Origin of the sequence: Siphonobacter curvatus (genome assembly GCF_002943425.1) — a bacterium.
In the GTDB taxonomy this organism is placed as follows: Bacteria; Bacteroidota; Bacteroidia; order Cytophagales; family Spirosomataceae; genus Siphonobacter; species Siphonobacter curvatus.
Map to the genome: position 1 here is coordinate 2479874 of NZ_PTRA01000001.1, position 57671 is coordinate 2537544.

Here is a 57671-nt window from a genome sequence, read left to right on the forward strand (position 1 = left end):
ATTCTGGCGTCGCTGGCACATTTCCCTGTCTACCTGGTTTCGCGATTACATTTACATTCCACTGGGCGGTAGTCGGGTGTCGCCCGCTCGCCAGTATTTCAATCGATTTGCGGTCTTCTTTGTCAGCGGTATCTGGCACGGAGCCAGCTGGAACTTCGTCATTTGGGGTACCCTTCACGGGTTGTACCAGACGCTCGCCCAGATTCGGGATAAGTTCATGGAAAAACGGAGTATTCAGGTTCCTACGGCCCTGTGGTACCGCCTGTTTCAGGTCATCCTGACGTTTGGGCTGGTAACCCTGACCTGGGTATTTTTCCGGGCGGTAACGCTGGGAGACGCGTACCGGGTATTCAAAGGGCTGGCTTCCATTTCCATCCACGACACTTTACAAACGCCGCTCAACGCTACGGAAATGTGGTTTAGTATCGCCCTGGTCGCGTTTATGATGTGGAAAGAGTACCGTTATTTTCTCATTCCGACCAAGAAAAACGGACCGTTCTGGACAGTGTTTACACTCCTGATTCTCAGCTGTTATTTCTTCGGAGTATTCAGTTCTAACCAGTTTATCTATTTTCAGTTTTAGGAGATTTCGGCCTGCCGGTATCATCCATACGCGAATACGCCATGGCCTCATTCGTACGAATTATTGCTCTGCTTGCTTTACTCGTCGTTTTTGCGGCGAGTACTTCTAAAACCCTCTATTTCACCCTTGGGAAAGAGGGTTATTTGCCCGATGATTACAAGTACGGGGACTTGTACCGATTCACCAATCTGGCGGCGTTTAAAGCCGTTCGTGAGTCGTGTCGGAAATTATTTAGTGATCCTACGCCCCAAGTACCCGTGGCTTTGTACGCCATTGGCGATAGCTTTATGGAACCCGGCTCAGTAGATGCTCAGGATTTTCAGACCCGTACTTATACGTATACGCACTGGAACGACCATACGAACATTCATCTGGATACGTCCATACGCAATGTTCTGCTGATTGAATCGGTCGAGCGGCATTTCCGGGAACACCTGGCGACGCCAGTGAGTAACTTTGTACTGAGCCCGCAGCCGGTCAAACCCGTCGAAAAAACGCATTCGTACCGGACCGATTTCGACGAGTTTATGACGGGACCCAAGGATGTGCGACTCACCTACCCCGAAGAACGGCTGGATAATGTGCTTTTTAACTGGCCAGTCTTTCTACACCTGCGTGAATTCAAGGCCTGGATGAACCTGACTTTCTTCAATCGGGTTCATTCGATGACGACGATTACGCCCGATCATCAGCATTTACTTTTAAATCTGGATACGGATTCAACGGTGGTTAACTCCAACTTTAATCCCGTCAGCGATAAAGAAATCAGTACGCTCATTACGAATCTGAACCAGACTTACGAGAAGTACCACTCACTGGGTTTTGATGAGGTGTACCTAAGCATCATCCCCAATAAAACAACTATAGCGGCCAATTACCTGGGCCGCTATAATCACCTGATCGAACGCATTCAGTCGGATCCGCGACTGAAACTAAAAATAGTGGATGCCTACCGACTCGTGCGGCCGCTGGGGCCTGCTGCGTACCAGCCGGGCGATAGTCACTGGACCTGCCAAAGCCGGGATTTATGGCTCCGGCAACTGAATCGTCAGCTCTTACAATAAAGTCAGGAAGCTTTTGAAGATCGCGGCCAGACGAATGGCATCGAATACACGAGCCTGGCTAGCTCCGTGCTGACGAACACTGGCTTCGTGGGAAGTCACGCACATTTCACAACCATTGATGGCCGAAATCGCCAGACTCAACAGTTCGAAATACTCCTTGCCCAGCACCGGATTCATCATGATGCTCATCTTGATACCCGCGGGCATCGTATTGTACGTTTCGGAGTCCATGAAATGACGGAAACGGTAGAATACGTTATTGGCGTTCATCAAAGAAACGCAGGCTGCTACTTCCTGAATTTCTTTATCTTCTGCCCCTTCTGCTTTCGCAGCGGATTCGATGGCTTCAATCACGGCAGCCTGACTTTTCTCATTGATCGCCACGCCGAGGGCCATCAATAACGCTTCTTTCTTGGTCAGGTTCTGCGATTTCAGGACGTTTTGTACGTTAATACGCAGGTCCTTCAGGTATCGGTGATCCGTCGCATTCAGACGGTCGAGCCAGAGGCTTTCGAAAGTCTCGGGCAATTTAATCTCAGCGAGTAAGTTCTTTTTAGTTTCAGATGCAATGCCAAACATACGCTTGTTGGGTTTTGGGAAAAGAGGCATGGCCTCTTAGAAAATAACCCTGACGATTGACTCACCAGGGTTATTAAATACTTTTGAAATATGTCCTGGACCTAGGCGTTGATCGTTTCTTCGCCTTTTACCCAGTTGCAGGGGCAAAGTTCGTCCGTTTGCAGAGCGTCGAGTACACGCAGTACTTCGTCCACGTTACGACCTACGTTCAGGTCGTTAGCCGCTACGAAACGAACGATACCTTGGGGATCAACAATATATGTTACGCGGTAAGCGATTTTTTCGTCAGCAGTCAGGATGCCCAGCTCTTCCGCCAGTGACTTTGACGTATCGGCCAGCATGGGGAATTTCAGATCACGCAGATCATCATGGTTTTTACGCCAAGCCAGGTGAACGAATTCGCTATCCGTAGAAGCACCGATTAACAGAGCATCGCGATCGGCGAAGTCAGAAGCTTTCTGGTTGAAAGCAGCGATTTCCGTTGGGCATACGAACGTGAAATCTTTAGGCCACCAGAACAGCACCAGCCATTTTCCAGCGTTTTTATGATCTTCACTCGTGATGTCATAAAATTCGTTGCCTTTTTCGAGAGATACAACGGCAGTTTTCTTGAATTCTGGGAATTGGGCCCCTAAGCCCAGCATACCATTTGCCATGAGAAGAAGATGGTTTAGTAATGAATTACAGTAACAATAAAAACAATTTTTCCTTTGAATAATCCTAATCAATAGACTAATTTGCAATACTAGAAAAGGACGATCCCGGAAATGTTTTATTTGGTTTCGGCTGCAAAACAAGCCAACTTTACTCCATCATACAAATCAATTATTCTGAAGAAAGAATAAGTTTTTCTAATGACGATCACACAACTCGAATACTTAGTGGCCATTGCTGACTACGGTCATTTTGGGAAAGCCGCCGATGCCTGCTCGGTTACGCAACCTTCGCTGAGTATGCAAATTCAGAAACTGGAGGAAGAACTGGAAGTACAACTGCTCGATCGCAAGAAGCAGCCCACTCAGCCCACCGAGATCGGTGCGTTGATTGTACAGCAGGCCCGGCACGTGTTACAATCCTGTGAAAAACTCAAAGGCATTGTTGACGAACGTAAGAATGAACTTGCTGGTGAGGTTCGTCTGGGCGTTATACCGACGGTTGCTCCGTACCTGGTTCCTTTGTTTCTGAAGCAGTTTTTGAATACCTACAGCGATATTCGGCTGAAGATTACCGAACAGAATACGGAAAGCATCATTGAACAGCTGAAAAACGGGCAACTCGACATCGGCCTGATGGCTACGCCTTTTCAGGATGATATGTTGAAGGAATATCCGCTGTTTTACGAAGAGCTGCTCGTGTACGTTTCACCCGAACATTCGCTGTACTACAAAAAATACGCGGTTCCCGAAGAGCTGGACCCCAACGAACTCTGGTTGCTGGAAGAAGGTCACTGTCTGCGTTCACAGATTGAGCACCTCTGCCAGCTAACCCGACAAGCGGCCGATCTTCACCAGATTGAATACAAAGCAGGCAGCTTAGAGACGCTCAAGAAAATGGTGAACACATCGGGTGGTATGACTATTCTGCCCGAACTGGCAACCCAGGATTTCACGGAAGATCAACTCGAACTGATTCGATACTTCCAGACACCCGCTCCCGTCCGGGAAGTCGGTCTGGTTACTAGCCGTAATTACCTCAAAGAGAAAATAGTAGCGGCTTTGTCTGAAGAAATTCAGAAAGTGGTACCCGCCAAAATGCTGCGACAGGAAGAACGGGCCGTGGTTAGTTTATAACAAAAAACCTCGTACACGTTTGTACGAGGTTTTTTTATTAGGAAGGTTAGGACGATGCGAACCGCTTGAGGCGGAATTCAAGATCCTACCGATTATTTTCTTTTTCCTGACGGATGATATCGCCTTCCTCATCACTAGCCGTATAAGATACATTCGGTTTGTTTGGGATAACTTCCAATCCACCCAGCGGTTCTTTTTTCGGACGTTCGCCCTCGTCTTCTACTTCTACCCGTTGATTTTCATGGTAAACATCGCCGTCACCTTTACCCGAGGATAAGTTGGGGTTTTGTTGGTGCTTGGTCTGATTGGGGTCGATTTTCTTTTCAGCATTTTCCATAGTCTCGTGGTATTGATTTATACACAGTATGCTAAAAAACCGGTGCCACCGCTGTTTTAACCCGCGTGTCTTTTACTCAAAAGGAAACCGATGCCGAACGAAATGCTTCGGGAAGAATGATGTGAAAAGTAGATCCCTGCCCTTCCTCCGATTCTGCGTACAGCAGGCCCCCGTGATTCTGAACGATCTTCCGGCACAACGCCAGACCAATGCCCGAACCAGGATAGACCTCCCGCGTGTGCAGTCGCTTAAAAACTTCAAAAATCTGCTCTTTGTAGTTCTCCGAGAATCCAATGCCGTTGTCTTGTACCCGAATGTCATAATACGCTCCTTCGGGCAAAGCGTACGCCTGTACGTCCTGGGGTAACAGACGCTCGCAGGTAATGATGATCCGGGGCGGTACGCCTTCCTTGGTAAACTTGAGAGCATTACTCAACAGGTTGTAAAACAGCTGATTCATTTGCAGTGACTCAGCATTCACCGTGGGCAACGTACCCACCTCCACCGTAGCCGACTTTTCCTGAATGGCGAGTTCGAAATCCGTAATCACATTCTGGACAATGGTATTCAAATCCGTAGACGTCAGGATGCGATCGACTTTCAGTAGTCGGGAAAACTCGAGCAAATCGCGAATCAGTAGCGTCATGCGTTCCGACGAGTGGATGACTTTGGCAAGCGGATTTTGGGCTCGTTCGGGTAAATCGTTCATCTCCCGGATAATGCCCGAGAACATTCGAATTTTCCGTAGCGGTTCCTGTAAATCGTGCGAGGCCACGTACGCGTACTGTTCCAGTTCCCGATTGGAACGCTGTAACAATTCATTGGCCTGCTGCAATTCCTGGGTACGTTGGGAAACGAGTCGTTCAAGCCCAAGAGCTGCCTGCTTCTGCGAAGTCACATCCCGTGACGTTCCACTCAGTAGGTAGGGTTTTCCCTGCGGGTCGCAGGTTACTTTTCCCTGAGACTGAACAATCCGCTCCTCGCCCGTTTGCAGGTGTACAACCCGGTATTCCGCCGAATAATGATCGGATTTCCGGAAAACTACGGCTTGAGAAATCAGATCCAGTACCTGGTGCCGGTCTTCCGGATGCACCGCTGCCATAAACGCTTCAACATCCGTTTCGGGTTCGGTAAATCCGTACCATTGCTGGATGCGGCTGGAGCAACTAATCTTTCCGGTATTGAGATTACGACTCCAGGTACCCAGTTCGGCCAGTTCAATGGCGTCGCGTAAGTTCTGCTCGGTTTCTTCCAGCTGTTGTCGGGCATTGACTTGGGCGGTAACATCCGTTGCGGTATTAATGATGCCATAAGTGGCTCCGCGGGCATCCCGTAAGGCTTTATACGTAAAATTGAAGTAAAAGGTGCGGAATTCACCATCGATGAGCAAATCGACTCGGTCTTCTTGGGCGGTATAGGTTTTCCCCGTTACATAAACCTGCTCCAACAGCTGGTAAAAATTCTGGGGGTCTAGCTCCGGGAAGGCCTCTCGAAACGTTTTCCCTACCAAGCTACTATCCCGGTGCCAGGTGTCGAGCATCGCCTGATTCACGGTTTCAATTCGCAGTTCTTTCCCCGTATAGATTACAATGGGCGTAGGCGAACCCAGCACAAAACTCCTAAAACGCTCTTCACTGAACTGAACTTCTTTCTTAGCCCTTACCTGATCGCTTACGTCGTTAGCGACAATCATCACGCCCGTAATTGTACCGTCGGACTGGCGTACTGGGGCGTATACAAAGTTATAGTAGCGGGCTTCGAGACGATTATTTCGGATGATCTGAGCCAGAATTTCGTTCCCATAAAAGGGGTTGCCCGTATCGTACACATCCTGCAAGAGTTCGATGAAACCTTGTCCGGCCAGTTCTGGCAGTGCCGAAAGCAGGGGTTTCCCAACAATCGACTCCGTCTTTCCCCACACCTCCAGCATAAATTCGTTGGCGGTTTCGATCACCATCTTTCGTCCTTTCAACAGCCCAATGGCGACGGGGGCCTGAATAACCAGATTACGGAAATGCCGTTCGCTTTCCAGGATGGTTTGCCTGGCTAGCTGTTCCGGCCGCATATCCCGTAGGGTAAAACCACGAGCAATCGGTTGGCCCGTATCCGGATCGTCGATACGAATACCGTTTGCGAAGACAGGAATGACCATTCCGGTTTGAAAATGCCGGATCCTGAACTCTCCTTTCCAGTGTCCTTTTTCGAGTAATTCCGGCAAAATCGTTTCCCGCACGAAAGCGTACTGATCCTGCCAATAAAAATCGGATACTTTGCGATGGACAATGGGAGCATCTGCTGGTATTCCGACCAGTTCGCGACCGGCCTGATTGATGTACAATAGGTGGTCATCCATAGCAGCGATCACCATTAGCTCTGAACTATTTTCTATGAGCGTCAGTAAGCGTTCCCGCTGTTGCCGTTGCAGATGTTCATGGGTAATATCTTCGACGGTAGTAAAGTAATAGCCCATCGCCGGGATCAGGGTAAGCGTTTGCTTGACCCATAAAATCTGCCCATTGTTTTGTCGAAGTCGGTTTTCCAACTGCGTGGAGAGGCTCGTCTGTAAGGATTGTAATCGGGCGTTGTAGATCGGCCAGTCGGCAGCATCGATGAGTTGGCGGTACGAAACCTGCTGTAATTCGGCAGCCGTGTAGCCACTGAGTTGCTGAAAACTGGCATTTGCCCGCACAATCCGACCGTTTGCATCCGTAACGATCATACCCAAAGGTACCTGATCAAAAGCGGCCGAGTAAAACTGCGTAGACCTGCTGAGAGCTTCGTTCTGTACGGTAGAAGTGCCTAGTAACCGAACCACCGTCCCTGCTTTACGAAACAAGTGAGCGTGATCTTTGACTACCACATACGTACCGTCTGCCTTCAGAAAACGGTACGTCGCCTCCCAGGTAGTCGGCTGTTTTTGTAAGGCTTCGTACAGGCTTTCGCTCACCCACATCTGATCGTCGGGGTGAATACGTGAATGCCAGTACGCTCCCGAGCTAGGGACCGGTTCTTCCGGAACGCCCACCCGAGCTGCGTAGCCTTCACTGCACCAAATGTCACCGTTTTCCAGATTCCATTCCCACATGAAATCATTTAACGTTGACATTCGGGCGTCTTCAGGGTTTGAGGCCTGGTTATGCTGCATGCTTATTTTCAAACAATCTATTCTGGAAAAGCTTTCCTCTTACGTAACCCGTACAGAGCCAATCTGTTTTCTTGCCGCCCGTGTTTCGTCGGCTAAACCTACGGTCTGCGGAATACCTGTATTCGAAAAACAGCCCTTACTCCTGTAAAAGCGGTCTTGCGAAAGTAATCGAAAAGACGGGCCTATACTTATCATTCCTCAAGTAAATCGATTTTTTTGTAACTCTAATCTAGATTTAATCAGAGCTTACTCCTAGTCGCGAAAAAAATTGTATTTCTTTGCGATAGAACGTCCGTTTTTCAAAAAATTATTGTTCTTTTTCGGGAACTACGCTTTCCCCTTATCGTTTATATGCCTACGCCGGAGCCTGTTTTCGGATGGTATTATTTTATAGCCAACTCATGTCCATAAAACCACTGTTTATTGTCGTTGAAGACGACGAAGATGATCGTGATTTATTGCAACTGGCCTGTCAAGAAGGGGAATACAACTGCGAGTTAGTTTTTGCCGAAGATGGTCAGCACGCTTTGGAAGTATTACAAAGTCTAAAAACTCGTCCCAGCGTTATGTTGCTGGATATTAACATGCCGAAGATGGGTGGCCTGGCTTTACTTGAAAAACTAAAAAATTCTTCTGTTTGGAAGGAAATGCCCATTGTGATGCTAACGACCTCGGACAATGAAGACACCATTCATCGAGCGTACGGACTGGGGGCGAACTCTTATATTGTGAAACCAACCAACTTTCGCGGCTTATCCAATTTATGGGATACCGTATACCACTTTTGGACTGATACCGTACAACTACCGGTTCAGGCAAGCTAGTCTCCATTGATCGTTACTAAAAAAGGTCGTAATTCAGCTGGATTACGACCTTTTTTAGTAACGATCAGGGAATGAGTTCCTTTTGAATAATACGTTGGTGTAATTCCCGAATAAAAGGACCGTATTCAATGAACGTTTCGGGTTTTATGATATAATCGGCGGCTCCCAGCGTCAGGCAGCGTTCGATCGTACTTTGAATGGGCGACGTTGAAGCAATGATGACGGGAATGGAAGCGTACGCGGGCAGGGCTTTTAGTTCGTTAATGAGGTCGTATCCGTTTTTGCCCGGCATATTAAGATCCGATAAAATGACGTCAGGTTTGCGGGGAGCGTTAAGTGTCAGCCATTCCAGCAGGTCATCGCCGTTCTTTACCAGAGCTTCCACTTCAAATAAGCCCGATGCTTCGTCGAATCCTTGTTGCATAAAGAATCGTTCGTCCTCGTCGTTTTCCGCAATTAAAATCGTATAAGTTCTCATACGAAACGTTCACTTAATTTTCGTACAATGTAAAATGAAAGGTCGTCCCCTGACCGGCTTCTGATTCAAGCCAGATGGTGCCCCGGTGCCGATCGACAATTTTTTTACAGATCGTCAGTCCAATGCCCGTACCGGGATATTCTTTCTGGGTATGCAGACGTCTGAACATATCAAACACTTTCGCGTAATCCCCGGGAGCAATCCCGATCCCATTGTCCGATACGGAAAATTTCACGTGTCCTTCCCCCTCCGTACACCGAATCGTAATGAGTGGCTTTTCCGCGTCGGTAAATTTCAATGCATTACTCAGCAAATTTTGGAGTAACTGAACCAGCTGTACCCGATCTCCTTTCACGACATCCACTTCGCATTCGATACGAATTTCCGGCTGGGTACGTTCGATCGAACTCTTCAGGTTTTGCAACGCCTGCTCGATGAGTTCCGACGTCGGCATGGTTACTTCCAGAATTTCGCCACGACTCAACTGCGAATAATGCAGCAGGTTCTGAATTAGCTCCCGCATGCGATTGGCCGCGTGAATCGTTCGGCTAATATAAGCTTTTAGGTCCGTGTATTGCTCGGCATCGAGTTTCAAATCCAGCAGTTGCAGGTAGCTTTTAATCGTCCGGATGGGCTCCTGCAGGTCGTGAGAAACGATGGAAGTAAACTGTTCCAGTTCCTGATTGGCGTAGGCCAGTTCGGTATTGGTTTTTTTAAGCGTATGAGCCAGTGAGCGGAATCGTTCGTAGCTTTCCCGTAAGGCCAGCTCGGCCTGTTTGCGTTCGGTCAGATCACGGGTTACTTTCGAGAAGCCCATGAACACCTTTTCACTGCTGTACAGGGCCGTAATAACCACGTTAGCCCAAAATCTACTGCCATCCTTTCGGAGTCGCCAGCCCTCTTCCTCGTACTTACCCACGGCCAGAGCCGTTCGTAATTCAAAATCCGGCTTACCGCTCAGGATGTCTTCTTCAGTATAAAAAATGGAAAAATACTTACCCAGAATTTCCTCGGTCGTGTATCCATTGATTCGCTGAGCCCCGGTATTCCAGCTGACAATACGCCCTTTTTCATCCATCATGAAAATACCGTAATCGCCTACCTGTTCCACTAAGGAACGATAGCGTTCCTCACTCTCTCGCAGGGCTTCCTGTTGGTACTTCGTTTCGGTAAGATCGCGGGTTACTTTTGAGAAGCCAATGTGTTCATTTCGTTCGTTGAACAAGGCAGTAATGACCACATTCGCCCAAAAGACCGAGCCGTCTTTCTTAACCCGCCAGCCTTGTTCTTCGTACTTACCCGTCGCTACTGCAATTTTTAGCTCGCGAGCGGGTTTGCCATCCTTAAGGTCCTCCGCCGTGTAAAAAGTGGAAAAGTGTTTTCCTATAATTTCATCGGGAGAATACCCTTTGGTACGCTGGGCTCCTTCATTCCAGGTGACGATGTGTCCACCAATGTCGAGTAGAAAAATGGCGTACTCTTTGACCCCTTCTACCATCAGGCGGTAGCGTTCTTCATTGTCTCGCAGGCGGATGGTTTCCTCCAACACCGTGGTATTATCCCGCAGTAAACAGGTATAGCCCGTGCAGATCTGCTCTTCGTCAAAAACGGGGGTGACCGTCATTTCTCCCCAGAAATGGCTACCATCTTTTCGAAAAATCCAGCTTTTGCTGTGCGTGACTCCCTGACGTAGAGCTACGGTTCGCTCATATTCTGCATGAATGAGATCGTTGCCGCCACTTCTCAGCAGGGCCATCGACTGATGATTCAAGTCGTTGATTGAATAACCCGTCAGCGTAGTTGCTCCGGGATTACAATACTGAATATACCCATCTGCATCCAGCAGGAATAGAGCATCACTAATGTGTTCCAGTATTTGACGGTAATTGACCACCATGGAGCTTACAATAATAAAATACCGGAATCGGGCTTAGCCCATTCGAGTATAAACAAAAACACCCGCTTAAATTAACTTTAAGCGGGTGTTTTTGTTTATTGGTACTTTACAAAAAGTGAAATGTAAGGGACTCGAACCCCTGACCCCTACCCTGTCAAGGTAGTGCTCTGAACCAACTGAGCTAACATTCCAAGCGTTTAGGATCACAAAAATAAGGCTCGATTAGACGGATGCAAGAATTGGACTCCTTTTTTTATTCGGGTCAAAATGGTTAGCATGATGAATCCAACCACAAAGACTCCAGCAATGACCAGCACACTGTACCGCATGGAACCAGTGAACTGAATGACAACGCCAAAGAGAAAGGTTCCGATTACGGTTGATGTTTTATCGCATACGTCGTAAAAACTGAAGAACGAAGCCGTATCGTGCGTACCCGTAGGCAGCAGTTTGGCGTAAGTCGAACGCGACAGCGACTGGATCCCACCCATGACCAGACCCACGACGAAGGCCAGTACGTAAAACTGAGCACCCGTCTGCACGAAGTACGCAGCCCCGCAAATACCAATCCAGATGAATACCGCGACCATCAGAGCCCGGAAATTTCCCCAACGGGCCGAGGCTTTGGCAAACAGCCAGGCTCCCAAAATCGCCACCAGTTGAATGACTAGTAGGACGGCAATGAGGGAACCGGAGTCCAGGTGAAGTTCTTTATCGCCGAAAAGTGTGGCCAGATACATAACTGTCTGTACCCCCATGTTATAGCAGAAGTACGCCAGCAGAAAGCGTTTCAACAGCGGCATACCTTTGATCTGTTGCAACACCAGTTTCAGCTGGATGAAGCCATTCCATAACCAGTTTTTCTGCCGTTCCTTTTCCAGCGATACTTCCGGTAGGTACGCAAACGTATACTGAGCGAAACCCGCCCACCATACACCCACGCTCAGGAAGGCAATGCGGGGCGGCAGACTCGCATCGGTGATACCGTACCATTCGGGTTTCAATACCATTGTCAGGTTAAAAACCAGCAGTAGTACACTACCGATATAGCCTAAAGAAAAACCGCGGGCACTCACGGCATCGTAACGATCTTCCGTCACGATTTCGGGCAGGAAGGAATTATAATAGACGATACTCCCCGCCCAGCCGACGAGCGAGAAGATGAAAAACAGCGTTGAGCTGACGTAATTTTCTTTCGTAAAAAAGAAGAGTAAGGCACAATTGAAGGCTCCGAAATAACAGAAGATTTTCATGAACAGCTTCTTGCGACCGGAGTAATCAGCTATGGCTGAAAACAGGGGACTCAGCACGGCAATGATCAAAAAAGCGATGGATACGGAATAGGAAAACACCACCGAATTCTGAAACTCCATCCCGAAGTAGGTAACAAAATCCGGGGAGCGGGTTACTGCCGTGGCCCCAAAGTAGATGGGAAAAATGGCGGTTACAATCACCAAAGCGTGTACGGAATTAGCCCAGTCATAAAAACACCAGGCATTAATCACTTTGGGGTCATTTTTAATCAGCATACAGAACGTTGTTTACGGCCCCTTAAAGATAGAGCAATTCGACAGCCGACCGCAAAGTTGACTTATAAAAACACCCGACTACCGTACATGACCATACGAAAGCCGGGTGTTAAAATCGATTCATTTTTCTGCTCAGGAGTTCGTATCCGCAGGTCGCTGCTGCTTATTCATCGTATCCGCCAGCATGGAATCCGGCATAACGTTGCTTACCGCTGTCTGCAGCCTGTTTTTCAGACCTGATACTACTTTGTCGTCGCCTGCCATCAGAGCCTCGTAACCATCTTTCGCCACTTGTACTGGATCGGCCAGATCGCCCTCCTGCACGATTTTCGACTCCTGCATCTGGGCTTTGTTAAAGAAATCAGTGTCCGTTGGACCAGGCAATAAGGCCGTAATCGTAACGTCACTTTCCTTGATTTCACTCCGCAGGGCTTCGGTAAACGATAGTACGAAGGCCTTGGTCGCGTGATAGACCGCCTGCCAGGGACCGGGCAATTTGCTGGCAATAGAGGCCACATTCAGGATTTTCCCATCGTTGCGAGCCACCATTTCCTGCAAGTAAAACTTCGTCAGCGATACGTAGGCACTAACGTTCAGCTGAATAATATCTAGCTCCCGTTCCAGATCCGTATCGACAAAGAGTCCGTACTGTCCCTGACCGGCATTATTGACCAGTACATCGATCTGAATGCCTTTGGCTTTCACTTCTTCATATACTTGTTGGGGAGCTTCCCGTTGTACCAGATCTTTCGCCAGGGTGACGACCTCTACTCCGTATTGCTGGCTTAATTTGATAGCCGTTGTATTCAGTTCGTCGGCATTGCGAGCGACGATGACCAGATTATACTGATCGTTAGCGAATAGCTTGGCTAGTTCATACCCAATGCCACTCGTGGCTCCGGTGATCAGAGCAAATTTTTCCTGCATTGCCATAGTTGATAAGGGCTGGTTATGTACTGAATTCGAAAACAACCATACCTAGCAAAACCCAACAGCCTGATGGGGTAAAAAGTCCCACCAGGCTGTTCATGAAGCAATTAACTAATTCCTTATTCCGTATAACCAGCTTCCGACAGTACGATCAGCAGGGCTTGCTGAATACCGAGATATCCTTTATCGTTCATCCACCACTCGTTTAGGGAGTGGGCTCCACCACCCACGCCACCGATACCAATCGTAGCCGCCGGAACGCCCTTCGCAAACGGAATATTGGCATTGGTGGAGCTGCTGTGCAGTGAAGGTTCGGCTTTGAGATACCGGCTGATGGCAATCATCCGCTGAATGAGAGGCTGCTTGGCCTCCGTCATACCCGAAGGCCGATCGCCTACTTTCTTGACGTCTACCGTCAGGTCGGCACCCATTCGTTTGATGGCATTCTCTTCCTGCAACCCTTTCTGTACGGCAGCCAGAAACAGGTCATTGATTCCGGCCAGCTTCGACTGATCTTCCGAACGCATATCGACCTCCATCCACGATTCAAACGGAATGGCATTTACGGAAGTCCCGCCACCAATCACACTGACGCTGTAGGTCGTTTTAGGCCCCATGCGGGTAAATTTGTCCGCCTCCAGCGTAAAGTAATGAATCGCCCGACCCAGGGCCTGATGCGGATTGACCAGCCCAAACGAACCGTAGGAATGCCCGCCCGGCCCTTTGTACGTTACTCGATACCGTACCGAACCGACGCCGCCGTTGGTGATTGGTCCGATGCCCGACCCGTCTACCGACAGGTAAGAATCAATTTTAGGGCCTTTTCCGGAGAACAGGTGTTTAACGCCCCGCAGATCGCCCAGGCCTTCTTCGCCTACCGTACCGACAAAGAGTATATCACCTTCGGTGCGGAGGTTGTTTTTCTGCATGGTTTTAAGAACGGCCAGCACAACGGCTAGTCCCCGACTATCATCCCCGATGCCGGGAGCAAACAGGGTATCGCCCCGCTGTTTCACCGTTACATCCGTTCCTTCCGGGAAAACGGTATCGAGGTGTCCTTCCAGGACTACCGTTCGTTTGCCCGTTTTGCCTTTTCGACGAGCCAGTACGTTGCCTACTTCATCCATCCATACCGAATCGGCTCCGGCGGCTCGCAGTAATTCAGCATATTTTTTGGCCCGTACCTGCTCTTTGAAGGGCGGGGAAGGAATCTGCGTTAACAGCAAATGATCTTTACGCGTTTCGGGCTCAAGGTCCAGAATGGTTTGAAAGGCCGTTTTTACCCGGGGACGACTGGTCAGTGTACTGATTTCAGTTTCGTATTTCTTCTCTGGCATGAGCGGTGTAGCCGTCTTCTGAGCCCAGCCGGAGCCCGAGTAAACCACCGTGGCCAAAGCCAGTAGTAGTGTTTTCTTCATAGGTTCGTTCGTTTACAAAATGGGAAAGGAAGCAATTTAAGGTACGCCCCTTTGTTTGACAAGCCTTCCGGAAATCCCCCTAAGAAAAATAGCTACTCAAACTAGGTCTTGAATGAATGCCCTACGGATACAACAAGTACTTTTTCCGCATGGTCTTAAACTGTGAAAGACCCGGCTCCCAGCTCTTTCGAATCTCGGCTTCGCTTTTGCCAGCAATGATTTGCTCCCGCAGTTGTTCGGTCCCCGATAGTTTATCAAACTCGCCAATTTCTTTATGCTGACTTTTATCGAAGAAACGGTCCTTATCCGGATACGCCAGATACATTTCAATGAGCCATTGCAGATTTAGGCGACCGCTTTTGCGTAGTTGCCGGGTATCGTATTTCCGTAAATCCAGTCCGTAACAGTCCTGATTCTCGTGCAAAGGTTCTTCTTTCATCCCTTTAATACTGACGGGCTTGAACGAGAAGGCATACTTGCCTTTCAGGGCCGGAGCACCTAGTACGGTGAAGGGGAAGTACGTACCTCTTCCCTGGCTGATGATGGTTCCCTCAAACCAGCAAATATGCGGATATAATAGAATGGATTGCTGCGTATTCAGATTGGGCGATGGCATCACGGGCAAATCATAGGGCAACTCGTGCCGGTAGTTGGCCACTTTTACAATGTGTAGTTGACAGGTCGCTTTGTTCGTCAACCAGCCTTCTCCATTGATCATCTGGGCAAATTCGGCGATGGTCATGCCGTGGCTGACGGGAATACGGTGCATCCCGATGCCCGAGTGCAGGTGGTCTTCCAAAATGGGACCATCGACGAGGTACCCGTTGGGATTGGGCCGATCCAGAATCACCAGCTCCTTTTTATTTTCCACGCAGGATTCCATCACCCGGTGCAGGGTGTTGATGTACGTGTAAAAGCGGGCTCCTACATCCTGAATATCGTAAACCAGCAGATCGACATCCGTTAAATCCTCGGGTAGCGGTTTCTTGCGTTTGCCGTACAGCGAGAGCACCGGAATTCCCGTTTTGGGATCGCGTTCGTCGCCGACTTTGGCTCCATTACTGGCATTGCCCCGAAAGCCGTGTTCAGGACCGAAAATCTTTACAATCTGTACCCCGCGGCTCACCAGACTATCCACACTGGGCCGGGAGCCAATAATCGAGGTTTGATTCACAACCAGAGCTACCCGTTTTCCTTTCAGATACGGTAGGTATTCATCGATCCGGTCGGCTCCCGTGAGGATAGGTTTGGAAGTTTGAGCCTGGGTATAGAAGCCAAAAAAGAGCCAGAAAAGCAAAATAGTGAGCCGCATAAGTAGGACGTAGATTCGGAGGTGACTGAAATTCGAACCCAAGGTACGGGGAAATTGTGGCCCTACCGATGCGGCTACGTGCATTTTTAGACGGGTATCAGCGGCAGAGCTACGACAAACTGGCCCGCCTCCTGTCGCACGGAAGGCTGAGCCTGTCCGAGCATCTGGTACTTCCGAACGATATTCGTCAGCCCCACCCCATTGGAAGGAAGCCGTTGTTTTTTCGGTTGCAGGTTGTTTCGGACGTAGAGATTGGCCAGCTCATCCGTGTGGATTTCTACGCGTAGGGGCTGGCTGCCCAGTACCACATTGTGCTTGACGGCGTTTTCCACCAGTAGCTGAAGCGTCAGGGGTGGCAACTGATACCGCCGGTACTGCGGGTCGATCTGGCTCACCAATTGAAAGCCCGCCCCGTGCCGGGTGCGTAACAAATGAGCATAGGAGCGGATAAATTCCAGCTCCGTATGCAAATCCGTCAGATCCTGCTCGTTGGCCCGTAACACGTAACGGTACACGGAACTCAGCTCCTGAGCGAAGGTTTCGGCCTGAACCGGATTTTCGCCGATCAGGGCAATCAGCGAATTGAGACTATTGAACAGAAAATGCGGATTGACCTGTTGTTTGAGCACATCCATCTGCTGCTGCATGTTCAACTCTTTCAGTACCACTTCCCGACGGGTACTTTCCCGGAGCTGATTATACGTAAAAATGGATTCGTGACAACCCGCCGACGTAACGTTCGTAACAAAACCTATCATCAATACCCAGGGAATCTTATCGGGATTGTATAGATATCCCAGTTGGTCGTATACCCAGAAGACGCCGAGAATAACCGACATCATCACCGCCACGTAGCCCAGCATGGAATACAGTAATCGCTGCCCGAACTCATCCGGGGCTCCGTAGCAAAACCGCATGAATTTCATCCAGAGCGTAAGGGTAACGAATACAACCAGTCCCCAGCCATTGGCAATCAGCGTGGTACTCACGAACAAGGAACGATGCTGAAAGTACGTCGCCCCAAAGATAATGTAATTGGCAATGATCAGAGCCGGGTAATTGAGTAGATAAATCAGAAAGTCGTAGCGGTCAAACCGTGCCCACTGTTTCATGAAATCCAATGTTCAGCGAATGAAAAGGGTACCGAAAAGCACTAAAAGCAATCGGCTTTCACCAGATTTTCAGATACCTACGCTGTAACTCAGCAGCAATGCCTTTCTTGATCGCCTGCTGGCCGAGGTAATTCAGTACGGGTTGCAGTACGCTCATCCAGCCCGTCAGGCACGTTCCGCTAATCATGAAGGCGTACGCTAGTTCATAGGGATTTTTGGGCATTCCCTGGGCATTGGCTTTGCCATCACAGGCCAGGCCGTAGGTAATCTGCAACGTTTGCTCGAAGCCCGGAAAACCCGGGGCAATGCGACAGCGAAACCGGCAGGGTTCGCTCGTCCGGTTGAAAAAGCGGTGGCGACTCATTGCCGGGGCCATCGCCGATTCGCCCGGTTTGAGGTACAGCATCTGCTTACCCAGTTGAATACCCAGTTCGCCTTCCAGACAGGTAAACTCTTCGGAAAACGCCCGGTGGAAGTGCAGCGGATTGCCTCCCCCCGCCGACAGCGTCACTTCGACCAGCGTATGTTGGCCCTGACTTTCCAGACTGGTTTCCAGAAAAACTACTTCATCTTTCAGCATGGGATTACGAATGGTACGGGAAGCCGCAGTACTAGTTTTGACTGACATATCGAGAATAGATTGAAGGTTGAATAATGCGACTTGTGTATCAAATCGACGGTTCAAAATTGCCGCGAATCGGAGGGGTTTACTACGTCAAAAGAACTGAAATGGGATTTGTCCGTACTGAATTGAGCAGAAGACGGTATGCGTATTTTCTAGACGAAGTACGAGCACCAACGATTTGTAACCGCCGCCGTTCAGAGCATCACGAGCAGGGATGGATCATGAATAGATCCGAGTTTCAGGGATGTGGCCTGCCGCTGGAGACAGGTTTGCTTTACCTGATCTTTAAAGGAGGAACAGAAGAATCCTATCTAACCGTGTTCACTACTGAAATTGTTTTAACCGACATTCGTGGAAGCAGGACTATTCCTTCAAAATCCGGCAAAACAGGAAGACCGATGAACAAATCAGCCAAAGAAGAATCATTTTTGCGGGACTTTTGGAAGGCTATTTTTCCGTTCTGATTTTCCTTTTCCGTAACCAAAACGCTAAATCCGGCGTTTTTTCAGTTTAGTAGATATGCTTCTAATGAAAAACTACCTTTTCATGGCCCTGGCCTTGACGATGGCATTAGCCGCCTGGTTTTGGCTGGACCGCCCCGAAGGATCGCCTCGCCTGCTTTCCGGAACATCGACGACTACGCTGGCTTCGCCCAAGGAAATCAATCGGCTTACGCTCACGGCCCCGGCCGGACGAGCGGCCCTTAACCAGATTCCCACCTATCAGCTACCCAAGGGAGCGATCAATACGATCTCAACTGATTTTGATTTCAACGTACAGGCTGAACAGGTAAAGAAAGGAGCGATCAACTACGTGCATCTGACGATGCTAGCCGATTTGCACGGCGGTTTTCATCATCCCCAGTGGAATCAGCGGGGTATACAGCCTGGTCGGCTTAAGCCTATTCTGGCGGCGTACAATCTTCCGAAAACAACGGGCGTCTACCGCATGATGTACTCAAATGTCTTTCCGGGTAACTGGATGGATTCGCCGCAAGTTGCCCAACGGTATCAGGAAGTGTATAACGCAGTGAGAGGGTACGCCATCGACTTGCCCATGGAAGTAGGCTGGGGCGATCATCCGATCCTGCTCGACTTGGATCTGGAAGAAGGCCCATATACGTACCTTGGTGTCAAAACCCTCTGCCGGGCCATTCGGGAAGTCAAAGACAAATACCCTAACGTTTCGTTCCAGGTGTACTGTTCTTCGCACAATTCGCTCTGTAATGAAGCCGGCGGCTCGGAGCAGAACCCGAGCGGGAAGCTGGCTAATATGCAGCGGTACCTGATGTTTAAAGAAGCGGGTGTTACGGTTTTTCCGGGTACGCTACCCTATTTTCATTTACCGTATTATTTCTGGAACGATCCCTCGCACGAACCCAGCGTCATCGGGCCAGGAAAACTGTACGCTTCCCAGGCGGATTATGCCAGCAAAAGCCTTCACCCGATTCAGAAAAAACTGGAATGGACGGATGCGTATTTCCAGACTCTGCCCGCGGGCCATCGTCCGCAGAACATCGAATGGATCATGTCCGTGTACGAAGGTGGCAACGATGGCACCGGAGCCTGGCCCGCCGTTGGTAGCTGGATTCTGGAAAGTATGTCGCTGTGGGGGTACGTCACGGGTTCGTATCGCTACGGGGGCGGGTTGTACAACTGGACGGACAGCCGCAAGCGTACCATCGGTCAGGACTACATCGAAGCGGGCAAGTGGCGATCGTTCCAGTTCAATCGCTTCTGGAATGACCCCAATACGCAATACAACCTGTTACTGGAATTCTCGATCGACAACGGTAAAACCTGGCAAACCGACAAGCGGCCCGGTACGCAAATCCTGGCCGAAAATCAGGATCCTCGCCCCTATATCCGGGGTGCTCTCTCCAAGGGCGAACTGCTCGTCGTAGCCACCGCCGGACAACCCACTCACTTGGGTACAGGCAGCCAGTCCGTGCTGGTTCGTTATCAGGGCACTCAGTTTCCGATGACGCTCAAAAGTCAGACGGTACACGCGGCCACCGTCTCGATCGACGACTAGTTCTCAGCGATTCAGGAAGTTACGCACCGTACGTTCCCAACGATCGGTTTCGTGGCGGCAAAACGACTGATGTCCTGATTCCTGGTAAATCACCAGTTGCTTCTGGCTTGAAGCCAGGTTACGGAAAATCCGATCCGTTTCATCCCGCGATACCCGGGGATCACTACGGCCCCATTGGAGCAATACGGGCATCGTTAATTTTCGGGCATATTCGGCGGGCTGGTACTCCCAGGCTTTCAGATTACGTTCCAGTCCGCCGTAAAAGAGCAACAAATTCGCCAGCGGCTGTTCGGGCAAATGTAGGGAACGCAGGCGACCTCTCACGGCATCTTCCAGGGAAGCAAAGGGGCACTCCACAATCACTTTCGTCGGCTGTAGATTAAACTCCGGGATGGCTTTCAGAATCGTAGCGGCTCCCATCGACATCCCCCAAAGGATGATCCGTCGTTCGCCTTTGGCCCGTACCCAATCATAGACCGTTTTGACATCCTTGGTTTCGTGGTAGCCGATCGTACACACGTTCCCATCCGACTGTCCGTGAGCCCGGAAATCAAACAGAGCAACGGCGTATCCCAGCTGCCGAAAGTAAGTCGCCTCGGCAAGTACCCGGGATTTCGCGGAACCATGTCCGTGCCAGAGAATCACCGTTCCTTTCGAGGCTTCTTCCGCTGGAGCGTACCAACCCACCAGCGTTTGATTGCGTTCGTTTTTGAGTCGAATGGTCTGGTACGGCCAATCGGGCGTTTCGTTGACCGACCGTTTGGGAATACGAAAACCAAAGAGAGCCTGCGAAAGCTTTTCGCCCGTCGTCATTTGCTCGGGACGGCGAAACTGGGCTTCGTGAGCTTCGTAAAAATACGTAAACCGATAGGCATGAAAAGCCATCAGAACGTTAACAATCAAAAAAATAACTAGTATAAATCCACCCAGCCATCGTAGAAGCCGGAACTTAAACCGTTTTATTGTCATGCACTTACCGGAGTGGCTTCTGCCATTCCATCATCATAAAATAAGGTACGCGGCTATAATGCTCTACTTTCGCCGGATCGCCACCGTAGGGCCTGGGCTCGGAAAAATGCCGTAGCTGTAAGCCCTGTTCGAGTAGCAGGGTCATGTAGGTACTCAGCGGTCGGTGGTAGTTCTGAATGTGAATGCCCCGCCAGCTCACCCAGGCGGCCCGTTCCTCCAGGTAACGGTCGATTCCATACTTAAGTTGTCCCATCGGGTCGGGTATCCAGCTTGTTTCGACACCTGCCGTATTAAAGCTGGTCAGGTTGGCGATCAGCAGGCTTCCGCCGGGCATCAGAACGCGACTCATCTCCGCAATAGCCCGTCGAATATCGGGAATATCAATCAGCGTTAAATAACTTACGACCAGATCAAACGAGGCGTCTGGAAACGGTAGTGCTTCGGCTTTGCCCAAGTGATATTTGCCCGCCGGATCGCGATGCCTAGCTTCTTTCAGTAAGGTTTCAGTTGGATCAATGCCTACCGTTTGAATTCCGATTTCCTGCATCATCCTGCAAAAACGCCCTTCGCCACAACCCACATCCAAAGCCCGTCGAAAGGGCCGAACCCGATCGAGCATCGGCCGATCCAATACGTACTGACGACCATAATCGCCGGTTTCTCCCATGTCGGCAATCCAGGCTGCCGCGGAAGCTTCCCAGCCGTTGGTTTCTTCGATATTCATATACTCCATTAATTACCAAGTTGAACAATGGCTTTAAATGCCTACGTCCCTTCACTACCAAAACGTAGTAAAGGGACGTAGGGTTTAATTACCAAGGGATTATTGCTGACCCTGTAATTCTTTAATTGTGAATGCTTTTTCGCGTTTCACCAGGCTTTTCCGTACCTGATTTACTTCACCAGTCGTCACCCCTTCGGCATTGTTTTGCCAGGATTTCCGAATGAAACTCAATAGCTCAGCCACATCGCCACTCGATAGCGAAGGATCATACCCAATACCGGGCATATCGGCATTGATTTCGGGTGCCGTGTACAAGTGATTGTTCACCGATACGGGTCCAGTCAGACCATACAGTACAATGGAAATCAGATGATCTTTCCGGCCCGTAACCCACTCCGATTTGTTGAGCGGGGGAGCCAGCGAAGCCACGCCGTTCCCGTCTTTTCCGTGACAGGTCTGGCAAATAGTATTGAAAAGGTTTGCTCCCTTCGGATACTGTCGGGCTAGCAGGGCCGGATCGCGGTTGGTACGGGTGCTGGCGGCATTCTTCAGGGCCACTTTCAGGCTACGATATACGGCCAGATTGGAATCCGGTAAACTCGCTCGGAGTCGATTCTGAAATTCCGCTTCCTGATTTGCCAGTGTACTCACCACGGCCGCTGCTAGGTAACGATCCCGGGGCCGTTTTTGTAAAATCTTTTCCGCCAATGCATCGGCGGCCGTAGCGTTAAAGCGACGCAGAGAGCCGCTCAAAAAAGCCAGGTACGGGTAGGCCAGCGTATCGTTCGTTCTTTTTTCCAGCTCGACCGCGTAGAGTTGCCAGTTGCTGGCTGATAGTTGCGAAGGAATCACGCCTAATCCCTGCCGACGAATCGGCCAGGAAGAATCCCGCAGGCAAAGCAGTACGTCCTGCGTCGACAAGGCTCCTAACCCTTCCAGCGTCCACAGGGCGTGCACCCGAGCCAGTTCCTGCGACCCTTCCGTCAGGAGTTGTCGCAGCCGGGGGACCATCGTCGTGTATTTGCCATCGATCAGGGCTTGCTGAGCATAATCCCGTAACCAGCCGTTCGGACTTTCCAATAAAGCTACTAGTTGCTCGGGTTGCTGCGGCAAGGGCCTTTGGGCGGCTGTGTACGGCTTTTGTTTGGAAACGATGCGATAAATCCGGCCGCAATTCAAGGGTTGCGTAAGTTGCCGTTTGGCAATCTGTCCTTTCAGATACGTAGTCAGGTAGGTTTTGTGCTGAATGATACCCCGGTACATGTCGATCAGGTACAGGGCTCCGTCCGGACCGTTGTTCAGACTTACCGGCCGGAAGCGTTCGTCCGTACTGGCTAAAAATTCACGTTTTTGATACGCCTGTTTGGCCACTAGAACATTCCCCTGCTCCTGCACCAGATTCCGTTTCACTAAATTGGCCGAAGGTTCGGCGACGAATACGTTGGAAGCATACGCGGCCGGAAATTGTTCGCCCCGGTACACGACGGGTCCGCAGGCTGCCGTGAAACTACGGAGTCGCAAACTATCGTCGAGCGTTTCTTTCATGTACCCCCGGTTTACGCCCGGCGTCGCGTGTAGCGGGTACACCCGGTTATCGGTGGTGATGTTGGTATTAAAGCCTGCTACGTCGTTGCGTTGATTGGCGTTTCCGGCTCCAAAACCCGGCAAGTAATAATCAGCAATGACATTCTGGGAGTTATGATTATAGTACAAACGCCCCGTATTATCCTGAGCTATACCCCACTGACCCCGATAATGCGTCTTTTCAATGAGCCACTTTTCGCCGACTTTGCGATACCGCTTGTCCGATTTGGCATTGTAAATCCAGTTATCCAATGCTCGTACCAACCCATTGGCCTGATGTTCGACGTTCCCCCCCTTGGCATACGTTGAATCTACGAGGGTTTTCTTCCCCGGTTTATCATTTTTGATTTCGTAATGCCACAGGTACGGCGGCTCGGCTACGAGGATGCCATTTTCGATGAAACAGATGGCCCGGGGCAAAATGAGCGAATCCAGAAACACCTTTTTGCGATCCGCCTGACCATCCTGATTGGTATCTTCGAGAATGACAATTTTACCGGTGGGAGCCTCTTCATTCGAACCCAGCGTATCGTTCATGTACCCTGGCATTTCCACCACCCAGATGCGTCCTTTAGGGTCGAAGCTCAGAGCAACCGGAGCTTCAACAAGGGGTTCAGCCGCTACCAGCTGTACCTCAAATCCATCCTCGATGGTCATGTATTTCAGGGCTTCCTGAGCGGACACCACCGCTACTGCATCGGTACGGACGTTTTTTTCTTCAGCGGTCTGGGTCTGTGCCGCTGGGGGCTGACTGGTTTTGCAATACCATAAGATGCTGGCCAGCAGGAGGAGTATGAGGGGGACTTTTAATTTCATAGCAAGGTCTAGAGTATAGGCATATTCTAGATAATGACCCATAAAATTAACGCATTCCCGTATTTCTTTCCTACGGGAGTTTCAAGTATTCTCTGCAACAGCGGTGGATAATCCATTTTTTCACGGATAAAGCTGGTTTTGCTTCGTCCCTGAGGGTTCATTAGGGGAAGCTTTTCCCGCCTACTGCCCCGCCTTCGCCTTTGCCCCTACATTATTAACCTGCATACTATTTGGAATCATTATAAATAAAACTCTATATTTGCCCCATCCTGTTCAGAAGCGAATCGATTGCCCTATGTCTACTCTGTCCTCGGCTTCAAGCCCTACGCGAATTACTGAAGATTCCTTTAAGGAAATCTATCAGTTATATTGGCGAAAGGTATATACGGTCTGTTACCATTCCATTGGCGATCCGGAACTGGTGAAGGAGATGGTACAGGATATTTTCAAATCGCTTTGGGAGCGAAAAAATGAACTAGAGATTACGCAGTCCGTTGAAAAATACTTGGTCCGCTCGGCCAAACTGAAGGTATTTGAACACTTTCGCAACGAAAAAATCCACGAGCAACATCTCCAGCACTTAGGTTCCCGGCAGGTACAGGCCCAGAATTATACCGAGCATGAAGTATTGGCCCAGAGTTTGTCAGAACGGCTCGCTTCCCTCATCGAACGCCTCCCCTCCCAGTGCCAGCGGGTATTTCGGATGAGCCGCGAACAGGGTCTCACCAATAAAGAAATTGCCTCTCATCTTCTGATCTCGGAACGGGCCGTAGAGCACCACATCTCCAAAGCACTCTTTTCCCTGAAAACGAACTTACCCGAATACGCCCTCTGATTTTTTCATCCGACTGGTACTGCGGTAAGACCTTCGATATGCTACTTTTACCGAAAAGAACCCTGGCTTTCGCTAAAAGCTATCATGAAGGTTACGAAGGAACTCCTTGAAAAATACCACCGTGGACACTGCACGCCCGAGGAAAACACAGCCGTAGAAAACTGGCTGCTGGACGACTCGGACATGGATGATTCGTTCCCCGCTTTCGTGGACGAAGCAGCCATCCAGCAGGAAATGTGGGCGGAAATTCAGCAGGAGTTACCTTCGTCGAAACCGCGTCGGCTTTCCCGGTGGTCGCTGCCCGGCTCCGTCGCCACCGCGTGCTTGGTCGTACTGGGTCTGGGCTGGTTGCTGTATCGCCCGCACACGCCCGCTACCGCTCCGTCACAGGAAATTTCTGCCCGGGACTATACCCTGGCGGCGGGTCCCGAGAGCAAGGTTCAGGTCACGAAGGCGGGCATCATTAACTTCTGCGGACGGTTAGAAATTCAGCCCAAAAAAGACGTGCAACTTTCGTTTATCGAGCAATCACCCGAGCGTTTTTCCTTCCAGAAAGGGGAAACGTACTTTGCTTTTCATACCTGTCAGAAAGCCGATCACGAAAAGATATTGGTCATTAAAGAAAAATCGCTCCAGAGCCTTCCGCCCGTCGCCAAACGGCAATTGATGGATGAATGGGGTATTTGAAGTAGCTGTATGCACCTGAAGTTTTTACTTGTTTTCTGGAGTCTGCTTGGTCTAATCGGCTGTCAACAATCCCACCCGGAAGGAACGTACGGAATTTATGTCATGAGGTCCGGAGATGCCCGGGAATACATCGTACGTACGGATCAGTTGGATTCCGGCCGTATTGATCCTATCAGCAAAGGCGTTCCGGTCCCGATTCCCCAGTTTTGGGCGGAGCTAATCGAACGGGATGGGAATTTTTACCACATGAACCGAAAGAGCGGCTACCTGGTCCGCCATCGGCTGATTGATCAGCACTTTACGGCTCAGGATTCCGTAGCACTACCCGATGTTTCTTTCATTGAAAACTATAGCTGGCCCAAGCCGGATTCGCTTTTCCTGATTTCGTACAATCGTAAAATTTCCAAATTGCAGTACGCCCGCGTCGATGTCCGTACGATGCAGGCCCAAACGGGAAAATTACCCCTGCCCCTACCTTTTGGGCCTTATAATTCCATGTCGGTGGGGTTCAGTCACTTTCGGGGTTCCGAGCTCTTCGTTGGCTATACGTATCACACGGTATCCGGTCGCCCTGGTCAGTATACCACCAGCGATACACTTTACGTGACTACGCTGGCGTATCCTTCAATGCGACTCATCCGTACACAGAAAGACACGAAATCGACGTATCCGGGAAGCGTCAATACGGAGCAGCCCAGTACGTTCGCTGACGAAAAGGGAGATTTTTATTTTCTGGCCTGTCCGGGCTTTGCGTTAGGCAATCACCCCCAGAAACCAACGGCTATCTACCGGATCAAAGCGGGCGAAGCGACCCTGGACTCTACGTACTTTTTCAATATTTCAGTCTCCGCTATTCACAATCACGCGTATGGGCTCTGGTACATTGGAAAAGGTCAGGCGATCGTCCGGAGTGAACGACGGGAGCTTTTTAAAACCATGGAAGACCATTATCAGGTACCACATCTGGAATTTTACGTGGTAGACCTGAATCAAAAAACGACCCGTAAACTGGCTTTACCCCTGGACAAAGGCAGTGCCCGTAGCTGCGTACTCGTGGATCGGGGTTTGGTGTATATTTCTGTCAATGCCGGGCCCGACAATAATTACATCTGGGTCTATAATCCAAACGATCAGAGCCTGAGAAAAGGGCTGAAAATCGAAGGCTCCGTGGATTATCTCTTACGGCTCGAAAAACTGAAGGAAGCGTCCGGCCAAACGTCTGACTAAGGCTGCCGCGTTTCACGGACCGCATTTTATTTCTTTCCCAGCTTCGGTATAGTCGGGTTTATGCAACTAGGAGATGAGAAGGCGTTGTTTCCCCTTCTCGTTTCCCCATGCAAGCGTCTATTTCTACCTCTTTTTTCCTTCTTTTCTTCCTAACTCTCCGGTCGTTGGCCCAGACTGGACCGACCGTTTCGGGTACGGTTCATTCCGAAGACAAGCTGCCCCTCGTGGGGATCAGCATCCGCGTAAAAGGCTCTTCCCTCGGTACCACGACGGATACGACGGGGGCCTTTCAGCTTCGGGTAAACCGGACGGAATTACTGACGATTACGGCTTCGGGGGTGGGTTTTCTGCCCCAATCCAAGGAAGTTCGGGCCGGACAATCCGTTACGTTCATTCTCAAAGCCGATTCCCGCACGATGAACGAAGTTGTCGTAACGGGCAAGACCGAGAACCAGCAGGTCAAGGAACAGGCCTTCGCCGTCAACGCCATCGAAACCCGCCTATTTGCCAATACCAACGTGGATATGAACCAGGTACTCAACCGCACAACGGGCGTTCGGGTACGCGAGCAGGGCGGTCTGGGTTCGGATTTCAACTTCTCAATCAATGGTTTATCGGGGAAGGCTGTCCGGTTTTTCATTGACGGTATTCCGCTGGAAGTCATGGGCAGTTCGCTCACGCTGAATACTATTCCCGTCAATCTGGCCGAGCGTATCGAAGTATACAAAGGCGTCGTGCCGGTATCGCTGGGCTCGGATGCGATGGGCGGGGCCGTGAACCTCATCACGAATCAGCAGATCCGTAACTACCTAGATGCCAGCTACAGTTACAGCTCCTTCAACACGCATCGGGCGGCTCTTACGGGCCAGTACATTCACCCCCGAACGGGCCTCACGCTACGGGCCAATGCCTTCTACAATTACTCCAACAACAATTACATCATGCGGGGCATCGAAATATGGGATGCTGATCGGGAAGTCTACGTCAAGAAAGACCTTCGTCGTTTTCACGATACATTTCAGTCGGCGATGGGACAGCTCGAAGTGGGGGTGAACAATAAAAAGTGGGCCGACGTCTTCTTTGTGGGAGCTTCGTATAATACGTCGGCTCAGGATATTCAGACGGGCACCCGGCAGGAGGTCGTATACGGAGCAGCGACCCGCCACGGCGATGCCTGGAATACGTCGGTTCGGTACCGAAAAAACAACTTTCTGGTCCAGGGTTTGGATGTAAACGCCTTTCTGTCACGTTCCGTGGATAATTACGTAGTGGTCGATACGGCGGGTTATCAATACGCCTGGGACGGTTCGCGGGTGAAAACCAATCAGGCGGAAATTGGCTATGGCCGCTCCCTGAATCGGGTGATCCGACCCAAAACCTTTGGCCGGGTCAATGCGAGTTATGCCCTGACGGATCAGCATTCAATCAACGTCAACTACACCTTCGATCACGTTAAAAACAAAATGTATAACGAGTTAGTGGAGGAAGGAGACGCCAGTCCGGGTATACTCGGGAAACACCTGCTGGGACTCGCCTATCAACAAAATCTGCTTGATCAGCGGTGGATGACGACGTATTTCGGCAAATATTATGGCATGTCCATTGCTCAAGATCGGGCCTTGGATACATCCGGCGAAACGTCCAGCGTACAGGATTTCATTCACCGGCTGGGCTACGGTATTGCCTCGCGGTTCCGGATTTCGGAATCAATCGGCGTGAAAGCTTCGTACGAACGCTCGTACCGCCTGCAGGAAGTGGGTGAAATGTTCGGCAATGGCTACACGATCATTGCCAATCTGGATCTGAAGCCGGAGGCCAGTCATAACGTGAACGTAGGAGCTTTCCTGAATAAACGCGTACAGAAACACCACTTTTTTGCCGAAGCCTCCTGGTTTTTCCGCGATGCCAGCGATTTCATTTACGCCGTTGTCTATCAATCCAACCGGGCCGTAAGCCGCTATGCCAATACGTCCAAAGTACGCGTGAACGGACTGGAAGCCGAGTTTCGCTACGATTACGATCACCTGCTGAGTATTATGGTGAATGGCAGCTACCAGAACGCCATCAACACGACCAAATACGCACCGGGCTCCACGGGTACGCCCGAGGCTACGTACCTCAACAAAATTCCTAATCAGCCCTGGGCCTTCGGTAATGCGGACATCAGCATCGGGAAAAACAATTTACTGGGCAAAAACACCCGACTTCAACTGAACTGGGGGGCTCAGTACGTCCACTGGTTTTACCTGAGCTGGGAAGCCTTCGGTACCAAGGCCAGCCTCAACCGGATTCCGACCCAGTTCATCCAGAACGCCTCCCTCACCTACTCCCGCGAAAACGGGAAGTACAACATTTCCTTCGAGAGCCGGAATCTGGCAAACGCTCTGGCCTACGACAATTTCCGGCTGCAGAAACCGGGTCGGGCCTTTGGGGTGAAGCTCCGCTATTTCATTCAATAACTCCTTTCGTTCCTAATCCATTTTTACGTATGCGTTTGTTTCACAAAACTCTTTCGTCCCTTTTGTTGCTGACGGCCCTGGCGTGTTTCCAATCCTGTAGCAAAGACAGTCCCGCTGAAGAGCCCGCTAACGATCAGGCTCCCGACTACGCCGTGTGGCTTCAGGTGGGTAGCTGGCCCAATACCTTCCAGTACGTGGTCGGCACCAATTCCCTCCAAACGGGCGTGCTTAGCCTGTCCGGAAATGGCGTGGAAGTGACGGGCAAGGCCGATTACGGCATCATTCCCCACGGTGGCTTTTACTATTACCCCAGTACCAGTTCGAACAATGGGAAATTTTCAAAATTCAAGTTTGAAAACAATCAGCTGACGGCCGTGAAGGAAGTGCCCTACACCTATCAGAAAAACGTTAGTAGCTACACCTGGGTGGATGACAATACGCTGGTGCTGATTGGCGTAAACGGCGACAGCAACAAGATTTTATACTCGGTAGTCAATGCTACGACGCTGGCGATTACCAACGGCGAACTGAGCGTACCCGCCAGCCCAACCGGGTATCCGTACCTGAGCATTGGTACGACGGAGTACACCAAGGGCAAACTGTTTGTAGGATTTATGTATACAGGCAACTGGCCCGCGGCCTACCGCCAGGTTAATGTAGGCGTATTCGATTATCCGGCCATGACGCTTTCTAAAGTGGTACAGGATGACAAAACCACTGGAGCCGGCGGGATCAGCATGTGGGAACCAGCTTCGTTCGTGACCAGCAGTGGTGATCTGTATCACCTGGCTACGCCGGGTTCCTCGCGAAGCAGTATGAAACTGCCCTCGGTGTTGTACCGTATTAAAAGCGGTACGACCGAGTTTGATGCCAGTTATAAAATCAATCTGAGTGATGCATTAGGCGGCTCGGTATTTGCGATGTGGAATATCGGCAATGGTGAAGCCGTCGTGAAGTACGAAGATCCCAAGATCGCAGCCAGTGGTTCACAATCCAGCCATATCTACGGTTTTGCTATCGTCAATCTGAGTACTGGAGCGGTGACGAAAAAGCTCACCGATATTCCCTACGACAACTCCGAAACACTCGAAAGCGTAACCATTGACAACGGCAAAGCCTATATCCTTTCCAACGCCGAAACGGGGAAGGATTACGTGTGGGAATACGATCCGGCCACCGGTAAAACCACCCCCGGGCTGGAACTCCAGGGCGGGTATAACTATATGCTACGGGTAGACAAACTTAAAAACTAAGTCTTCTCTTTAGTTAAGATAAGATAAATACCGAAAAGGTCCCGTATAACTCATGTATACGGGACCTTTTCAGTTTCAATACGCTTCTATTTTAACTCCTTAAGCCACACTTGAGCGAAATCCCGGACGGCCATTGCGGGCTCCTGTCCCATCCGGAATACCGTTTTCCAGGCACTGGATTTACTGCGGTAGTCGGGATTTTCGAACTCCAGTCGAGAGCCCTTTTTGATGAGTTTGGCATTAAAGTCTACACTTTCGATGAGGGCAATACATTCCCGCAACCGTTCCTTCAGAGCAAGCTTCGGATTGGCGTTAGCTTTATATTCAGCGAGGCGTTTCTGATAGTCAGCGGCTTTCTCCTTTGCTTCTTGCTCATCTTCCACCATTCGGGCATTTCCTTCCTTGATTTGCTGGTTCATCCATTGGGTATAGTAGGCTAGGTACTGTTTCTTAAATTCTGCGGGATTGGTAATCGCCTGTAACTTTTTAAGCTGGGTCAGCTCGGCGGCCCCTTTGGTTTTCGTCTCTCCTTCAGCTCCGTTCAATCCTTCTACTAGGCCTTCAATCTGGGTTTTCAATAGCATCCGTAACATCGAAGGTTCCATTTGAGCCATCGCCTGCGTCGATTGACGAACCATCTCATCGTACGATCCGCCCAGTGCCTCCGACTGTTCGCTCATCTGCTGACGAGCGTTTTGATCCGACTGAAGCCGTCGTGTTTGATCCGTACTCACGTCATACTTTTCCTGCATATACTGATCGTATCGTTTGCGGAAATCTTCCGTTTCCGTATAGGCCCGTACTACCCGCCCCAGGGCTTTTACCGCCTCCACTTTAGCGGGAGCCGACAGGGCTTTCGCCCACTGCTTGCCTTCATAGGGTACGTAGGGTACATTCAGCCCATCGGCTGTGACGGCATCTATACTAATTTCCTGAATATTTTCAGTTTTTAACCGTAGATCGGCGAGGATGTCGGCCGTACGGGCGGCCATCCAGAAACCCGTGGTAGCCAGCAAAAGGGTTAAAGCAAAACGTTTTTGTATCATGGTTGATCAGTTGAAGATTCCTGATTGAGATGATACAAAATTGTTCGGCGTTTAACTCTCTTACTACCCAATCTGGCTGACTTGTGCTTTTGACTTCTTCGGTTGAGGAAAGTACGTCGTGAACCGGCTTGGCCTCCTGCCATAAAAAGATCCGGGTCTTCCCTTCATGAACGTTTCCATGAAGGGAAGACCCGGATCGGAGAAGCGTAGGAACTATCTAGAACTCACCCTGGCAAGGCTATACCGCCTTAGCCATTTTTGCGGGTCAGCTTTTTATCGAGTTCCAAAGCGGCACTGATGAGGCCCAGGTGCGTGAAGGCCTGCGGGAAGTTGCCCAGGTGTTCGCCTTTCTTACTGATTTGTTCAGCAAATAATCCCAGGTGGTTGCCGTACCCCAGCATTTTCTCGAAATTCTCAACGGCTTCATCCAGTCGACCAGCCTTAGCCAGACATTCCACGTACCAGAATGAACACATGGTAAATGTACCTTCTTCACCCTCTAAGCCATCGATTCCGGAGACCTCGTTATCGTAGCGATACACCAGTACATCTAGTCGCAAATGCTGGTTGACGGCTTCCAGCGTGGAGATCCACCGGGGCTCGTCGGGCGTAATGAAGTGCACCAACGGCATCAGCAATACGCTGGCATCCACGGTTTCGGCTACTTTATCTCCATCCTTGAACTGTACCCAACACTGCAGTTTTTCATTCCAGAAGTTATGGTAAATGTCCTGGTAGATTTCATCGCGTACCTGTACCCATTCCTGCTGCGGGAAGGGGAACGATCGGTGAACCCCGATTTTGATGGCCCGGTCCATGGCCACCCAGCACATCAGGCGAGAGTGCAGAAATTCGTGCTCTTCGTTCCGGATTTCCCAGATGCCATGATCAGGTTCCCGCCAGCGTTCCATTACGATTTTGACTTCCTTGCAGATGATTTCCCACAATTCGTACGTAATCGGCTGGTGGTAATTATTAAAGATGTAAATCGTATCCAGGAGTTCACCGTAGATGTCCAGTTGCAACTGACTATTGGCTTCGTTTCCGATGCGAACGGGGGCCGACTGCTTGTAGCCTTCCAGGTGCGTCAGTTCGATTTCTTCCATGTCGGCCGTACCATCCACCTTGTACAGCAAGTGCAGATCGCGATTTTTATCCTGTTCGATGATCCAACGCAGAAAATCAGCGGCTTCCTGTTTGAAGCCCAGTTTCAGAAAAGCGTACATGGTAAAGGCCGCGTCCCGAATCCAAGTAAAGCGATAATCCCAGTTCCGGTCGCCGCCCAGTTCCTCCGGTAAGCCAAAGGTTGCCGCCGCTACTACCGAGCCAAACTCTACAGAAGTGAGCAATTTCAGCGTAATCGCCGACCGACAGATCATTTCCTTCCAGCGGCCTTTGTAGGTCGTTTGGTTGACCCACTTACGCCAGAAATTAATCGTATCGAAATACGTTTTTTCCGCATAAAAAGCCAGATCGGCGAGGTCTTTTTCTTTACCTGCATCAATGGATTCCAGGACGATCAACGCCCGTTCCGATTCCTTCAGTTCAAACTCGGCGTAGGCATCTCCATCGCGTACCTCCAATGGAAAACTGGCCTGTAAACGAAGTTCGGTTTTGGTACCGTCGTCCGCTTTAAAATACAACGCCTCCCCTTTGGGCTCGACGGAATGCTTTTCGCGGGCATAATCAAACCGCGGCTGCATCTTCATTTTGAACTTGATGGTCCCCCGCACCGCCTTGATCTTACGAACGACGGCGTTATAACTCCGTTCGGATTCATTTCGGACGGGCATATAATCCGTTATCTCGGCGATTCCTTCTTCCGAAAAAAAGCGGGTAATCAGCACGGCCGTCTCGGGCAGATACAGCTGTTTGTGCTGCACCTCCTTCATCTGAGGCTCTACCGAAAAATGGCCTCCCTTCTGGTGATCCAGAATACGGGCAAAGACACTCGGGGAATCGAATCGGGGAAAGCATAAGAAATCAATCGAACCATCCATGCCGACCAAGGCGGTCGTTTTCATGTTGCCGATGATTCCATAATTTTCAATGGGTTTATAGTTTTGGGGCGATTGTCGCATAACGTATCGGGTTAACTCTGATTGTTTGTTTTTGAAGTGATTTAAAGGGTACTCTCGGTTTCCTGGTCGACTTCCGTCAGGGGATAGCGGAACATACCCGCGAGCATGGAATCGGTAGCTGGCATTTCATCTTTCTCGACCAGATACACTTTCCCACCGTACGCGATGGTCTTTTGAGCGGCTTCATTGATTAGTGAATAACTGTTGCGGCTCGGCGATTCCTCTACGGTAAGGCTAAACTTTTCCGCGTCGTACGTTCCCCATAATTCTTCCTGGGCCTGAACGAATAGGGTATCGACCCCACCACTGAGAGCAGTTAGGATCACGGTATCCACATCATCCCCACCCTGTCCTTTCGCGGCAAAAAGCCCGTAATCCTCTTTTCGATCGAGACGGTCCTGTACGAATTGAGGTTCCATCAGTTGCCAGGCCTCGGTCGACAGTGTTAGGGTATCGTCTTCCGAATAACTGCCCGTTAAATACGGCTCGACCACGTGGATATAGTTGCTGGCCTGTTTGTACAGCGGAATCAAATAATCGACCCCTGCCAGTAGCAGTGGCAAGGGATTCTGGTTCAAAATCGTTTCAATGTCCGTACTCAACCGATGGTAATACTGGAGAATCTCTGCTTTCCGGGCTTCGCTTGACCCGCTTCCCTGGCCATGAAACATGGCTCCCGCTTCGCCAATGCCACTGCGGTGTTGCAGGGCTTTCTGATTATCCGCGTCTTCGATTTCTTCGGTGTAAGAAGCCGAAACGGAGTCAGGCAGAGGAATTTGATCAATGGTAGAACGGGTCATCTCAAACAGGCTTACCTGTTTCAGATTTAATACCAGCAGATAGAAGTGTCCGTCGTCGTTTAGCTCGGGAATGAGCGGTAACAGGTAGGGCCGCTGGTTTACCCGACAAATGGGCGATTCGATGGACAAGGGTAGTTTGTAGAACACACTTTCGCCATCAAATATGAAGTACGCTAGCAGGTCTGAACTGTACTTCCAGAATTCCTGATCGTCCAGTAACTGAAAGCCTTCCGCCAAAAATGAATCGGCATCTGATTCTGACATTTCATGGACTTCCAGCAGTTGATTCCGGGCTTCAGTCAACGCGTTTTTGAAGTGAATTTTACTTGATTGGTGCCCATCGGTTGAAATCTTTTCCGTCGGCGTATAAAGGGAGACGCAAAGAGTTGCTTCTTTTTGAGCTAAAGCATTGAAATGATCTACATTAAATCGGGTCATAAGCTTTCTGTTTTGAAGAGTGTATTAGTGAGAAGTTTTCGTGTACGCATAGGTCATCCTGCATCTGTCGAAAACAGACGTTTGAATAGACCTCAAAGAAGTAGGCTTAGTCTACAAACTGACGGCGTAGTTTTTCTCCCGCGTCCCGAAGGCTACTATGCCAAGAAGCCGAGTTGGCTTCCGCGAACAGATCTTTACCCGGTACGCCCAGACGCCAGCGTACCACTTTATTGCTTTCCGGGTTGCGGCCATCCTCACTGAAGTAGAAGTCAGCCGCTACGATATCCTGCCGAAAACGCATGAGGCGTCGCAGTTCGTTTTCAACCTGAGATACAAGCTCGGGAGACTCCTTGAATCCCACCGTTTGCAAGTCAATTTTGATGCCATCCACACTGTGTTCCATGATTCTTTTGTTTTAGGGTTATTAGAAAATTCTAACGACCTGTACCTTAAAATCCGAGTGTACCAGGCGGTCAAACCGGTACGTCGACCAAAATTAATTCACTGTTAATCAGCTACTTGACACCTTAAATTTACGGGTCACTGATTAGATACTTATACTTAAAAAAACCATGCGGGCTTCTTTTACGTATCAATACTCCACGAATGAAGCAGTGCTTTTATTTAACAAGACGATGAAGTCTGTGCATGCCTAAGGTTTTATTCATCTTTCGCGACAAGTGGAAGGGAAGATAGAGTCTTACCGGAGTCGGGTAGCTGATTTCCCCTAGGCAGCGTGGCAAGTAGAGAACCGTCGGGCAAGAAGCGATGAATTGAAAGGTTAGCCATTCATCAAACACAATTCCTAGTTCACGAAAACATATACTATTTTCAGTCGCGTAATCCAGCGTAGTATAACAGACCTTTTAAACACAGAAACGTATGAAACGAGTGACGGGCTTTGGCGGTATCTTTTTTAAAACGAAAGACCCTCAAGCGACGCGGACCTGGTATAATCAACATTTGGGCTTTAACACAGATGAGTACGGGGCAACCTTTGCATGGCGGGACAGTCAGGACCCTACGCAAGAAGGAGTTACTACCTGGAGCCCTTTTCCTGAGCATACGTCTTATTTCGATCCATCTCCGAAGGAATTCATGCTGAATTTTCGGGTTGCTAATCTGGAAGAGTTACTCGTTCTTCTTCGGCAAGAAGGGGTGGAAGTGATCGGAGAAATGCAGGTATATGAATACGGTAAATTTGGTTGGATCCTAGACCCTGAAGGAAACAAAATTGAACTTTGGGAGCCTACCCCCTAAAAAACTAAGCTAAATCCTTCTCATTCAAGCACCTGTACTTACGGTAAACTTAGGAGGTCATAGTAGAAGGAGCTGTCGCTTGGCTACTCTTTAGGGGAAGCATTGTTCGCTTTACTCTAATCCATAAGATTCGGGTTTCTCCCTCACTATTAATGGTACAGATCTGTGCCTATCTCTGTATAACAGGCTAAAAATCAAACTCATACATCCCAGCTTACTTTTCAGTATATGCTTAACAAGGCCCCAGAAAAGTAAAAAGCCTGACCATCTATCTGATAGTCAGGCTTTTAGCAGAGGGGAAGGGATTCGAACCCTCGATACCCTTGAGAGGTATACACACTTTCCAGGCGTGCTCCTTCAACCACTCGGACACCCCTCTGTTTGTTTGGGGTCGCAAGATACAAACAAAAAAGAGCCAAAAGCAAGCGTTTAGCTTAATTCTCCCCGTAAAGATTCCGTCAATTTTTGACGAATCATCGCGGAATCGTTGCCATACTGCCCCAGCAGGAACATCAGTTTGGTTACTGCCGCCTCAGATGTCAGGTCCGCTCCGCTGACTAAACCCATCTCATTGAGGTACTTACTGGTTTGGTACCGTCCCTGTAATACCCGTCCTCCCGTACATTGCGACACGTTCAGCAAGATCAGACCGCGATCGGTCGCTTTTTCCAGCGTTTCCAAAAACCAGGGAGCCGTGGGGGCATTTCCCGCTCCGTAGGTTTCGAGCACCACTCCCTTTAATCCTTCAATCGAGAAAATACTGTTCATCACGGAAGGTGAAATTCCCGGAAAGAGTTTTAAAATCACCACGTTCGCATCCAGCGTTTCGTGTACAGAAAAGGGCTTTGTAGAATCGTAGGCACGAATGTAAGGTCGATTGTAATCAATGGTCACGCCCGCTTCAGCCAGATACGGATAGTTTTCCGACTGAAACGCATTAAACTGACTACTTTCCTGTTTGCGGGCCCGATTACCCCGTAACAGGTACGAATGAAAATAAATGGCTACTTCGGGCACCATGGGTCGCTGCTGCTCATCGCGGGCGGCGGCAATTTCCAGGGCCGTGATGAAGTTTTCAACGGCATCGGTACGGGCAGCTCCAATGGGCAATTGGGCCCCGGTGAGAATCACGGGTTTATTCAGATTCTCGAACAAAAAGCTCAGTGCCGAAGCCGTATACGCCATGGTATCCGTTCCGTGTACAATCACAAAGCTGTCGTACTGTTCGTAATGCTCGCCGATAATCCGACTGATTTCCAGCCAGTTATTAGGCACCATGTTCGAAGAATCGAGCAGTTCGTCCAGCACGAGTACGGAAATGGAAAACCGCAGGCGAGCCAATTCCGGAATGCGTTCCAGAATCTGTTCGAAATTAAAGGGCACCAGCGTTTCCAGCCGACGGTCGTAGACCATGCCAAAGGTTCCGCCGGTGTAAATAACCAGTACGGAAAGCGGTGAGGAAGCCGAAGCTGCCGTATCTAATTTGATGATTTTCAAGGAAGTAATTGTTTGGGGGGATATGCGGAAAACCTTACTGAATCAGTTGCAAAGCATTGGCGGTCGTCTGTTCGATAATAGTCTGGACGGGTACCTGCTTCAAATCTGCGATTCGCTGGGCAATCAGTGGCAGGTAACTGGGTTCGTTACGTTTGCCCCGATACGGTACCGGAGCCAGGTAGGGTGCATCCGTTTCCAATACCAGATGTTCCAGCCCTACTTCCGGAATTACTTTATCCAGTCCACCGTTTTTAAAGGTCACTACGCCGCCGATGCCTAAGAGGAAGTTTAATTCCACGACTTTCCGAGCTTCTTCTACCCCACCCGAAAAACAGTGAAAAATACCCCGCAGATTCGGATCATTATGCTTTTCGATCAGTTCAACGGTTTCCCAGAAGGCATTCCGACAGTGAATAGCGATGGGTAACTGGTACTGCTTCGCCCAGCCAAGCTGCCGGGAAAAGGCTTCTTTCTGTTGCTCAGCGAAGGTGGTATCCCAATAGAAGTCCAGACCGATTTCACCAATAGCAACAAAGGCATCCGCACTTTTTTCCAGCCATTCCTGCATGATTTGTAATTCCTGCTCCACATTTTCCTTCACGTAGGTAGGATGCAGACCAATCATGGGTCGACACTGGCCCGGGTAGGTACGAGCCAGCTCCATCATGCCGGGTATAGTTTCAGAATCACAATTAGGTAACCAGAATTCCGTTACACCAGCCGCCAATGCCCGTTCAATCATGGCAGTACGGTCGGTATCGTATTGCTCATCGTACAAGTGAGCGTGTGTTTCAATGATTTTCATAGGGTACTAAATTCCCGCAAAAGTAACAAAACCCGAACCAACGGCCCGGGTTTTGTGGAGATAAAGGTTTGTTTCGGTCCGAAAGAAACCTTTTATAGCGTATCGTCCATTTTCCGTTTCCGGCGTTCATTTTCGATGGGCTGGTTCGTTTTGGCAAACGAGGGATTCAGGAAAAAAACATCCATTACCGCTCTAGGTCGGGCCAGATATTCCCTAACCAGCGTTTTCAGTGAATACCCGTTCGGCACATCCTGAGCCGCAAAAGCGACCGCATCTACCCCCAGTTGATCGGCTAAGAATAAGGCCCGGGCGTTATGAAAAGGCTGTGAGATCACGGTAACGTTTTTGTGCTTAAACACTTCCCGGCAACGCACAATGCTATCGTACGTGCGGCGTCCCGCAAAATCGTGCTGAATGATATTGGCTGGTACGCCCAAATTCACCAGAGCGTCCTCCATATCCCGGGGTTCGTTGTAGTATTCCGAATCGTTGTTACCGCTCAGAATCAACACTTTTACTTTACCCTCGTGATACAGCAGGGCCGCCGCTTCCATGCGATGTTTGAAAAACAGATTTTCGCGACCGTTGGCAATGTATTTACTCGTACCTAATACCAGCCCCACATCGTTGGTGGGAAGCTGTTTGATAAAGTAATAATTCTTTCCCTGCGTACTCAGGACGACCCAGGCATTACAGAGCAAAACCAGCATTAAAACCGCAAACGCTCCTTTCATCGCCCACTTGGTAATTCTGGCTACCCAGTAAGCGGTGGTATTCACGCGACGTGAAGCCCGGAAAAGAAGCGTTCGGTCTACCATACGAAAATTTGTCTAGCACCGGATCTGGCTGGCTTGGCTTCCCTAAGCTCGGAAGCTTTGCCTAACCAAACAAATCTAATTGATTAATCGGAGCCGTGTCATCCTGTTCTTCAGTAACTTTTTCTTCGGAGGAATGTTCAGGTTCCGCTTTGGTTTCAACCGGAATCTTTTTCACTTCCTGAGGCTTTTCCACCGGCTTTGAAGCCAGCGTTTTCACCTCGACCACTTTATGGGACGAAAGCTTATTTCCCAAGGCTTTCCAGCCCCGTACTTCCACGAACTCATCCACGGCCACTTCCTCTTTCTCGACAGGTCCTTTATCTTTCTCTTTCGTAGCTACCTCGATCCGGGGATGGGCGTCTACGCTGGCCATCAGCAATTTAGAGCCTTTCGCCTCACTGATAAACTGGAATTTCTTATCGATCGTAGTCGTTTCGATGTGGAAACGCTTCACAAAATGATTCTTCTGAGCAGCGTCGTAATGAACCGCGGAGATCACCGTTTCCGGGGTGTATTTGGTCAGCACCAAGATCTGATCCTGCTCGTAACGATTCGTCAGCTCAAAGCTGGTCAATTCGTAATTGCCATCTTTGTACACCACCAGGATGGAGTCTTTCGCTTCGAAATTCCCCAGGTACTGCCCCCGGTTATCGCGGTTGAGGCGGCTGATGGTCGCATCGTACCAGATGTCTACGCCACCCAGCGTGGATACTCCCGTACGCTTGAGTTCAACTTTACGAACCGGGAATTTCGTCACCTGATTTCCCAGTGCTTCGCGGTTTTTGATGGCGAGTTTAGCAAAATCCCATTCAAACTGCTTCACCTTGGCCGTACAGGAAGCCGTAAGCTTGATCTCTACGGTTTCCGCTTCTCCGTTGTCGTTAGCCGTAAACCAGAGCAATTTAGACTTTGGATTACCCGCCGTCAGGTCATATTCCCGATCACGGGTTACGGCCGTTACACAGAACCGTTTCGCATAGGTAACTCCGGATTTGGAATCGCTGTAGATCAGATTGTATACCCGGCGATCATCTCCTTTGCGGAATATACTGCAGAAAATAATGTCTTTCCCGACGAATACTTTTTCCTGTATTTTGGTCACCAAGCACTTTCCGTCGCGGCGGAAAACGATGATGTCATCGATATCGGAACAGTCACAGACGTACTCGTCTTTCTTGAGTCCAAAACCGATGAACCCATCTTCACGGTTGACGTACAGCTTGGCATTCGTCGCCGCAACTACGGCTACGGATACGGTATTAAAGTTTTTGAGTTCGGTTTTACGTTCGCGACCTTTCCCGTATTTCTTGAGCAGGTTTTTGTAGTAATCGATCGCGTACCGGGTCAGGTGTGCCAGGTGATCGAGCACTTCCGTCAGCTCATCATTCAGTCGTTTCATTACTTCGTCGGCCTTGAAGGCGTCGTAGCGGGAAATACGTTTGATGCGGATTTCCAGCAGTCGTAACAAATCGTCCTCGACAATCTCCCGATAGAAATTCTTTTTATAAGGCTTGAGCCCTTTGTCCACCGTGGCAATTACCGCTTCGAAGGTTTCGCATTCCTCGATTTTACGGTAAATCCGGTTTTCGATAAAGATTTTTTCCAGGGAAGAAAAGAGAATTTTTTCCTGTAGTTCGTTCTTCCGGATTTCGAGTTCCTGCCGTAGCAAGTCCTTCGTCTGCTTAGTATTAATTCGCAGAATATCCGTCGCGTTGGAAAAAACGGGCTTATCGCCGATGATGATACAGGCATTGGGCGATATGCTTACTTCGCATTCCGTAAAGGCGTACAGGGCATCGATGGTAATATCCGGGGATACGCCCGGAGCCAGATGCACGTGAATTTCCACGTTTCTTGACGTCAGATCTTCTACTTTACGGATTTTGATTTTGCCTTCATCGTTGGCTTTGATGATCGAATCTTTTACGGAAGTCGTCGTGGTGCCGTACGGAATTTCGTGAATGACGAGCGTCTTCTTATCCAGCTCGCGGATTTTTGCCCGTACCCGAACCTTGCCTCCGCGTTGCCCATCATTGTAATTACTGGCATCGATCATACCTCCCGTCGGAAAGTCCGGCAGTAAGGAAATCGAGTGCCCTTTCAGCACTTCAATGGAAGCTTCGCAAAGTTCAATGAAGTTATGGGGCAGAATTTTGGTGGAAAGCCCGACGGCAATCCCTTCTACACCCTGGGCCAGCAGTAAGGGGAATTTAACGGGTAGCGTAACCGGCTCGCGTTTCCGTCCATCGTAGCTCAGTTGCCATTCGGTAGTATCTTCGTTGAAGACGACTTCCTTACCGAAAGCTGACAGACGTACTTCAATGTACCGGGCCGCGGCTGCACTATCACCCGTATTGATATCGCCCCAGTTTCCCTGGCAATCAAACAGCAGGGACTTCTGACCAATGTTTACAATGGCATCGTAAATCGAGGCATCGCCGTGCGGGTGATATTGCATGGCCGCCCCAACGACGTTGGCTACTTTATTAAAACGGCCATCATCCAGCTCGCGAAGGGCGTGCAGGATGCGACGTTGTACGGGCTTAAATCCGTCTTCAATAGCGGGGACAGCCCGCTCCAGAATCACATAGGAGGCATATTCCAGAAACCATTGCTCATACAGCCCATCGACGGACATTTGCTGATGCAAGGATTCTTCCTGTTCGAGTGCTTCGGACATGGGTAAAAAACGGGTTCAAATCGAATGGGAAGCAGACCCCATTCGTGGGGTAAAACACTTGGTATTTTGAAGGATCTGCCCTGTTCATTCCATGATCCTTAATGTAACCATAGATGCTATCAGTAATTCAGATGAATCGTACCTTTTTTGCAGCAGACTGCTCTGCTCATGGGTAAAGATAGTGAATTTTAATGAATATTTTACGCCGCCTAACGCTTATCTCTTTAGAATTGTATACAAAATTTACTCATCTCCTACTACTGGGCTTCATGTACAACTACCAATAATTCGGCAATCATCATGGCCGTAGCACCCCATACTTTATTCTCCTGCAACAGGTAATAAGGAGCGTCGAAAACGAAACCTTTGGATTCGCGTTTTTCGGTGCCGAGAATGCCTTCATTCATCATCTCCATTAATTCTACTTCGAAGATCATATCGACTTCTACGGGGTCTGGATAAAAATCAGGGCGATACGGCAGGGTTCCGACGACCGGTAACACCCAGAAGTTACTGGGTGGAATATACAATTTGGTGAGTGAGCCCAGGATCTTCACGTCACTGGCTTTGATTCCAATTTCTTCCTGAGCTTCGCGTAAGGCCGTATGAATCAGACTTTTATCGGTTCGTTCCATGCGTCCACCAGGAAAAGCCATCTGACCGCCGTGCACCCCTTCGTACTTAGGCCGAAGAATCAGAGGCAGGTAGATATTACCCAGATACTGGTAAAATAAGATCAAAACGGCACTTTGCCGCGTACGTTCATTGGGCTGGATTTTGAAGCGAGTCCGGCTGCCGGAAGCCATTTTCTGATGGGCCAGTTCACCCGGCAGCGGCTCTTGCAATCGCTGGCTGAGTGACTGGGAGAATTCAGAGAAGGTTGCCGTAGTCAGATTCATATTGGTGAGGAAATTTCGGGGTGTGCCCTGCAAGATACGTCTTCCTGACTGAAATCAGCACATACTTTGCGGAACTCACCCGTGGTTTGGGTACATAAGTTACTGAAACTGTTCGGATTCGGGCACTCATTTTTTTATCTTGACTTTTGATCCCCGAAAACCATTCCCCGCCCGTTTTCCGGCTTAGCGGCGGTAACGATCGACCAGGGCTTCAGCACAACGTTCGCCATCTACTGCCGCCGAGACAATCCCTCCGGCGTATCCGGCCCCTTCTCCGCAAGGATACAGTCGTTTAACCTGTACGTGTTCATAACTTTCGCGATCCCGCGGAATCCGTACGGGTGAAGACGTTCGGCTTTCTACGCCAATGAGCTGACCTTCGTTGGAGGCATAGCCCCGCATGCGTTTGCCAAATTCCTGTAAGCCCAGCTTCAGGGGTTGAGCAATGGTTTCGGGTAACAGGCTCGATAAATCCAGAGCGACCAGTCCGGGCTGATACGAAGTCTCGTTCAGCGAGGACGATACCTTACCCGTCAGGAAATCCTGTACCCGCTGGGTAGGTGCCAATTGTGTTTGCCCCGCCGCCTGACAGGCTTGCTGCTCCACTTCCTGCTGATAGCGGAGTCCGGCCAAAGCCCCGTGTTTACTGTATTTTTTCCAATCGGGCTCGTTGACGGCTACCACCATGCCTGAATTGGCGAAGTAGGAATCGCGGCGGGAAGGCGACATGCCATTGACGACCAGCTCGCCGGGAGCCGTAGCCGCCGGAACGATAAAACCACCTGGACACATACAGAATGAAAATACGCCCCGTTCAACACCCTTGTACTGCGTTTGAGCGACCAGACTGTACGAGGCAGCGGGCAGAATGCCCCGATCGGGCCGGTGGTACTGCAACTGGTCAATCAGTGACTGCGGGTGTTCGATCCGCACGCCCATCGCAAAGGGCTTGGCTTCCTGCAGGATGCCCCGTTTCTCGCAGAGTTCAAAAATATCCCGGGCAGAATGTCCCGTTGCCAGAATGACCCCCAGGCCCGTATAGCTTTGCCCATCAGCGGTAACAACGCCCCGCATTTCTCCTTTTTCCAGGACAAAATCGGTAACCTTGGTTTCAAATTTGATCACTCCCCCCGCCTGAAGGATTTGCTCGCGAAGGGCGGCCACGACGTAGGGTAACTTGTTGGTACCAATGTGCGGGTGGGCCTCCACCAGAATATCTTCGACGGCCCCATGATTAACCAGAATTTCGAGGATACGCCGAATGTCCCCACGTTTTTTGGATCGGGTATAAAGCTTTCCATCGGAATAGGTGCCCGCCCCGCCTTCGCCAAAGCAATAGTTGGATTCGGGATTAACCAGATGCTCTTTATTGATTGCCGCCAGATCCCGGCGACGAGCCCGAACGTCTTTGCCACGTTCGAGTACAATCGGACGAACGCCTAGTTCAATGAGCCGCAAAGCTGCAAAAAGTCCCGCCGGGCCTGCCCCCACGACAATTGCCGTTGGAGCCTGGCTCACATTACCGTACGAGAATTCGTACTGACGTTGCGGTTGGGGTGTTTCGTTGATGAAAACTTCGGCTTCGACGTTGATTTTCACCTGTCGACTTCGTGCATCGACGGACTGCCGGGTCTTGCGTACCTGCCAGTCGCTGGCCTCCAAGGGTAAGCTAAATTCATCGGCAATGAACTGCCGAAAACGGTCCGTATCCAGAGCAATTTCGGGCTCTAGTACGTAGGATACTGTTTTTTTCATGTGTTGGTAAGGTAGTTAACCTTAAAAGGGTTTTGGGTTTTGATTTGGCTTCCTTCGTTGTTTCTCTTCCCCGCTGCTTCAGATTTGTAAGCCGGAAGAGCGGTCTAAGCAAAGAGCAACAGTAACGCTACACACAAAACCCTATACTCAAAACTCCACTAAATCAATTTTTCTATGCTTTGATACGCCTGATCGACCATTTCGTTGAGTCTGCGGGAAACGAGTCGGGCCGAGCGTTTTTTATCTTCAATTGCTGAATGAGTCAGTGAATCTAACACCTGTTTCACCTGAGAATCCAGATCTTCGTCGGTATTGATTAACCAGGCAGCATCCCGAAGAAGTTCCCAGGTATCCGCTTCTTTACTACCGCAAAAAAGAATGGGTGAACCCGAACAAATGGCACTCACGGCTTTGGACGGTACGGCAATGTGCGTCCACTGCGGCAAGAGGCTCACCAGCTGTACATCCAGCCAGTGTAACTGGGCCCGGGGAATGTTTTTTAGCAGGGTAATGCCCGGTTTACCTCCAGCTAGCTTCAGTAAGCGTTCGGCTTTGGTTCCGTACAGAGCCAGGATGAGTTGCTGTTTCTCCGGATTAAACTGACGAATGACACTTTCCAGAAATTCTGCCGAATGAGCCTCCCCTACATTGCCAGCGTAACCCAGGTAAATTTTGGTAGCATCCGAATGCCAGTCGGGTCGGGTTTCATCCCTGGACTGATCCACCAGTACGCCACAGGGTAACAGGATGGTGGGAATGGACTGCTGGTAGTTACGCCGCAACAGCTCCGCCTGATTCGGTCCCAGAGCAATCAGGGCTTTGGGAGCGTTCTCATAGGTTTTCTTGAGAATCCAGCGGTACAGGCGGTTGGTTGGTTTGATTTTCCCGTCGGCGGCAAAACCTTCCGGAAATAAGTCCATACTCCACAGAATCCAGTTTTTCCGCTTTAAAAACAGCGAAGCCCAGAACGGAAGCAAAGGCGGACTGGTCATAACCAGCAAAGGCCCTTTCTTTAGCTTTCGTGCTTTTCGAATTAGCAGAAACCCATCGAGCGGTCCTGCAATAAACCGGAACAGTGGGTTTTTCCCTTCGTAAATCGTCGATACGGCGTGCGTATGGCCGACGGGTTGCCGGACGGCTCCGCCCCCGTCGTACATACGGTCAATATGAACAATGTGTACCTCAACGCCATATTTTTCAATCAGTACCTGAGCTAAATCCCAGGCCGATTCGCCCGTTATCCCGGGATTGGGCGGATAATGGCGGTTGACAATGGTAAGTGACTTCATGCTGGGGAAAAACCATCACTGCCGCGTTTGTTCGGCAGACGTATGATTTGCAAAAATAACAGCTTCCTCGGTTTCAGCGGAGATTTTCCAGTCAAAGCCCGCAAAGGCGGTCACTTCCTGGTCTTATTTCGTAATACAATGAAGGGCAACTGCATATTCCAGTTAGGCTTATAGTCATCCTGATTGTTGAAGCCACGGCTATAATTGCCCAGTACAATATCCAGATCGCCGTCACCATCCCAGTCCTGAGCGTCCATACAAATCCAGCGACCGTAGGCGTGAGCGGGTACCGCATGCGGCACGAAATGGCCATTGGCCTCCTGCTCAAAGTAGATGAAACTTTCTTCAGGCGTACGTTTGAAATCGGCGAAAAAGGCAATGGTCGCCAGATCCATGTCGCCATCCTGATCGAAGTCGGCGGCTATCACCTTGGTACTGCCGTTAACGGGATAAAACCACTGCTGTTTAAATTTGAAATCCCCCTGATTGATGAAGGTATATACCCCATGGTAAGGTTTGAGTATCTTGGAGTAATCGCTGTTGTCACCGCTGGTGTACACTAAATCTAACTGACCGTCTTTGTTCAGATCAATCAACTGAAAACTGGTTGACCCCGCCAGGGGTAAAAATCGCTGTACGTTTCGGGCTTCAAACCCACCTTTTTGATCGTTCGTAAACAACCAGAGGCCTTCGTCCCCGTGGGCAAACAGGGCCATACAGTCGGGCCAGCCATCTTTATTAAAATCATCTACAACGACCTGCGTAGCTCCGGCCTCCGCCCGAATCGGCTGGGTTTGGTACGAACCATCGGCTTGTTGTACGGACAGATACAAACCTCCCTGATTGTGACCAAATCCGCAGATGATCCAATCCGTACGACCATCTTTATTGAAATCACCGGGTACCGATTGAATAGGCCGAATCAAGGCATTCGCGATGACCTTCGTCTTCTTCGTCCGCAAATCGACGTTCACCACCTCTCCCACGGGCTGATCTACCGCCAGTAAGGTACCAATCGTCGTAACGACTGCTTCCGTCGGACTCACAAAGGCCGCATTCACAACGGGAGAGTTCAGCGTCGCTGCTTCCGAACGACGCAAGGTTTTATCCCAGGCATACAGCGTTGGCTGCCCATTCTGCCCTGAGTAGATTTTTCCTTCGTGAAACTGTACCATAGTGGTCAGTGCCGATTCCGGAGATTCGCTGGGCTTTTCCAAAGCAAAAATGGACCAGTCCTGCTTTAACGCTTCTCTCGGAGCAGCCTTCAGACTATCAGGAGCATTTTTTTCGAAATAGGCCACCAGTTGCGTCCATTCGGCAAACGACAACGCTGATTTCTGCTGATTATTAGCCACCTGATAGTACTCGCCATTGGCCGTTGTAGGAATACCCAGTTTTGGAGCCATCGCGGGCAGGACGTGCTTGAGCCAGGTTTCTTTATCCAGTTGTTCAGGTTTGACGGGCAAATGACAACCCGAGCAATGGGTTGCTACCAGTTCGGCTCCGTCGGGTTCTTTCTTCGTTTCCGAAGTCGGACCGCAGCCCATCAGTAAACTCAAGCCTATCACCCAGAAACGGTGTACGTTGTTCATACGGAAAGAATAGCATTTGTATTCATTGAAAAATCCCGCCTACCCGAGAGGTTAGACGGGATTTCATAAACTAATGTATCTAAGCCAAAATCTTCGATAAATGCTCGTAACTGGTTTTAATACTATCCATCGATGGAGCCAGATCCTGCTCAACGAAGAAGTACTTCAATCCTGCTATTTTGGCCGCGGCGAAGGCGTGTTTGAAATCCACGACACCATTTCCTACTTCGGTAATGGCGTTTAGATCTTTTTTGATGTCTTTGATGTGCCAGAGCGGAAAACGGCCCGGATGCTCCTTGAACAAAGCCACCGGATCTTTACCCGCTTTGGTCGCCCAGGCCAAGTCTAATTCCATTTTTACTAGATCCGGACTGGTTTGTTTTAGAATGACTTCGTAGGGGGTCTTCCCTCCTTCAACCGGATCGAATTCCGTCGCGTGGTTGTGATACGCAAATTGCAGACCCGCCTTTTTGCTGGCTTCTCCCGTTTTTTGAAATACTTCGATGGAGCTATTAATCTCGTCCATTGTGGCGACGGGCGTACTGGCACACACCAGGTATTTGAGGCCCGCTTCGGCGGCATCGTCGACGAGCTGCTGGTAGTTATCCCGCAGGTTTAGCATCGGCGGGATGGTCATGGGTTTTCCATCCGAGCCCGTCGGTAGTTTCATCCCTGGACGCGGCTTGAAGGGTGCCCCTACGGCGTGGTGTGAACGCCATTTCATCCCTAGATCTTCTACTAATGCTTTAAATTCTTTCGGTTTATAACCGTAATAACCACCCCGACTACTAAACGCCGACTCGATCTCTTTGTAACCGATGGCGGCGATTTGCTTGAGCGTACCCTGAGGGTCTTTGTTCATCGGTTCAAATACCGTAAAGAGCTGTATGCCGATAGGCTTGGCGGCTAGGGTATGCTCTTTTGCCTGCGACAGAAACGGATAAACCGTACTACCAGCCAGCAAAAGACCAGCCTGTTTCAAAAAGTTACGACGTGCCTGCATAAGTGTTTGGGGTTTAAAGGATTCCATTACAAAATGGTCTATTCAAGTTAGACTTTTTGTTCTAATGAATACAGGTCAGTTATTTTTTAAATGAAACTTCCCGAAAGTTTTAAAGCTTTCGGGAAGTCTGTAACGCAGGTCCGGGATGGGCAACTCAAAACTCCCAACTCAAAACTCGCTAGTATCCCTGATTCTGTTTCAGCGTGGCCTGTCCATTTACTGCAGAAAGGTCAATTTGTCGCTGCGGAATCGGGAAATAATTGTTTTTGGGAGCTGTAAATCGGCCACCGATCAAGTCCGTAGTGATTTTGCTTTCGTACTGGATGTAATTATTCAGCGTTTGCTCCGCAATACCCCAGCGAGAAAGATCGAAGAACCGGTGACCTTCCATCGCAAGCTCCAGTTTTCGCTCGAAATAAATGGCTTGCAGAGCTTTGTCTTTTCCGTAGCCAGCAAAGGCTCCTGCCGGATACGGAGCTACTTTATAATTGGCAGCAGGAGTCGTCGAGAAACCAGCGGTTGGTTTACTTTCGTCCAGATACTTATACACTAGGCTTTCTGGCTTACCAGCCCGGCTCCGTACCTGATTTACGTAGTCCTGAGCTTTCGTAAGATTACCCAATTGGGCTTCTGCTTCAGCGGCCATCAACAAGACATCGGCAAAACGAATGATCAGTACATTGATCGCAGAACCGGGAGCCCAGGAACTCTGATCTGCGTATTTGTCCTGATTAGCCTGCCAGTACACGTTTTTTTTCGGAGAATATGGGCCTGCGTAAGGCTGGCTACGAATCCAATTCTGACCTGGGTGATTCTGCCAGTCCAGGTAGGGAATGCCCCGACGACCAACCGTCCAGTCTAGCCGCGGGTCGAGCGACGTAGCATCTGGAGTAAAGGGCTTATCGGAATCAATACCCATATCGTTCTTCACGGGCGTACTGTTGTAGCTGTCAACATAAGGTAATCCTGAAGCATCCGTACGGTAAGAATTCACCAGATCCTGACTGGGCTGGTAAAAGCCGCAGCAACGGAAGGGGCTATTATAGGGGAAATTCAGCATTTGGCCCCGGTTGGAGTTATCGATGTTATTGGTACCATCTTTAGCTACCATTTGTACAGCGAATACAGACTCCTTGTTGTTTTTTACAGCTGCATCAAAATTATCCTCGAAACGATCTGTCAGGCCGTATTTTAAACCATTTGAAGTTACTCCACTCGTTATTACCTGATCAAATACCCCCTTGGCATCCTGATACTTCTTCTGGTATAAATAGGTTTTGCCCAGATAAGAGGCAGCGGCCCACTTGTTTACCCGACCTACATTCTCCTGCGTGTTAGGCAGGTTTTCAAAAGCAAATTTGAAATCTGCTTCCATCTTCGGCCAGATATCCTCGGTATTAGGTTTGTAAAAATCCGCTGGATTCGGAGCCGTGTAGTTGGTGGTCGTCTCATCAATCCAGGGCACATTATTGAACATCTTCTTCAAATCAAAGTAATAATGGGCTCTCAGAAAGCGAGCTTCGGCCTCAATGGTTTTAGCCTCTGCTGCAGAAACGTCCGTGGCTTTTTTGAGATAATATAAGGTGATATTCGCCCGGTTTACTCCTTCGTACGAAGCCCGCCATTTACTGTTGAAAAATCCATTACTCGCGTTTTGGGTGTACTGCATGATGTCATTCATGCTACCCTGGTCAGCCCCATCACTACCTTTATGGGCATCGCCACCCGCTACACTGCCGTAAATCCAGTTGCCAGGAGCAACCTCCCAGGCACTCTGATCCGTGGCAGTGATACCATCCAGAACCGCGTAAGCTCCAATTAGCAGCGTTTGTACACCTGCCTTATTTCCCAACTGGGTATCATCAACAACCCCCAAAGCTGGCTGGTCTAAAAAACCTTTATCACACGAAAACGTGGTCAGACAAGCAGCCAAGACAGCCGTCATCTGGATATATCGCATTGATTTCATTGACTTTCCGTTTGTTTAGAATGACAAGTTCAGACCGAACAGGAATTGACGCTGGTTAGGATAAACCCCTTCATCAATGCCAAAAGAAGTGGTAGTAGCGAACGACTGATTTAAACTACCTCCCGAACTGTTGTTGGTATTGGCAGTGGTTCCGATTTCAGGATCCAGGCCCGAGTACTTCGTAATAGTGAAGAGGTTGGCTACCTGTCCGTACACGCGTAGACGGGATACACCAATTCTCTTCAGAAAATCGCCGCCGAACGTGTAACCGATCTGGGCGTTTTTAGCCCGCAAGTATGAACCTTTCTCTACGTAGTAAGAGTTGGGCACCTGGTTCGTACTGAAGGATCCGTTGTTTTCCTGAATAGGAGCTTTTGCATTGGTATGATCGGGCGTCCAGGAATCGTAGTAAGCCGTGTGGCTCTTCGCTCCTACGAAACTGGGATAGAAGTCCGTCCACCAGCGTACGTTGTTCCAGATGTCATTGCCCTGCACCCCGTAGAGGAACATTCCAAAATCAACCTTTTTGTAGGTAAATCCGATATTCAAACCATAACTGAATTTCGGATTAGGGTTACCCAGGAATGTACGATCGGCATCGGTGACCTGTCCATCGCCATTGATATCCGCGTACCGGAACCGGCCAATCGCCACTGCATCCTGGTACACAGCACTACTACTACCGGTACGCTCCCGAGCTAACTGATTAGCCTGATCGATTTCATCCTGTGAATCCCAGAATCCATCAATTTTGTAGCCGAAGAACTGACCAATGGAATGACCCGTAGCGTTGCGAACGATGTTACTACCATTGAAACGACGAGCTTCCTGATCAAAGTAGCTGGAGCCGTTTGATACTTTCAGGATTTTGTTATTGTAAGTAGTAAGGGTACCCGTCAGGTTAAATTTGAAATCGCTACTAATGGTACCATTGTAGGTGATAGCCAGATCAATTCCTTCGTTTTTCATGTTAGCAATATTCACGAAGGGAGCACTACCCATACCGACGGTTCCCGCCAGTTCGGGGTTATACAACAGATCCCGAATATCCTTCCGGTAGTAATCCAAGGTTACATCCACTTTGCCTTTAAATAAGGTAGCGTCAATACCGATGTTTGAGTTGATATTACGCTCCCACTTGGCGTCGGGGTTTCCGACCCGAGTGCGTTGGAAACCCAGGTTAATCGTGTTTCCACTACCGGTAATGTCATAGTACGATTGGCCGCGAATACCGCCGTAAGCCGTGTAGGCGTTTGCCGGATCTACGTTCAACTGATTACCCATTACCCCATAGCCTCCGCGAATTTTCAGATCAGTAATCCAGGGAATGTTTTTCATAAATTCCTCCTGGGAAATACGCCAGCCCGCACTAAAGGCCGGGAATACGCCATATTGCGTAGTCTTGAAACGCGAGGAGCCATCCCGACGAACCGTTGCGCTCAACAGATACTTACTCATCAGATTGTAATCCACGCGGCCAATTAGCGAAAACAGGGCATCAGCATAGCGGCTGCTATAGTTGGTAATGGTACCCGCACCCGTCGTAAGATTGGTGTAATTGGGATCAAACGAGAAATAACCCGTTGTAGTACCCCCTACATTACGGCCACGGTTAGCGTAGGCTTCCGTACCAACCAGCACTTTCAGCTCGTGCGTATTATTGAAATTATGCGACCAGGTCAGGGTATTCGTCCAGGTCCAGTTAAAACCGCTGAATGTGTTCTCAGTATAAGAGTTATTCGTTACGTTCTCTGAGTTTTCATATTCAGGAAATGCAAAACTATTGAACGCTCCCGAGAAAATTTCACCCCCGAAGCTACTCCGGGCTACGAAATCTTTCAGGAAATCAGCTTCAATGTACATGTTCCCAAACAAGCGATTTGACAAACCTTTGTTGTTACGGGCCCGCTCCTGAATAGCTACCGGGTTTTTAGCATTTCCTAACTGATAGCCATACGAACCTGCATAGTTTCCACGAATATCATACACTGGAATAATGGGCTGCATCCGGAACGACATCCCGATGGCACTTCCTTCCGTGAGTGCGTTTACCCGGCGGTTATCCGAAACCGAAAAGGCCAGGTTTTCACCGATCCGAACGTGATCACTGATGTTAAATTGACTGTTGGAACGAACGGTATAACGCTTGAGGTAGGTATTCAACAGCGTTCCCTGCTGATTGAAGTAACTCATCGAAAACAAGTAGTTCCCTTGAGCTCCTCCTCCACTTACGGCCAGGTTATGATTCTGAATCGAAGCTGGATTAAAGATTTCGTCAAACCAGTCGGTACCTTGTTTGTTAGCTTTAACGATTCGTTTAAAGGTATCGTAATCGTCCTTACTCGTATAATTTGGATTTACGTAGTACGTAGATTCATCCACCGTATTGGCTCCGGTTGGTTCCAGATAATTAGGTAATACCGGCGTAGCTCCGTTACCATATAGCTTATCATCAATGGCATTGCTAGATGTATTTCGCAACGCCCGGAATTTCAGATTGGCCATGTCCTGGGGTGAAAGAATATTCCAGACATTACCACTCTTCGGTGTTTGTACACCGTAATACGCATCGTACGAAACCTTGATTTTTCCGCTGCCGCGTTTCGTCGTCAGAATCACTACCCCGTTGGCCGCCCGCGAACCGTAGATCGACGCCGAACCGGCATCTTTCAAAATCTGCATGGAAGCGATGTCATTAGGGTTGATGTCGTTGATGTTCTGCGTCGGCACGCCATCCACTACGTACAAAGGCGAGTTATTACCGAAGGTGTTGATCCCGCGAATCCGGATTTGCGGAGCTTCCCCCGGCTGACCTGAACCCAGTACCGTCACCCCGGAAGCACGACCCTGTAACTGACTGGTAATTTGCGGCGAAGGCTGCTCCGTCAACTGTGATACGTTGATCACGGATACGGCACCCGTCAGATCCTGTTTCTTTTGCGTACCGTAACCCACGACAACTACTTCCGTTAGTTGCTTGGTATCGGCCTCCAGCGTAACGTTAAGAGAAGTCTGGTTCGCGATTTCTACTTCCTTGGTGGCATAACCGATGGAAGAGAAAATGAGCGTTCCCGATCCGTCCGGTACATTGAGCGAAAACTTACCATCCGCATCCGTACTCGTACCCGCCGAACCACCTTTCAGGCGTACCGTCGTACCCGGAATACCCGCACCAGCGGCGTCGGTGACGCGGCCGGTGATGACTACGGCCGGAATCGACATCAAACTACTGCTCCCCCCCATTCGGGTCGGAAGGGTGGTGATGTTGCGGCTTAGAATGATATTACCGCCCGAAACTTCATACGTTAATCGGTACGGCTGGAGTAATTGAGCAAGAACCCGATTCAGCGATTCATTTGTTACGGAAATCGTCACCTTACGATCCGCCTGAATGAGCTGGGAACTGTAGACAAACTTTACGTTCGCCAGGCGTTCCACGGCTTTCAAAGCTTCTTTGATGGATTGTCCCTGTATAGATAAGGTTACTTTCTTATTGAGCAGATCCTGGGCCTTGCCGTCATAGGCAAAACTCATGGTAAACAGGGACGTAGCCAGTACTAGTTGAATGACCGTGATTTTCATGAGTGTCAACAGTACCCTTTTCGTTTTTTTCATACATTTGAGGTGTTTTGTTGAAATGCGATTCGACAAAAAGAATCCACGGGCAACTCTTGCGGAGTTGTCATCACCTGGTAAGTGAAAGCGTGGAAAAAGTAAGTCGGCGGTGCTGGTAACACTGCCGATTTTTTTGGTAGGCGGTTAAGCTTTAATCATAGGCACGGGCTGGAGGTTTTCGTTGTGGGATAATCGTTTTAGTACTCGCGGAAGTCTGTTGGTTTATTAGTTATTCAGCAGCCTTTGCCGTATACGATAATCTGTCCATCCAGAATTTCGTAGCGGGCTTCAACTGCTTTACAGATAATGGTAAGCATCTCAAACAACGGACGGTCGGTAAAAGAAGCCGTCAGCGGGCATTTAGCCATTACTTCTTCGTCGTAGATAATATTGACACCATACGCCATTTCCAATTTACTAAACACTTCCCTCAACGCCGTATCACTAAATTCGAAATTGCTTACGGTCGCCTGCTGGCTAATGAGTTGAGGTTTTTTTACGATCTCCTTGACCAACTGAGGGTCCCCTTGCTGAAAAACAATTTGCTGGTTAGGCGCCAGAATGACGGCTTTGCGTTCCGTCTGAGGTGAAATTCGTACTTCTGACCGATTACGATGAAATACAGAAACTCGACCCGATAATACGCAAACGCTGGCTCGGTCGCCCTCGGCTTGGGCATTTACTACAAAGCTGGTTCCCAGCACTTTCGTTACTAAATCATTGGCGTATACGTAAAACGGACGATCCGGATTCCGTTTCACTTCAAATAAAGCCTCTCCTTGTAGATACACGATTCGCTTAGTTCCGCGGAAGGCGTGGTCGTAGCTCAGTTTGGCACCGGATTTGAGCACCACAGTACTGCCATCGGGTAAACGGATAAAAATAGGCTGAGTGCTCGTATTGACCTGTTCAGTCAGCGGACAGTGGCAGGCTTCTGTCAATTGCTGATAGGGAGTCACTTGCTCCTGTTGACATTTGTACCACGAAACACCCCAGCTAATGCCCGCTCCCAACCCGGCCAGCAGCCCAACTCCCGCCGCTATACGACGAAGTCCGAAGCCAATGATCCTTCGCTGGCGGGGTAATCGTTGCTGTACTTCCTCGACCAGTCGTTGTACCTCCTCATCCCTTAACTCGCGGGTAGGTTTCACTCGAATGGCTAAGGCCAGGGTCCGAGCTTCCTCCACCAGCTCTCGCTTGTGCGGATACTGATAGAGCCACGCATCCCACTGGGCCGATGATTCATTAGGAACTCCTCGTACCCAATCCAGAAAAGAATCGTCAGCCAGAAAATCTTCTATTTCATAATGACTGTATGATTTCATTGTTTCGATAGATTTTTTTGCTGGCTTACATGACTAGTATGCAGAAAGGCTAAAAAATCTACTGATCACAGTGTAAAAAAATATATAAAAAATTACAATTACAGTTCAACAATCAGTCAACCGTCTGATTATCAGTATTATTTAAAATGAAAAAAATTATTGAAATAATACAGTTAGAAGCAATAAGCCCAGACTTAAATAGAAGGGCATGTCATACCAGTTTTTGCGAAGACGGGCAATAGCTTCGTGGAGTAAATTGTAAACCGATTGCCGATTCATGTTCATGATAGCGGCAATATCTTCGTGAGGAAGCTCCTCGGAGAATTTCAAATATAGAATTTCCTTTTGCCGTTTCGGCAGGGTATTCAGCAGCTTTTCAAACTGTTCACGGGTTTCGGTAGCGTGCTGCTGTTCGACCCAGTGGTTTTCAACCGAAAATTCGAAGTACGTTTCCGGCTCCACGTTTTCCCAGCGGGTCCACTTGGCCTGCTCCCTAAAAATGCGTAAACGTAAGGCTTTGTAAAGGTAAGGTTTAATGACCGCCGGCTGACTGATGGTCGAGCGGTGCTCCCATAAATCAAAGAAGACGTCCTGAATACAATCTTTGATTAAGTCTTCGTCTAGTGAAAGTCGACTCCCGTATCGGAACAATATGCGGGAGTAGCGTTTCATGAGCTCCGAAAAGGCATGGGCGTCACCCGCTCTGAATTGACTCCAGAGTTCCTGCTCCAATAAATCGAATGGCTTTTCAGAGGAAAACATCGGGCACTTTTTGAACGAACAACTGAGCAAATGTAATTTTTTTCTCCAATCTCCATTCTTGAGACGATTATAAATTTACAATATTTTTTGTAACAAAACGATTATACGATATGCGTTACTTAGACACAATTCCTAGCCAATTGAACTGAGTAAGATTTTAATGCTTGAGTAAGGCTTAGAATTGATTCCGTACTTATTTAACAAAAACTAATACAAGTTGCAAACGCTGGACCGTATACGCTGTTTTACGACTTGTTAAAAATTCATTTTATTAAACAAACTACTCCGATTAACTTTATAATCTATACGCTTATATTGGCGAAAATCAGCCTTTAAATAATGAGTACTAGACTAATATTTACTGAACTAAAGACGCTCGTTTATTTAGCTTATTATGGGTCTTATTTTCAAGAATGATAAAAGGAATTTTTATACTCCAATGCGGTTGAATGTGGGGTAAGTTACGAAAACCTTTTGAAAAGTTACCGAGCACTAAATCCGTATCGCCGTCACCGTCCCAATCTTTGGCATCCATACAAATCCAGCGACCAAAAGTAGTAATCGGTGGCGAGTAAGGTTGAAAATGTAAGGGTTGCGTTTGTTTGAAGTACAAAAAGTTCTCCTGTGGGTGGTGTTGAAAGTCCGCAAAAAAGGCAATCGTAGCCAGATCGACATCGCCATCCAAATCAAAATCTTCGGCTAAAACTTTGGTAGCTCCGTTGATGGGATAAAACCAGTGTTTCCGGAATTTAAAATTCCCTTCATTCAGATAGATATACAGCCCATGATACGGCTTTAGAATCCGGGAATAGTCACTATTATCACCACTGGTATAAATCAGATCTAACTTTCCGTCTTTATTAAGGTCCACTAACTGAAAACTACTCGATCCGGCCAGGGGTAAAAATCGCAGCAAAGGAATTGATTTAAACCCACCCTTCTGATCATTTTGAAATAACCACAGGCCTTCATTGGCATGGGCAAACAGGACGATAGCATCGGGCCAGCCATCCGCGTTGTAGTCTCCCACCTCAATCTGCGTAGCTCCGGGCTGGGCCGTCAGTAGTCGGGTTTCATAGGTTTCGTCGGCTCGTTGGCTAGTCAGGTACAGCCCCCCCTGCGTATGTCCGAAGCCGGCAATCAGCCAATCCGTACGTCCATCGCGGTTGAAATCGCCGGAAGCTGTGTGAATAGGTCGGGGCATTTGTGGGGCTAGTACGGTTTGGTTAGAGCCCTTTCGGTGAATCAGACTTCCCGCCCACTGATCCTGAGCCCGCATGGTACCGATGCTGGTAGCGAACATTTCCGAGTCGGAACGAACGTGCAACTGTACTACCGGAGCCGGAAAACGAACCGAATCGATCCGATTCAAGTGCCGATCCCATTGTACCAGCATCGCATTGGTAGCCTGAGCCGAGTACACCCGGTCTTTTTCCAGATGTACCATCAGCGTGAGGGCCGTCGCGGAATCGGCGGGAGCGGGCTTGATGGCGAACAGGGAGTAGTCATTGCTGACCGGAACTCGCTGAGCGGGCAGTAGCGTATCGGGAGCGAACTGCCTGAAATAGTCTACCAATGTCAGCCATTCTTCGAAAGGTAAGGCAGCATTTGTTTCCGGGTAATATTCACCACGGGCGGTGGTGCCAATTCCTAATTTGGGAGCCATGGCGGGCAACACCTGCTTTAACCAGGTTTGTCGATCGAGTAATACCGGGTGAACGGCCAAGTGGCAGGAACTGCAATGCTGGTCCACTAACTGAGCCCCTTTTTCAGCCAGCAAACTAGAGCCTGGTCGACAGTAACTGAGAATCAGGACCAGGCTCAGC

General features: G+C 49.4%; 45 protein-coding genes and 2 tRNA genes (2 of these 47 running past the window's edge). 12 read left to right on the plus strand and 35 right to left on the minus strand.

Going from position 1 to position 57671, the window contains the following annotated elements:
- On the plus strand, positions 1 to 583 hold the 3' end of the coding sequence (locus tag C5O19_RS10305) for an MBOAT family O-acyltransferase (RefSeq protein WP_104711883.1). It extends 848 nt beyond the left edge of the window; only the last 583 of its 1431 coding nucleotides appear in the window; the start codon falls outside the window, past its left edge; the stop codon is at positions 581 to 583.
- 41 nt (positions 584 to 624) lie between these two features.
- Positions 625 to 1647 (plus strand): hypothetical protein, encoded by a 1023-nt coding sequence (locus tag C5O19_RS10310; RefSeq protein ID WP_104711884.1) that lies wholly within the window; start codon positions 625 to 627, stop codon positions 1645 to 1647.
- On the opposite strand, the gene C5O19_RS10315 is transcribed toward C5O19_RS10310, so the two are convergent.
- Together C5O19_RS10315 and C5O19_RS10320 are read right to left on the minus strand one after the other, a co-directional pair.
- On the minus strand, positions 1639 to 2226 hold the full coding sequence (locus C5O19_RS10315; protein WP_104711886.1) for a carboxymuconolactone decarboxylase family protein: 588 nt from the start codon (positions 2224 to 2226) through the stop codon (positions 1639 to 1641). The genes C5O19_RS10310 and C5O19_RS10315 overlap by 9 nt on opposite strands.
- A gap of 101 nt (positions 2227 to 2327) precedes the next feature.
- Positions 2328 to 2882, minus strand: a complete 555-nt coding sequence (locus C5O19_RS10320; protein WP_104711888.1) for a peroxiredoxin — start codon at positions 2880 to 2882, stop codon at positions 2328 to 2330.
- A gap of 198 nt (positions 2883 to 3080) precedes the next feature.
- On the opposite strand from C5O19_RS10320, the gene C5O19_RS10325 reads away from it, so the two are divergent.
- Positions 3081 to 4016 carry a hydrogen peroxide-inducible genes activator gene (locus C5O19_RS10325; RefSeq protein WP_104711890.1) on the plus strand — a complete coding sequence of 312 codons (936 nt, stop codon included), beginning with the start codon at positions 3081 to 3083 and terminating at the stop codon, positions 4014 to 4016.
- 85 nt (positions 4017 to 4101) lie between these two features.
- On the opposite strand, the gene C5O19_RS10330 is transcribed toward C5O19_RS10325, so the two are convergent.
- Entirely contained in the window at positions 4102 to 4353 is a 252-nt protein-coding gene (locus tag C5O19_RS10330) for a hypothetical protein (protein WP_104711892.1), read from the minus strand.
- A gap of 76 nt (positions 4354 to 4429) precedes the next feature.
- Positions 4430 to 7459, minus strand: a complete 3030-nt coding sequence (locus C5O19_RS10335; protein WP_165795995.1) for a PAS domain S-box protein — start codon at positions 7457 to 7459, stop codon at positions 4430 to 4432.
- A gap of 440 nt (positions 7460 to 7899) precedes the next feature.
- Here C5O19_RS10335 and C5O19_RS10340 point away from each other — a divergent pair, with 440 nt between their 5' ends.
- On the plus strand, positions 7900 to 8322 hold the full coding sequence (locus tag C5O19_RS10340; RefSeq protein ID WP_165795996.1) for a response regulator: 423 nt from the start codon (positions 7900 to 7902) through the stop codon (positions 8320 to 8322).
- 64 nt (positions 8323 to 8386) lie between these two features.
- Here the strand turns inward: C5O19_RS10340 and C5O19_RS10345 are convergent, their stop codons facing one another.
- From C5O19_RS10345 to C5O19_RS10385, 9 genes are all read right to left on the minus strand, one after another.
- Positions 8387 to 8800, minus strand: coding sequence for a response regulator (locus C5O19_RS10345; protein WP_104711898.1), 414 nt, complete (start codon positions 8798 to 8800; stop codon positions 8387 to 8389).
- A gap of 13 nt (positions 8801 to 8813) precedes the next feature.
- On the minus strand, positions 8814 to 10697 hold the full coding sequence (locus C5O19_RS10350) for a PAS domain S-box protein (protein WP_104711900.1): 1884 nt from the start codon (positions 10695 to 10697) through the stop codon (positions 8814 to 8816).
- A 116-nt stretch (positions 10698 to 10813) separates the two neighbouring features.
- Positions 10814 to 10888 (minus strand) — tRNA-Val (locus C5O19_RS10355).
- A 12-nt stretch (positions 10889 to 10900) separates the two neighbouring features.
- The gene (locus tag C5O19_RS10360; protein ID WP_207766400.1) at positions 10901 to 12226 is read right to left on the minus strand and encodes an MFS transporter; all 1326 of its coding nucleotides are present in this window, start codon (positions 12224 to 12226) and stop codon (positions 10901 to 10903) included.
- Between the two features lie 132 nt (positions 12227 to 12358).
- A complete protein-coding gene (locus tag C5O19_RS10365; protein WP_104711902.1) occupies positions 12359 to 13159 on the minus strand; it encodes an SDR family NAD(P)-dependent oxidoreductase in 801 nt (266 codons plus the stop codon).
- Between the two features lie 116 nt (positions 13160 to 13275).
- On the minus strand, positions 13276 to 14574 hold the full coding sequence (locus C5O19_RS10370) for a M20/M25/M40 family metallo-hydrolase (protein WP_104711904.1): 1299 nt from the start codon (positions 14572 to 14574) through the stop codon (positions 13276 to 13278).
- A gap of 121 nt (positions 14575 to 14695) precedes the next feature.
- Positions 14696 to 15886, minus strand: coding sequence for an exo-beta-N-acetylmuramidase NamZ family protein (locus C5O19_RS10375; protein WP_104714041.1), 1191 nt, complete (start codon positions 15884 to 15886; stop codon positions 14696 to 14698).
- Positions 15887 to 15972: 86 nt separating this feature from the next.
- Positions 15973 to 16998: a sensor histidine kinase gene (locus C5O19_RS10380; protein WP_104711906.1), complete on the minus strand. Its 1026-nt coding sequence runs from the start codon at positions 16996 to 16998 to the stop codon at positions 15973 to 15975.
- Positions 16999 to 17056: 58 nt separating this feature from the next.
- On the minus strand, positions 17057 to 17626 hold the full coding sequence (locus C5O19_RS10385) for a cupin domain-containing protein (protein ID WP_104711908.1): 570 nt from the start codon (positions 17624 to 17626) through the stop codon (positions 17057 to 17059).
- 35 nt (positions 17627 to 17661) lie between these two features.
- Between C5O19_RS10385 and C5O19_RS10390 the strand changes: the two genes are divergently transcribed.
- A complete protein-coding gene (locus C5O19_RS10390) occupies positions 17662 to 18087 on the plus strand; it encodes a hypothetical protein (RefSeq protein ID WP_133163342.1) in 426 nt (141 codons plus the stop codon).
- A 64-nt stretch (positions 18088 to 18151) separates the two neighbouring features.
- On the plus strand, positions 18152 to 19657 hold the full coding sequence (locus C5O19_RS10395) for a hypothetical protein (RefSeq protein ID WP_133163343.1): 1506 nt from the start codon (positions 18152 to 18154) through the stop codon (positions 19655 to 19657).
- A 3-nt stretch (positions 19658 to 19660) separates the two neighbouring features.
- Here the strand turns inward: C5O19_RS10395 and C5O19_RS10400 are convergent, their stop codons facing one another.
- The 3 genes from C5O19_RS10400 to C5O19_RS10410 all read right to left on the minus strand — a co-directional run bounded on the left by C5O19_RS10400 (position 19661) and on the right by C5O19_RS10410 (position 23750).
- Positions 19661 to 20560, minus strand: coding sequence for an alpha/beta hydrolase (locus C5O19_RS10400; protein ID WP_165795997.1), 900 nt, complete (start codon positions 20558 to 20560; stop codon positions 19661 to 19663).
- A 70-nt stretch (positions 20561 to 20630) separates the two neighbouring features.
- Entirely contained in the window at positions 20631 to 21350 is a 720-nt protein-coding gene (locus C5O19_RS10405) for a class I SAM-dependent methyltransferase (protein WP_104714043.1), read from the minus strand.
- A 99-nt stretch (positions 21351 to 21449) separates the two neighbouring features.
- The gene (locus C5O19_RS10410) at positions 21450 to 23750 is read right to left on the minus strand and encodes a DUF7133 domain-containing protein (RefSeq protein ID WP_104711916.1); all 2301 of its coding nucleotides are present in this window, start codon (positions 23748 to 23750) and stop codon (positions 21450 to 21452) included.
- A 295-nt stretch (positions 23751 to 24045) separates the two neighbouring features.
- On the opposite strand from C5O19_RS10410, the gene C5O19_RS10415 reads away from it, so the two are divergent.
- The 5 genes from C5O19_RS10415 (at position 24046) to C5O19_RS10435 (ending at position 30211) form a co-directional block, all read left to right on the plus strand.
- Entirely contained in the window at positions 24046 to 24585 is a 540-nt protein-coding gene (locus C5O19_RS10415; protein WP_104711918.1) for an RNA polymerase sigma-70 factor, read from the plus strand.
- Between the two features lie 84 nt (positions 24586 to 24669).
- Positions 24670 to 25272, plus strand: a complete 603-nt coding sequence (locus C5O19_RS10420; RefSeq protein ID WP_104711920.1) for a hypothetical protein — start codon at positions 24670 to 24672, stop codon at positions 25270 to 25272.
- 102 nt (positions 25273 to 25374) lie between these two features.
- Entirely contained in the window at positions 25375 to 26499 is a 1125-nt protein-coding gene (locus C5O19_RS10425) for a DUF4374 domain-containing protein (RefSeq protein ID WP_165795998.1), read from the plus strand.
- A 107-nt stretch (positions 26500 to 26606) separates the two neighbouring features.
- The gene (locus tag C5O19_RS10430; RefSeq protein WP_104711924.1) at positions 26607 to 28958 is read left to right on the plus strand and encodes a TonB-dependent receptor; all 2352 of its coding nucleotides are present in this window, start codon (positions 26607 to 26609) and stop codon (positions 28956 to 28958) included.
- Between the two features lie 29 nt (positions 28959 to 28987).
- The gene (locus C5O19_RS10435; RefSeq protein ID WP_104711926.1) at positions 28988 to 30211 is read left to right on the plus strand and encodes a DUF4374 domain-containing protein; all 1224 of its coding nucleotides are present in this window, start codon (positions 28988 to 28990) and stop codon (positions 30209 to 30211) included.
- A gap of 86 nt (positions 30212 to 30297) precedes the next feature.
- Here the strand turns inward: C5O19_RS10435 and C5O19_RS10440 are convergent, their stop codons facing one another.
- From C5O19_RS10440 to C5O19_RS10455, 4 genes are all read right to left on the minus strand, one after another.
- The gene (locus tag C5O19_RS10440; RefSeq protein WP_104711929.1) at positions 30298 to 31257 is read right to left on the minus strand and encodes a hypothetical protein; all 960 of its coding nucleotides are present in this window, start codon (positions 31255 to 31257) and stop codon (positions 30298 to 30300) included.
- Positions 31258 to 31505: 248 nt separating this feature from the next.
- Positions 31506 to 33338 carry a glycoside hydrolase family 15 protein gene (locus tag C5O19_RS10445; RefSeq protein ID WP_104711931.1) on the minus strand — a complete coding sequence of 611 codons (1833 nt, stop codon included), beginning with the start codon at positions 33336 to 33338 and terminating at the stop codon, positions 31506 to 31508.
- 41 nt (positions 33339 to 33379) lie between these two features.
- Positions 33380 to 34576 carry a baeRF7 domain-containing protein gene (locus C5O19_RS10450; RefSeq protein ID WP_104711933.1) on the minus strand — a complete coding sequence of 399 codons (1197 nt, stop codon included), beginning with the start codon at positions 34574 to 34576 and terminating at the stop codon, positions 33380 to 33382.
- 106 nt (positions 34577 to 34682) lie between these two features.
- Positions 34683 to 34979: an HPF/RaiA family ribosome-associated protein gene (locus C5O19_RS10455; protein ID WP_104711935.1), complete on the minus strand. Its 297-nt coding sequence runs from the start codon at positions 34977 to 34979 to the stop codon at positions 34683 to 34685.
- A gap of 479 nt (positions 34980 to 35458) precedes the next feature.
- Here C5O19_RS10455 and C5O19_RS10460 point away from each other — a divergent pair, with 479 nt between their 5' ends.
- The gene (locus C5O19_RS10460; RefSeq protein ID WP_104711937.1) at positions 35459 to 35836 is read left to right on the plus strand and encodes a VOC family protein; all 378 of its coding nucleotides are present in this window, start codon (positions 35459 to 35461) and stop codon (positions 35834 to 35836) included.
- A gap of 291 nt (positions 35837 to 36127) precedes the next feature.
- On the opposite strand, the gene C5O19_RS10465 is transcribed toward C5O19_RS10460, so the two are convergent.
- The 15 genes from C5O19_RS10465 to C5O19_RS10535 all read right to left on the minus strand — a co-directional run.
- A tRNA-Ser gene (locus C5O19_RS10465) sits at positions 36128 to 36215 on the minus strand.
- Positions 36216 to 36265: 50 nt separating this feature from the next.
- Positions 36266 to 37342 (minus strand): asparaginase, encoded by a 1077-nt coding sequence (locus tag C5O19_RS10470; protein ID WP_394341784.1) that lies wholly within the window; start codon positions 37340 to 37342, stop codon positions 36266 to 36268.
- A 25-nt stretch (positions 37343 to 37367) separates the two neighbouring features.
- On the minus strand, positions 37368 to 38138 hold the full coding sequence (locus C5O19_RS10475) for a TatD family hydrolase (protein ID WP_104711939.1): 771 nt from the start codon (positions 38136 to 38138) through the stop codon (positions 37368 to 37370).
- Positions 38139 to 38230: 92 nt separating this feature from the next.
- Complete coding sequence (locus tag C5O19_RS10480; protein ID WP_176454127.1) at positions 38231 to 38956, minus strand: SanA/YdcF family protein; 726 nt, start codon at positions 38954 to 38956, stop codon at positions 38231 to 38233.
- 61 nt (positions 38957 to 39017) lie between these two features.
- Complete coding sequence (locus tag C5O19_RS10485) at positions 39018 to 41636, minus strand: DNA gyrase/topoisomerase IV subunit A (protein WP_104711942.1); 2619 nt, start codon at positions 41634 to 41636, stop codon at positions 39018 to 39020.
- 257 nt (positions 41637 to 41893) lie between these two features.
- Positions 41894 to 42529 (minus strand): NUDIX hydrolase, encoded by a 636-nt coding sequence (locus C5O19_RS10490; protein ID WP_094808943.1) that lies wholly within the window; start codon positions 42527 to 42529, stop codon positions 41894 to 41896.
- A gap of 189 nt (positions 42530 to 42718) precedes the next feature.
- Positions 42719 to 44290, minus strand: coding sequence for an NAD(P)/FAD-dependent oxidoreductase (locus tag C5O19_RS10495; protein WP_104711944.1), 1572 nt, complete (start codon positions 44288 to 44290; stop codon positions 42719 to 42721).
- Between the two features lie 158 nt (positions 44291 to 44448).
- Positions 44449 to 45579 carry a glycosyltransferase family protein gene (locus tag C5O19_RS10500; RefSeq protein ID WP_104711945.1) on the minus strand — a complete coding sequence of 377 codons (1131 nt, stop codon included), beginning with the start codon at positions 45577 to 45579 and terminating at the stop codon, positions 44449 to 44451.
- Between the two features lie 110 nt (positions 45580 to 45689).
- Positions 45690 to 47171, minus strand: a complete 1482-nt coding sequence (locus tag C5O19_RS10505) for an FG-GAP repeat domain-containing protein (RefSeq protein ID WP_104711947.1) — start codon at positions 47169 to 47171, stop codon at positions 45690 to 45692.
- A 79-nt stretch (positions 47172 to 47250) separates the two neighbouring features.
- Positions 47251 to 48174, minus strand: coding sequence for a sugar phosphate isomerase/epimerase family protein (locus C5O19_RS10510; RefSeq protein WP_104711948.1), 924 nt, complete (start codon positions 48172 to 48174; stop codon positions 47251 to 47253).
- A gap of 178 nt (positions 48175 to 48352) precedes the next feature.
- Entirely contained in the window at positions 48353 to 50143 is a 1791-nt protein-coding gene (locus C5O19_RS10515; RefSeq protein WP_104711950.1) for a RagB/SusD family nutrient uptake outer membrane protein, read from the minus strand.
- A gap of 15 nt (positions 50144 to 50158) precedes the next feature.
- Positions 50159 to 53758 carry a TonB-dependent receptor gene (locus tag C5O19_RS10520; protein WP_104711951.1) on the minus strand — a complete coding sequence of 1200 codons (3600 nt, stop codon included), beginning with the start codon at positions 53756 to 53758 and terminating at the stop codon, positions 50159 to 50161.
- A gap of 233 nt (positions 53759 to 53991) precedes the next feature.
- A complete protein-coding gene (locus tag C5O19_RS10525) occupies positions 53992 to 55083 on the minus strand; it encodes a FecR family protein (protein ID WP_104711953.1) in 1092 nt (363 codons plus the stop codon).
- A gap of 156 nt (positions 55084 to 55239) precedes the next feature.
- Entirely contained in the window at positions 55240 to 55845 is a 606-nt protein-coding gene (locus C5O19_RS10530; RefSeq protein ID WP_104711955.1) for an RNA polymerase sigma factor, read from the minus strand.
- A 358-nt stretch (positions 55846 to 56203) separates the two neighbouring features.
- A protein-coding gene (locus tag C5O19_RS10535) for an FG-GAP repeat domain-containing protein (RefSeq protein ID WP_104711957.1) crosses the window boundary here: on the minus strand, positions 56204 to 57671 show its 3' portion. Its footprint extends 44 nt past the window's final position; 1468 of the gene's 1512 nt are visible here — the last part of the coding sequence; its start codon lies off the right edge, out of view — the gene reads right to left on this strand; its stop codon occupies positions 56204 to 56206.

Bases quoted from the DNA above. Each gene is read 5' to 3' on its own strand.
- C5O19_RS10315 (WP_104711886.1), bottom strand. From the start codon at position 2,226: ATGTTTGGCATTGCATCTGAAACTAAAAAGAACTTACTCGCTGAGATT.
- C5O19_RS10330 (WP_104711892.1), bottom strand. From the start codon at position 4,353: ATGGAAAATGCTGAAAAGAAAATCGACCCCAATCAGACCAAGCACCAA.
- C5O19_RS10310 (WP_104711884.1), top strand. From the start codon at position 625: ATGGCCTCATTCGTACGAATTATTGCTCTGCTTGCTTTACTCGTCGTT.
- C5O19_RS10475 (WP_104711939.1), bottom strand. From the start codon at position 38,138: ATGAAAATCATTGAAACACACGCTCACTTGTACGATGAGCAATACGAT.
- C5O19_RS10420 (WP_104711920.1), top strand. From the start codon at position 24,670: ATGAAGGTTACGAAGGAACTCCTTGAAAAATACCACCGTGGACACTGC.
- C5O19_RS10445 (WP_104711931.1), bottom strand. From the start codon at position 33,338: ATGCGACAATCGCCCCAAAACTATAAACCCATTGAAAATTATGGAATC.
- C5O19_RS10500 (WP_104711945.1), bottom strand. From the start codon at position 45,579: ATGAAGTCACTTACCATTGTCAACCGCCATTATCCGCCCAATCCCGGG.
- C5O19_RS10320 (WP_104711888.1), bottom strand. From the start codon at position 2,882: ATGGCAAATGGTATGCTGGGCTTAGGGGCCCAATTCCCAGAATTCAAG.
- C5O19_RS10520 (WP_104711951.1), bottom strand. From the start codon at position 53,758: ATGAAAAAAACGAAAAGGGTACTGTTGACACTCATGAAAATCACGGTC.
- C5O19_RS10345 (WP_104711898.1), bottom strand. From the start codon at position 8,800: ATGAGAACTTATACGATTTTAATTGCGGAAAACGACGAGGACGAACGA.
- C5O19_RS10335 (WP_165795995.1), bottom strand. From the start codon at position 7,459: ATGTCAACGTTAAATGATTTCATGTGGGAATGGAATCTGGAAAACGGT.
- C5O19_RS10515 (WP_104711950.1), bottom strand. From the start codon at position 50,143: ATGAAATCAATGCGATATATCCAGATGACGGCTGTCTTGGCTGCTTGT.
- C5O19_RS10510 (WP_104711948.1), bottom strand. From the start codon at position 48,174: ATGCAGGCACGTCGTAACTTTTTGAAACAGGCTGGTCTTTTGCTGGCT.
- C5O19_RS10455 (WP_104711935.1), bottom strand. From the start codon at position 34,979: ATGGAACACAGTGTGGATGGCATCAAAATTGACTTGCAAACGGTGGGA.
- C5O19_RS10440 (WP_104711929.1), bottom strand. From the start codon at position 31,257: ATGATACAAAAACGTTTTGCTTTAACCCTTTTGCTGGCTACCACGGGT.
- C5O19_RS10375 (WP_104714041.1), bottom strand. From the start codon at position 15,886: ATGCGGCTCACTATTTTGCTTTTCTGGCTCTTTTTTGGCTTCTATACC.
- C5O19_RS10385 (WP_104711908.1), bottom strand. From the start codon at position 17,626: ATGTCAGTCAAAACTAGTACTGCGGCTTCCCGTACCATTCGTAATCCC.
- C5O19_RS10435 (WP_104711926.1), top strand. From the start codon at position 28,988: ATGCGTTTGTTTCACAAAACTCTTTCGTCCCTTTTGTTGCTGACGGCC.
- C5O19_RS10395 (WP_133163343.1), top strand. From the start codon at position 18,152: ATGAAAAACTACCTTTTCATGGCCCTGGCCTTGACGATGGCATTAGCC.
- C5O19_RS10405 (WP_104714043.1), bottom strand. From the start codon at position 21,350: ATGAATATCGAAGAAACCAACGGCTGGGAAGCTTCCGCGGCAGCCTGG.
- C5O19_RS10340 (WP_165795996.1), top strand. From the start codon at position 7,900: ATGTCCATAAAACCACTGTTTATTGTCGTTGAAGACGACGAAGATGAT.
- C5O19_RS10350 (WP_104711900.1), bottom strand. From the start codon at position 10,697: ATGGTGGTCAATTACCGTCAAATACTGGAACACATTAGTGATGCTCTA.
- C5O19_RS10425 (WP_165795998.1), top strand. From the start codon at position 25,375: ATGAGGTCCGGAGATGCCCGGGAATACATCGTACGTACGGATCAGTTG.
- C5O19_RS10380 (WP_104711906.1), bottom strand. From the start codon at position 16,998: ATGAAACAGTGGGCACGGTTTGACCGCTACGACTTTCTGATTTATCTA.
- C5O19_RS10360 (WP_207766400.1), bottom strand. From the start codon at position 12,226: ATGCTGATTAAAAATGACCCCAAAGTGATTAATGCCTGGTGTTTTTAT.
- C5O19_RS10485 (WP_104711942.1), bottom strand. From the start codon at position 41,636: ATGTCCGAAGCACTCGAACAGGAAGAATCCTTGCATCAGCAAATGTCC.
- C5O19_RS10450 (WP_104711933.1), bottom strand. From the start codon at position 34,576: ATGACCCGATTTAATGTAGATCATTTCAATGCTTTAGCTCAAAAAGAA.
- C5O19_RS10410 (WP_104711916.1), bottom strand. From the start codon at position 23,750: ATGAAATTAAAAGTCCCCCTCATACTCCTCCTGCTGGCCAGCATCTTA.
- C5O19_RS10325 (WP_104711890.1), top strand. From the start codon at position 3,081: ATGACGATCACACAACTCGAATACTTAGTGGCCATTGCTGACTACGGT.
- C5O19_RS10415 (WP_104711918.1), top strand. From the start codon at position 24,046: ATGTCTACTCTGTCCTCGGCTTCAAGCCCTACGCGAATTACTGAAGAT.
- C5O19_RS10525 (WP_104711953.1), bottom strand. From the start codon at position 55,083: ATGAAATCATACAGTCATTATGAAATAGAAGATTTTCTGGCTGACGAT.
- C5O19_RS10370 (WP_104711904.1), bottom strand. From the start codon at position 14,574: ATGAAGAAAACACTACTACTGGCTTTGGCCACGGTGGTTTACTCGGGC.
- C5O19_RS10365 (WP_104711902.1), bottom strand. From the start codon at position 13,159: ATGGCAATGCAGGAAAAATTTGCTCTGATCACCGGAGCCACGAGTGGC.
- C5O19_RS10495 (WP_104711944.1), bottom strand. From the start codon at position 44,290: ATGAAAAAAACAGTATCCTACGTACTAGAGCCCGAAATTGCTCTGGAT.
- C5O19_RS10480 (WP_176454127.1), bottom strand. From the start codon at position 38,956: ATGGTAGACCGAACGCTTCTTTTCCGGGCTTCACGTCGCGTGAATACC.
- C5O19_RS10460 (WP_104711937.1), top strand. From the start codon at position 35,459: ATGAAACGAGTGACGGGCTTTGGCGGTATCTTTTTTAAAACGAAAGAC.
- C5O19_RS10505 (WP_104711947.1), bottom strand. From the start codon at position 47,171: ATGAACAACGTACACCGTTTCTGGGTGATAGGCTTGAGTTTACTGATG.
- C5O19_RS10430 (WP_104711924.1), top strand. From the start codon at position 26,607: ATGCAAGCGTCTATTTCTACCTCTTTTTTCCTTCTTTTCTTCCTAACT.
- C5O19_RS10530 (WP_104711955.1), bottom strand. From the start codon at position 55,845: ATGTTTTCCTCTGAAAAGCCATTCGATTTATTGGAGCAGGAACTCTGG.